Origin of the sequence: Psychrobacter sp. P11G3, from assembly GCF_001435845.1 — a bacterium.
GTDB lineage: Bacteria > Pseudomonadota > Gammaproteobacteria > Pseudomonadales > Moraxellaceae > Psychrobacter.
In genome coordinates this window covers 1787819-1845489 of the sequence record NZ_CM003596.1, presented here as the reverse complement: position 1 = coordinate 1845489, position 57671 = coordinate 1787819, and the positions used below count along the sequence as shown (strand labels likewise).

The 57671-nt window shown below is 43.3% G+C and carries 41 protein-coding genes (1 of these 41 cut by a window edge); 24 read left to right on the top strand and 17 right to left on the bottom strand.

What is annotated here, in order from left to right; translation table 11 throughout:
• The first annotated feature begins 293 nt into the window (after positions 1 to 293).
• A complete protein-coding gene (locus tag AK824_RS07415; protein WP_057760312.1) occupies positions 294 to 977 on the top strand; it encodes a DUF421 domain-containing protein in 684 nt (227 codons plus the stop codon).
• Positions 978 to 1134: 157 nt separating this feature from the next.
• Here the strand turns inward: AK824_RS07415 and creD are convergent, their stop codons facing one another.
• The 4 genes from creD to pnuC all read right to left on the bottom strand — a co-directional run bounded on the left by creD (position 1135) and on the right by pnuC (position 4764).
• The gene (gene creD / locus AK824_RS07410; RefSeq protein WP_057760310.1) at positions 1135 to 2721 is read right to left on the bottom strand and encodes a cell envelope integrity protein CreD; all 1587 of its coding nucleotides are present in this window, start codon (positions 2719 to 2721) and stop codon (positions 1135 to 1137) included.
• Between the two features lie 169 nt (positions 2722 to 2890).
• On the bottom strand, positions 2891 to 3415 hold the full coding sequence (locus AK824_RS07405; protein WP_057760307.1) for a TIGR00645 family protein: 525 nt from the start codon (positions 3413 to 3415) through the stop codon (positions 2891 to 2893).
• Positions 3416 to 3494: 79 nt separating this feature from the next.
• Positions 3495 to 4082 carry an AAA family ATPase gene (locus tag AK824_RS07400; RefSeq protein ID WP_264753476.1) on the bottom strand — a complete coding sequence of 196 codons (588 nt, stop codon included), beginning with the start codon at positions 4080 to 4082 and terminating at the stop codon, positions 3495 to 3497.
• Positions 4054 to 4764, bottom strand: a complete 711-nt coding sequence (gene pnuC, locus AK824_RS07395) for a nicotinamide riboside transporter PnuC (protein WP_057760303.1) — start codon at positions 4762 to 4764, stop codon at positions 4054 to 4056. Before pnuC ends, AK824_RS07400 begins: the two co-directional genes overlap by 29 nt.
• A 295-nt stretch (positions 4765 to 5059) precedes the next feature.
• On the opposite strand from pnuC, the gene AK824_RS07390 reads away from it, so the two are divergent.
• From AK824_RS07390 to AK824_RS07365, 6 genes are all read left to right on the top strand, one after another.
• Positions 5060 to 6205, top strand: a complete 1146-nt coding sequence (locus AK824_RS07390) for a beta-ketoacyl-ACP synthase III (protein ID WP_057760302.1) — start codon at positions 5060 to 5062, stop codon at positions 6203 to 6205.
• A 234-nt stretch (positions 6206 to 6439) separates the two neighbouring features.
• A complete protein-coding gene (gene prfA, locus AK824_RS07385) occupies positions 6440 to 7531 on the top strand; it encodes a peptide chain release factor 1 (RefSeq protein ID WP_057760300.1) in 1092 nt (363 codons plus the stop codon).
• Positions 7532 to 7661: 130 nt separating this feature from the next.
• On the top strand, positions 7662 to 9200 hold the full coding sequence (gene lysS, locus AK824_RS07380; RefSeq protein WP_057760298.1) for a lysine--tRNA ligase: 1539 nt from the start codon (positions 7662 to 7664) through the stop codon (positions 9198 to 9200).
• A 115-nt stretch (positions 9201 to 9315) separates the two neighbouring features.
• Positions 9316 to 10578 carry a hypothetical protein gene (locus AK824_RS07375; protein ID WP_057760296.1) on the top strand — a complete coding sequence of 421 codons (1263 nt, stop codon included), beginning with the start codon at positions 9316 to 9318 and terminating at the stop codon, positions 10576 to 10578.
• Between the two features lie 69 nt (positions 10579 to 10647).
• Positions 10648 to 12573 carry a DNA polymerase III subunit gamma/tau gene (dnaX, locus tag AK824_RS07370; RefSeq protein ID WP_057760294.1) on the top strand — a complete coding sequence of 642 codons (1926 nt, stop codon included), beginning with the start codon at positions 10648 to 10650 and terminating at the stop codon, positions 12571 to 12573.
• A gap of 233 nt (positions 12574 to 12806) precedes the next feature.
• Positions 12807 to 13706 carry a LysR family transcriptional regulator gene (locus AK824_RS07365; RefSeq protein WP_057760292.1) on the top strand — a complete coding sequence of 300 codons (900 nt, stop codon included), beginning with the start codon at positions 12807 to 12809 and terminating at the stop codon, positions 13704 to 13706.
• Between the two features lie 120 nt (positions 13707 to 13826).
• Here AK824_RS07365 and AK824_RS07360 read toward each other — a convergent pair whose 3' ends face one another.
• Together AK824_RS07360 and AK824_RS07355 are read right to left on the bottom strand one after the other, a co-directional pair.
• Positions 13827 to 15008 (bottom strand): aspartate aminotransferase family protein, encoded by a 1182-nt coding sequence (locus AK824_RS07360; RefSeq protein ID WP_057760290.1) that lies wholly within the window; start codon positions 15006 to 15008, stop codon positions 13827 to 13829.
• 40 nt (positions 15009 to 15048) lie between these two features.
• Positions 15049 to 15240 (bottom strand): DNA gyrase inhibitor YacG, encoded by a 192-nt coding sequence (locus AK824_RS07355; protein ID WP_057760289.1) that lies wholly within the window; start codon positions 15238 to 15240, stop codon positions 15049 to 15051.
• A gap of 189 nt (positions 15241 to 15429) precedes the next feature.
• Here AK824_RS07355 and AK824_RS07350 point away from each other — a divergent pair, with 189 nt between their 5' ends.
• Positions 15430 to 16104: a class I SAM-dependent methyltransferase gene (locus AK824_RS07350; RefSeq protein ID WP_057760287.1), complete on the top strand. Its 675-nt coding sequence runs from the start codon at positions 15430 to 15432 to the stop codon at positions 16102 to 16104.
• 67 nt (positions 16105 to 16171) lie between these two features.
• On the opposite strand, the gene AK824_RS07345 is transcribed toward AK824_RS07350, so the two are convergent.
• On the bottom strand, positions 16172 to 17566 hold the full coding sequence (locus AK824_RS07345) for an ABC1 kinase family protein (RefSeq protein ID WP_057760285.1): 1395 nt from the start codon (positions 17564 to 17566) through the stop codon (positions 16172 to 16174).
• Positions 17567 to 17968: 402 nt separating this feature from the next.
• Entirely contained in the window at positions 17969 to 19285 is a 1317-nt protein-coding gene (purD, locus tag AK824_RS07340; RefSeq protein ID WP_057762495.1) for a phosphoribosylamine--glycine ligase, read from the bottom strand.
• Positions 19286 to 19743: 458 nt separating this feature from the next.
• On the opposite strand from purD, the gene AK824_RS07335 reads away from it, so the two are divergent.
• Positions 19744 to 24591: an NAD-glutamate dehydrogenase gene (locus tag AK824_RS07335; RefSeq protein ID WP_057760283.1), complete on the top strand. Its 4848-nt coding sequence runs from the start codon at positions 19744 to 19746 to the stop codon at positions 24589 to 24591.
• A 133-nt stretch (positions 24592 to 24724) separates the two neighbouring features.
• Here AK824_RS07335 and AK824_RS07330 read toward each other — a convergent pair whose 3' ends face one another.
• From AK824_RS07330 to cysG, 3 genes are all read right to left on the bottom strand, one after another.
• On the bottom strand, positions 24725 to 28600 hold the full coding sequence (locus AK824_RS07330; RefSeq protein ID WP_057760281.1) for an AAA family ATPase: 3876 nt from the start codon (positions 28598 to 28600) through the stop codon (positions 24725 to 24727).
• 74 nt (positions 28601 to 28674) lie between these two features.
• The gene (locus tag AK824_RS07325; RefSeq protein ID WP_227511132.1) at positions 28675 to 30297 is read right to left on the bottom strand and encodes an exonuclease SbcCD subunit D C-terminal domain-containing protein; all 1623 of its coding nucleotides are present in this window, start codon (positions 30295 to 30297) and stop codon (positions 28675 to 28677) included.
• Positions 30298 to 30449: 152 nt separating this feature from the next.
• Positions 30450 to 32078: a siroheme synthase CysG gene (cysG, locus tag AK824_RS07320; protein ID WP_057760279.1), complete on the bottom strand. Its 1629-nt coding sequence runs from the start codon at positions 32076 to 32078 to the stop codon at positions 30450 to 30452.
• Between the two features lie 283 nt (positions 32079 to 32361).
• On the opposite strand from cysG, the gene AK824_RS07315 reads away from it, so the two are divergent.
• Positions 32362 to 33102: an SDR family NAD(P)-dependent oxidoreductase gene (locus tag AK824_RS07315; RefSeq protein ID WP_057760277.1), complete on the top strand. Its 741-nt coding sequence runs from the start codon at positions 32362 to 32364 to the stop codon at positions 33100 to 33102.
• A gap of 131 nt (positions 33103 to 33233) precedes the next feature.
• On the opposite strand, the gene AK824_RS07310 is transcribed toward AK824_RS07315, so the two are convergent.
• The 3 genes from AK824_RS07310 to AK824_RS07300 all read right to left on the bottom strand — a co-directional run bounded on the left by AK824_RS07310 (position 33234) and on the right by AK824_RS07300 (position 36261).
• On the bottom strand, positions 33234 to 33872 hold the full coding sequence (locus AK824_RS07310) for a phosphoadenosine phosphosulfate reductase domain-containing protein (protein ID WP_057760275.1): 639 nt from the start codon (positions 33870 to 33872) through the stop codon (positions 33234 to 33236).
• Positions 33873 to 33956: 84 nt separating this feature from the next.
• Positions 33957 to 34577 carry a DUF934 domain-containing protein gene (locus AK824_RS07305; RefSeq protein ID WP_057760273.1) on the bottom strand — a complete coding sequence of 207 codons (621 nt, stop codon included), beginning with the start codon at positions 34575 to 34577 and terminating at the stop codon, positions 33957 to 33959.
• Positions 34570 to 36261, bottom strand: a complete 1692-nt coding sequence (locus tag AK824_RS07300; RefSeq protein ID WP_057760271.1) for a nitrite/sulfite reductase — start codon at positions 36259 to 36261, stop codon at positions 34570 to 34572. The genes AK824_RS07305 and AK824_RS07300 overlap by 8 nt, the downstream gene beginning before the upstream one ends.
• Before the next feature lie 343 nt (positions 36262 to 36604).
• Here AK824_RS07300 and sat point away from each other — a divergent pair, with 343 nt between their 5' ends.
• Positions 36605 to 37867, top strand: coding sequence for a sulfate adenylyltransferase (gene sat, locus AK824_RS07295; protein ID WP_057760268.1), 1263 nt, complete (start codon positions 36605 to 36607; stop codon positions 37865 to 37867).
• Positions 37868 to 38003: 136 nt separating this feature from the next.
• Here the strand turns inward: sat and AK824_RS13530 are convergent, their stop codons facing one another.
• A complete protein-coding gene (locus tag AK824_RS13530) occupies positions 38004 to 38591 on the bottom strand; it encodes a hypothetical protein (RefSeq protein WP_156410695.1) in 588 nt (195 codons plus the stop codon).
• A 380-nt stretch (positions 38592 to 38971) separates the two neighbouring features.
• Between AK824_RS13530 and AK824_RS07285 the strand changes: the two genes are divergently transcribed.
• The 5 genes from AK824_RS07285 (at position 38972) to AK824_RS07265 (ending at position 44338) form a co-directional block, all read left to right on the top strand.
• Positions 38972 to 40099, top strand: a complete 1128-nt coding sequence (locus AK824_RS07285) for a sulfate ABC transporter substrate-binding protein (protein WP_057760266.1) — start codon at positions 38972 to 38974, stop codon at positions 40097 to 40099.
• Between the two features lie 268 nt (positions 40100 to 40367).
• Entirely contained in the window at positions 40368 to 41459 is a 1092-nt protein-coding gene (locus AK824_RS07280; RefSeq protein ID WP_057762491.1) for a sulfate ABC transporter substrate-binding protein, read from the top strand.
• Between the two features lie 223 nt (positions 41460 to 41682).
• Positions 41683 to 42567, top strand: coding sequence for a sulfate ABC transporter permease subunit CysT (gene cysT, locus AK824_RS07275; protein ID WP_057760265.1), 885 nt, complete (start codon positions 41683 to 41685; stop codon positions 42565 to 42567).
• A 1-nt stretch (position 42568) separates the two neighbouring features.
• Positions 42569 to 43519: a sulfate ABC transporter permease subunit CysW gene (gene cysW, locus AK824_RS07270; RefSeq protein ID WP_057760263.1), complete on the top strand. Its 951-nt coding sequence runs from the start codon at positions 42569 to 42571 to the stop codon at positions 43517 to 43519.
• A gap of 96 nt (positions 43520 to 43615) precedes the next feature.
• On the top strand, positions 43616 to 44338 hold the full coding sequence (locus AK824_RS07265) for a sulfate/molybdate ABC transporter ATP-binding protein (RefSeq protein ID WP_082624600.1): 723 nt from the start codon (positions 43616 to 43618) through the stop codon (positions 44336 to 44338).
• 186 nt (positions 44339 to 44524) lie between these two features.
• On the opposite strand, the gene AK824_RS07260 is transcribed toward AK824_RS07265, so the two are convergent.
• Positions 44525 to 44854 carry an ArsR/SmtB family transcription factor gene (locus tag AK824_RS07260; RefSeq protein ID WP_057760261.1) on the bottom strand — a complete coding sequence of 110 codons (330 nt, stop codon included), beginning with the start codon at positions 44852 to 44854 and terminating at the stop codon, positions 44525 to 44527.
• A gap of 387 nt (positions 44855 to 45241) precedes the next feature.
• Between AK824_RS07260 and AK824_RS07255 the strand changes: the two genes are divergently transcribed.
• The 3 genes from AK824_RS07255 (at position 45242) to bfr (AK824_RS07245) (ending at position 46834) form a co-directional block, all read left to right on the top strand.
• Positions 45242 to 45433 carry a (2Fe-2S)-binding protein gene (locus AK824_RS07255; RefSeq protein ID WP_057760259.1) on the top strand — a complete coding sequence of 64 codons (192 nt, stop codon included), beginning with the start codon at positions 45242 to 45244 and terminating at the stop codon, positions 45431 to 45433.
• 364 nt (positions 45434 to 45797) lie between these two features.
• Complete coding sequence (gene bfr, locus AK824_RS07250) at positions 45798 to 46286, top strand: bacterioferritin (protein ID WP_057760257.1); 489 nt, start codon at positions 45798 to 45800, stop codon at positions 46284 to 46286.
• 68 nt (positions 46287 to 46354) lie between these two features.
• Positions 46355 to 46834 carry a bacterioferritin gene (gene bfr, locus AK824_RS07245; RefSeq protein WP_057760255.1) on the top strand — a complete coding sequence of 160 codons (480 nt, stop codon included), beginning with the start codon at positions 46355 to 46357 and terminating at the stop codon, positions 46832 to 46834.
• A 177-nt stretch (positions 46835 to 47011) separates the two neighbouring features.
• Here bfr (AK824_RS07245) and AK824_RS07240 read toward each other — a convergent pair whose 3' ends face one another.
• Complete coding sequence (locus tag AK824_RS07240) at positions 47012 to 48388, bottom strand: DHA2 family efflux MFS transporter permease subunit (protein WP_057760253.1); 1377 nt, start codon at positions 48386 to 48388, stop codon at positions 47012 to 47014.
• A gap of 328 nt (positions 48389 to 48716) precedes the next feature.
• Between AK824_RS07240 and yghU the strand changes: the two genes are divergently transcribed.
• The 5 genes from yghU to uvrA form a co-directional block, all read left to right on the top strand.
• Complete coding sequence (yghU, locus tag AK824_RS07235) at positions 48717 to 49538, top strand: glutathione-dependent disulfide-bond oxidoreductase (RefSeq protein ID WP_057760251.1); 822 nt, start codon at positions 48717 to 48719, stop codon at positions 49536 to 49538.
• Between the two features lie 264 nt (positions 49539 to 49802).
• Entirely contained in the window at positions 49803 to 51095 is a 1293-nt protein-coding gene (locus tag AK824_RS07230) for a DUF1176 domain-containing protein (protein WP_227511131.1), read from the top strand.
• Between the two features lie 604 nt (positions 51096 to 51699).
• Positions 51700 to 53370 carry a DEAD/DEAH box helicase CsdA gene (locus AK824_RS07225; RefSeq protein ID WP_057760249.1) on the top strand — a complete coding sequence of 557 codons (1671 nt, stop codon included), beginning with the start codon at positions 51700 to 51702 and terminating at the stop codon, positions 53368 to 53370.
• A gap of 277 nt (positions 53371 to 53647) precedes the next feature.
• A complete protein-coding gene (locus AK824_RS07220) occupies positions 53648 to 54892 on the top strand; it encodes a DUF819 family protein (protein ID WP_057760247.1) in 1245 nt (414 codons plus the stop codon).
• A gap of 217 nt (positions 54893 to 55109) precedes the next feature.
• Positions 55110 to 57671, top strand: the 5' portion of a protein-coding gene (gene uvrA, locus AK824_RS07215) for an excinuclease ABC subunit UvrA (RefSeq protein ID WP_057760245.1). It continues 6 nt past the right edge of the window; only the first 2562 of its 2568 coding nucleotides appear in the window; its start codon is at positions 55110 to 55112; its stop codon lies beyond the right edge, outside the window.

Below are 57671 nucleotides of genomic sequence, written 5' to 3'. Positions count from 1 at the left end.
CAAAACAGACAAACATAGGATTTTAGTTTTAGGTCTTAAGATACGCTGTTATAACGATCGTTTTCTCTAGCAAAGATAATAGATTGATAACTTATCAATCTAATCTATAGCTGTCTCACAGGACAGGATATTTTGTCGTACTTATGGAAAAAAGTCTCTTTTAAATCAGAATAACGATAGTTGTATTGACGATAAGGTCTAAAAATAGGGATGATGTGCGCCGCATCAAACGAACTGTTAGAACAACACTCATTAAACACAATAAATTAGATAAATAAATAGGAAAAGATAGTATGGATTGGGCAAGTATTTTTATTTATGACACAACTTGGTTGTTTGCCGTAGAAATTTTAATACGTGTCACTGTAATGTTTGTATTAATTATCACATTTTTACGATTCACTGGTAAGCGCGGTGTCCGTCAGCTCTCTATTTTTGAGCTAACCATTATTTTGTCGTTGGGCTCTATTGCAGGTGATCCTATGTTCACCGAAGACCTGCCCATTATCCAAGCGGTATTAATCATGGGTACAGTCATTTCACTCTATAGGCTGTGTACTTGGGCGATGATGAAATTCCAGCCTTTTGAGGACCTGCTAGAGGGGCGCTCAATGTATATTGTAGAAGATGGCATGTTGGTGCTTGATAAGATTAAACAGGGGGAAATGTCACACGATGAGTTTTTTGCTGAAATGCGCCAACAAGGGGTTGAGCATTTAGGACAAGTTCGTGTCGGTTTGCTCGAAGCTGATGGCAATTTTAGTATTTTATTGCACACCTCTGAAAAAACAGACTACGGGATGCCGCTTTTCCCCAAGCAATACCGACCAGTCGAGCAAGTAGAAGCAGGGGTTAATTATGCTTGTATGTATTGTGGTTACGTCGATGAAATCACTGACCCCAATCAGTGTTGCCCGCGCTGCGAGGATAATTGCAATAACTGGGCTAAAGCGTTAAACAATGAGATAGTCAAATAATATAAGCACTTGGCTGACTTAGCTCAATTGATAGGCTAAGGCAGCCAAGTGCTGCTTTTAAATTATCAGATAAAAATCTCTCATTTACTGACAGTTTGTCTGACTGGTTTCATAAATAATATGGGTTAAGTGGCTTGCATAATTTACGTGACTTTATTTAAGTAACTTTATACCAGTCAAGTTTGCGAGTCATCACCATCACGCAGGCAAGTATCACAAAGCAGAATAGCGCACCCAGTAATAGATTTAGGTCCTCTGTACTTAAAATCCCAAAAAATGCAGCATATAGTCCAGCAAGTGTTGCGGTAAAGATGACTGCCCGTTTTAAACCGCCAAATACATAGTAGCTATACCAGCCAATAAGCCCTATACAGGCGCTAGCCGCTACAGTATATGCTTTCCAAAATACTATCTGCTCAGCCAGCGGTAGTAATAAGACATAAAAAACAAATAGCGCACAACCGACTAGCAGATACTGAATAGGGTGGATCCGACTTGATTTGAGCACTTCAAACAAAAAGAAAGTGCCAAACGATACTAAGATTAATAGCAGAGCATACTTCATGGCTCGTTCGGTTTGTAGATAGACATCATTTGGGCTCGCAAAACTAACCCCAAAGCTGTTCAGCAGAACACTTTGATTGCTGCCAGCCACTGTCGTGCTGTCTGCCGTCTGACCTCTCGATGACTCAAAATCGGTATTGAGCATTGATTCACTCATGATAGTACAGTGATGGTTAGGTGCGCTGATGCACTGAGAGAGGTATTGGTTATTGGCGACGGTCAAATACTGATTTTGCCAACTGGCATCAAATCCTCCAGCGGTAATGCTCTTGGTATTTGGTAATGCTTTACCGATGAAATTTGGTGTCTGCCAATCACTATGCATAGATAGAGTAAAGTTCTGCCCAGTTGGGACAGTCGTTACATTACTAATGCCAGCTAATGGCAAGTCGATCACAATATGAAGCGCTTGATTGTCTTTAGGGCTGGATAATTGGCTACTCACCTCTGATTTATTTAGATCTGTATTTATTGAGCCTGTGGTAGCCAAGCTATCTTTATTCTGCTGGCTAGTAAGATTGCTTAATTGCTCCAATACGTCTTTAGGAATATCTACTTCGACATAGGTTAAGTTCTCTATCATTGGTATCTGCGGATAGTTTGCTGCAATTGATTTTTGATTGATTGTGACAGTAGGCAAGGTAGCGACACCGCGTAAGTCAGACACGGGAATGATCAATTTTGCTTTATTCCAGTGGGTAATGGTTTTGGCTAGCTGTGTCTTATCTGTATCATTGTCGATTGTATTGCCAATCTGATCTAAATTTTCTAAAGTCTCAGCAAAGGTATAACTCTGATCGAATGTCAGCTGACCATCATAGCTAGTAGCGCTATAAATACCGCGTTTATAGGTGTCTGTGTTTACTTTTAGGTCTTGTGCAGCTTGCGTCTGAGAGGCAAATATCGTCTCAATCTTCGAGTATGACGGTTCGCATTTGCTCTTTATGTTTGGTGTACCTGTTGCATCTGACTGACATGCCGGTGTGACTGTCATGGGAATAGCGATAAATGGGTTAATCACTTCTTGTGGATTGACATGCTGCTCGCTGATTTCTTTTATCACTGACTCTGCGTAGTATTGCCTCTCGTATATGATATTACTAATCATAGTGAGCCCGATTGAAAAGACAATACACAGTCCTACAATGATGGATAACTTAGTCAATAATGTTTTTTGCATGTTGTCGCCTCCTAAGTATCTTGAATCCACAGCTGCCGAGATAGCAGACTGTGGCTTTAAAAGACATCATAGAAAGGGCATGAAGAGAAGATGTGCAAGAAATATGGAATAACTGTGAAAGGGCGAAAGTCGATATATTCGGATAATTATTTTTCGATTATTAATGTGCTTAATGCTTTTTCGTGTCGCCAACGACTTTATCCATGATAGCGAATAACAAGCCAGACAATACAAAGGTCATATGAATAATAACTTTCCACATGAGTTTGTCAGCATCAAGTTCACTCATTCCGCTAGATATATCCATAAAGGATTTTAAAAGGTCAATCGCTGAGATAGCAACGATCGCTCCAATGACTTTGAGCTTTAGACCAGAAAAGTCTACTTTACCCATCCAACTAGGTCGATCATCATGAGTGCCAGTATCGATTTTTGAAACAAAAATCTCATAGCCACTGAATATAATGATAAGCAGTAAACTAGCAACTAGAGAGATATCAACCAATACCAATATATTTACAATCACACTGGCTTCAGAGGCCGTCAGAATGTCAGCAAACATGTGCCATAGTTTTTGGACAAACTTAATAAATAATAAAATAATGCCTAGCACTAATCCTAGATAAAAAGGTGCCAGTATCCAGCGGCTATTAAATATGGTTTTTTCTAAATAAAGCTCAAACTTCTTTAGCATGGGTATCTCTTAAGTTTTAAAGACAAGAAAGTCTTAAAGACACAAATATGAATAAGTTTTTGGGTATAGCTATTTAGCTTTAGTCAGGCAATATGTTGTCTATATTAGCGAGCTTCGCTACTACTTTCTGAATGCGCGCTTTTCTATCGCCACTAATGCGTTGAAATGGTTTTTGATGCTTGCTTAATTGACTGGCAAAATAGTTGCTTATCTCATCGCGTTGATGCGGACTGTCTCGCAGGTCATCGGCGACCCATGGCGTATCAACATCAGTCAATAATATTAAATCATAGTGATGCGCCAACGCTGCTTGCTCAAGGGCCACAGGGCAGGCGCCATAATACCAATAAGAATAAACCATTAGTTCAAACAGACTGGTATCGCAAAACAAATAATGACTAGCATCAGACGTCTGAGCGACCTGTTTGGCTAGGGTATTTTCTAGTGTAATTTGCCCCTGTGCGATAGGGAGCAGGTCCTCCCACGTACAAGTCAGCTGCTCGTCGTCCCATTTTGCCTGTAAGTAGGTACGCATATATTCTGACACCCAAGGAGCATCAAAATGCGCGGCCAAATCACGACATAAGGTCGTCTTACCCGTACTTTCTGCCCCTAAAACCGCGACGTTGATGACAGATTTAGGCGTATGCTGCTCGAGGTTGTACACGGTAGCGTCGTTGCCATTCATAGTATGCCCAGATTGCGATAAGAGTGAAGACTACATATTGTAGCGCGGTAAAAGTAAAACCTTTATAAAAGTATAGTGGTACCGATATCGCATCAGCGATGATCCAGAGTATCCAATGCTCAATCTTGCGCCGTGCCATGAGCCACATCGCCATCAAAAACAAAGCCGTAGTGAGCATGTCAGTATAATCGACCCAAGTAAATAGATGGATTCCAAGTACCGCACCATCGAAACTAAAGCCATTATTAATTACTGGACGGAAATAATAAACCAAGCCTACAAAAGCTATCGTTCCCGCTGCCAAAGCAGAAAGTATCGGGATGTCACCTGCATGTAAATGTTCAATACGGACATTATTGGCATTTGACTGCTTGTGCTCAACAGAATGGTTTTTCTTGTTCTTTGACCAGTTAATCCAGCCATACAAGCTCATCACGGTATAGTAAGCATTGATGAACATATCGCCAAACAGCTGCCACTTCCACAGTAGGTACACAAATATAGCAGTGCTGACCAGACCAATAGGGAAGACTAGGATATTGGTTTTGCTGGCGAGTAAGACACTTGCTACGCCAAAGACAACGGCAATCAGTTCAAGAATGATGAATATTGTAGAGTAGTCAGCGTATTGACCAAATAACCAGTTGAGAAGTTCTGCCATTAGTATTCCTAAATATGAGCGCGTATCAATATTCTGAATTATTAAAATAGTTCGATGAATAGTACAGAATAAATGATGCTAATTATAACGTAGCTATCGAAAAAGGACGGCAGTCTTTGCTAATTTATGGCAAGAAACAGATTATTTGTAACAAAGTATTAGAAAAATTATAATATTCAGGCATAATAAACACACTGATTTTAAGTTTACAGTTATTCACTGAATTTGAATGGCTATTATTTTTCCACTTTTATGCTTATTCCAAGCACCACAGTAGTAGACAAGGAAGCTTATCATGACGACTTGTATCACAGGCACTGGTCTTTATATCCCACCTTACAGCATTAGTAACGAAGAGCTAGTTGAGTCATTTAACCAGTATGTTGAAAACTATAATACCGAACATGCTGAAGAGATAGCTGCAGAGACAGTGACGGCACTTGAGCCTTCTTCAGCTGCGTTTATCGAAAAAGTATCTGGTATTAAATCACGTTATGTGATGGAAAAAGAAGGTATCTTAAATACTGAAATTATGGCGCCAGTTATTCCTTACCGTAACTTGGGTGAAGAGCTGTCGGTCATGGCTGAAATGGGCGCAGCAGCACTTAGAGATGCCTTGGCTGATGCTGGACTTGAGGCCAATGACTTAGACGGTATCATCCTTGCTTGCTCAAACTTCCAGCGTACTTATCCTGCAGTTGCTATCGAAATCCAAAACGAAATTGGTATGATTGGCGGCTTTGCTTATGATATGAACGTTGCGTGTAGTGCGGCGACTTTTGGTCTGTCACAAGCACATGGTTCTATCATCTCTGGTTTGGCCAAGCGTATTGCTGTGGTCAACGTTGAGATTACCTCAGCGCATCTAAACTGGCGTAACCGTGACAGCCACTTTATCTTCGGTGATGTAGCGACCGCTTCTATCGTTGAAGAATTAGATACGCCAAAAGGTTACGAGATTCTAAACTCTAAGCTATTTACTCAGTTTTCGACCAACATCAAAAACGAATACGGCTTTATGGATCGCTCAGAGTATCTAGCAGCGCAGACTGAAATGTATCCAGATATCAAAGCACCGGTCACTGACAAGCTGTTTTTGCAAAACGGTCGTAAAGTATTCCGTGAAGTCTGTCCAAAAGTGTCAGAGATCATCACTGAGCACTTGCAAGAAAACGACATCCCAACATCTGATGTTAAGATGATGTGGTTGCATCAAGCCAATGCCAATATGTTGGATTTGATTCTGCGTACCGTGGTTGGTAAAGATGCCGATAAGTCGATTGCTCCAAGTGTTATTGCTGAATTTGCCAATACCAGCTCAGCGAGTCCTATGATTGTATTCCATCGCCACAAAGATGACTTAGTATCAGGTGATTTGGGCGTTATTTGCTCATTTGGTGCAGGTTACTCTATTGGATCGGTCTTAGTTCGCAAGGTCTAATACTTTAACTATTTGCCCTGATAAAAATAGCTAAGAGTCTTCTTAGCTATTTTTTTGTCTGTTGTTTTTGCTATTGAAATTAAGCTGTGACATCTAAATATAAACAGAGATGTTTGAGAAGATAGCATCGAGATTACCGACAATATCAACAAGAATTATTAGAGGTTTTAATTTACCCCAAAAAATTTGCTATAATCACGGGCTTATTCCTCTTATCCAATTAAAAGTCCTTTTATGAAAGAATCCTTACGCCTGCGTTTAGACCAGATGGTAGACCGTTATGAAGAGGTCACCGCTTTATTATCAGATCCTAGTGTCATCAGTGATAATAATAAGTTCCGCGAATTGTCTGTTGAGCACAGCGACTTGATGGAGATCACGACACTGTGGCAAAACTACGTGGGTGCAGAAACGGATCAGGCCGATGCAGAAGCGATGCTAGCTGATGCAACAGATCCTGACATGAAAGAGATGATGATCGATGAGATTGAGAGTGCGCGTGATACCATCGTAGAGATGGAAGAAGCACTCAATCTGATGATGCTACCAAAAGATCCTAACGATAAAGTGCCAGCGTTTTTGGAGATTCGTGCCGGGACAGGCGGCGATGAAGCAGCGATTTTCTCTGGTGACTTGTTCCGCATGTACCAAAAATATGCGCAGAGCCAGGGCTGGACGCTAGAAGTGCTCTCTGCAAATGAAGGTGAGCATGGTGGCTATAAAGAAATCATCACTCGCGTATCTGGCAATAGTGTATATGGTCGCTTAAAGTTTGAATCGGGCGCTCACCGTGTACAGCGTGTCCCTGAAACCGAGAGCCAAGGTCGTGTTCACACATCAGCTTGTACGGTTGCGGTCATGCCAGAAGTTGAGATTGATGATACCGTCGATATCAATCCTGCTGATATCAAAATGGATACTTTCCGCTCAAGTGGCGCGGGTGGTCAGCATGTGAACACGACTGACTCTGCTGTACGTTTGACGCATATTCCAACGGGTACCGTGGTAGAGTGTCAGCAAGAGCGTAGCCAACACAAAAACCGTGCGCATGCTATGAAAATGTTGGTCTCTAAAATCCAACAAGCCAAAGTACAAGCACAGGTCGATGTGGCGGATTCTATACGTCGTGACTTGGTCGGTAGTGGTGATCGCTCAGAGCGTATCCGTACCTATAATTTTCCACAAGGCCGCATGACTGATCATCGTATCAACCTTACCTTATACAAGCTTGATTCCATTATGGAAGGCGACTTGGACGAGATTCTTGATGCACTATTACGTGAGCATCAGGCTGATTTGATGGCCAGTATCGGTGGCAATGACTAGTAGTTAGTCTGTAAAAGTACTAATAGTTTTATCGTTTTTATCACCATGTCTGTTCTTATAATAATAAGTATTGATTTAATTTTTCTGTTTTCGTTTATCCATTTAATTACCTAAAAATATTGAGAGTGTTATGTCAAAGCACAATAATCAGAACCAAGATCAAACCCCAGTCGTAGAAGATGCTAACGAGCTAATCGCACAACTGCAAGCCAAGCTAGATGATATCAGTGCTTCAGGTAAACAGCCGTATCCTAATACGTTCAAACGCACTGATTATGCGCAAGACTTACAGACGGCTTTTGATGGTATCTCAAAGCAGGAAATTGAAGAAAAAGCAGCGAATGGTGAAAAAACACAGGTCAACGTGGCGGGTCGAGTCATGCTCAACCGTGGTTCGTTCATCGTGATTCAAGACATGACAGGCCGTATTCAGCTATATGTAGCACGTAAAGAGCTTGATGAGGAAACGCGTGCGAGCATCAAATCACTAGATTTGGGTGACATCGTTGGTGTATCAGGCTATATCGGTCGCTCAGGTAAAGGCGATTTGTATGTGCATATTGAAGAAATTACGCTATTGACCAAATCACTACGTCCAATGCCGAATAAGTTCCATGGCTTGGCTGATGTAGAAGCGCGCTATCGCAATCGTCATCTTGATTTGATGACCAATGAGACGACTCGCAATACCTTTATGGTTCGTAGTCAGATCGTTAGTGGTATTCGTCAATTTATGCTTAATGAGCGTTTTATGGAAGTCGAAACGCCAATGATGCATCCGATACCAGGCGGCGCAGTAGCTCGTCCGTTTGAGACACATCATAATGCATTAGACATGCCTTTATACCTACGTATCGCGCCTGAGCTTTATCTTAAGCGTCTGGTCGTTGGCGGGTTTGAGCGCGTGTTTGAGATTAACCGTAGTTTCCGTAATGAAGGGGTTTCAACCCGCCATAACCCTGAATTCACTATGATTGAGTTCTATCAAGCATATGCTGATTATCATGACTTGATGGATTTGACTGAGCGTCTGTTTAATCAGTTAGCAATAGATGTGTTGGGCACAACGGAGCTTACTTATCAAGAAGAAGCCATTAGCCTAAAAGCACCATTTGCTCGTCTATCAATGTCTGATGCGATTGCAAAATATGCTGAAAACTTTGACATGGCGCGCATCAATGATCGTGAATACCTAGCAGAATATGCATCTACGACACTTAAGCAACAAGTCAAAGATGTGTTTGGTGTGGGTAAACTACAGACGATTATCTTTGAAGAAACAGCTGAGCATCAATTACGTCAGCCAACGTTCATCACTGAGTACCCAGCTGAGACCTCACCACTAGCGCGCCGTAGTGATGACAATCCTGAGATTACCGATCGTTTTGAGCTGTTCGTTGGTGGTCGTGAGTTGGCCAATGGCTTCAGTGAGCTTAATGATCCAGCAGACCAAGCTGAGCGTTTCCGTGGTCAGGTTGCTGAAAAAGACGCTGGCGATGATGAAGCCATGCATTTCGATGAAGAGTATATCGAAGCATTGTCTTATGGTCTGCCACCGACAGCCGGTGAGGGTATTGGTATTGACCGTCTAGTAATGCTATTTACTGACTCTGCTAGTATCCGTGATGTGATCTTGTTCCCGCACATGCGCCGCAAACAAGACAGCTAAGGTGGATTTGCTTGCTGTAAATCCAAACTGATACTTAACTTAGCATAAAAAGCTTCTGCTCATTTTCACAGAATGGGTATAAGCTTTTTTGTGAAATATCGTTTATAGAGGTATTATGGATATTCAGCAAGCATCACATGTGCCATGGCAAAAAATGATTCAGCAATGTTTTTTATCGTTGTATGAGTTGCCTGATGACAAAATCACTGACTCTGATCATTTTCAGGGTTATGATTTTGTTTTTGAGTTTTCTGGCGCTACTATTTATTTGCTCGTCAATACCGTCGTGATGCAGGCAAATAAGCAAGAAGTGGATAATGCTAAAGTTCGTGAGTGGAGAAAAGAAGTTGTTAACCAACTTATCAAACGCCACGCTCAGATTTATCAAAAAAACGATAGCCTAATTGCAGATAGAAGTGCCGCGACAACTGATAAAGCAGTTTATTTTATTGGCTTAACGTCATTGTCTATCAATCATCAAGACGATCAATCGGGCCATTCATCTTATGCAGTTGGCTACGAATATGGCAGTCGGTTTTTTGCAGAAGACTGTGTTTTAGACTTAGATGATGAGCAAAGTATCTTACAAGTCTTTAGTCATCAAAACTTCGTTGATATCCTTAATCAGTTGGTGACGCCAAGTGATTTAACAACCTTTTTGGACTTCCATCGTCGTCAACTGTCTAGTTTTGCATCATTTCAAAACGAATCGACATTGCTTAAACAGTTTCTACAATCACCTGACTTTCATCAAAGAGCGATTAGGGTGCAAGAGCAGCTAATCGATAACGAGTTAATTGAGCAAGTTGAATTACGCTTACTCAAAGCAGCAGAGCCGAATCAGACTGTGTATGCCGATGCCTTAATGGCTGAGATGCAAAAAAATACTCGGATGTGGTTCAAGCTGTTTAACAGTGTTCTTGAGCGTTATTATGAAGCGGGTAGACCTTTACCAAATGATCAGGTTGATATTTTGGTAGATGAGTCAATGTATACCTATGCATGTCTAGTAGAGAAAATCTTAGCTTATAGAACCATGGATCAAGAATCGCGCTGGAATGGATATATCCGTCATGAGCATTCTTATCATGTATTTGGACGCCATTATCTCATGGTGTTTTATGCGCAAGACGATAGCAGTTCGCTAGGCGCAGAGAATGTTCGGCTCTCTTATAAAGATTTATTGTCAGATATCAATGTCCAGTTACAAGAGCCAGTGATGGACAATTTGTTTTTACTGGGCGTAGAGTTTAGGCCGTGCGAAGACAGCGTAAATACTGAGGTTTATCTAGATATATTTCATCAAGCAGGCTCATTGATTGATGAAAGTACTCAGCGCTTATATGACCGGCTGGCCCAACTTCAAGCTCAGTTATAACCAAAACATAGTATGATTCATTAGTTTGACGCTCCCTTTATATTTGTATTATTTACATTGGCATTTATTATGACGCAGCAATATCAAGTTTTAGCTCGCAAATACCGACCAAAAAACTTTCACGAGTTGATTGGGCAGACGCATGTGTCTCAAGCGCTGATTAATGCGATTGATTACAATCGTTTGCATCATGCCTATCTGTTTACAGGTACGCGCGGTGTGGGTAAGACAACGATTGCGCGTATTTTATCTAAATGCTTGAACTGTGATACAGGTATTACCAGCACTCCTTGCGGCGTATGTGATAATTGCGTTGCTATTGATCAGGGGCGTTTCATTGATCTTATTGAGATTGATGCCGCTTCGCGTACCAAGGTCGAAGATACGCGTGAGCTGTTAGACAACGTGCCTTATGCGCCAAGCCAAGGGCGCTACAAGGTCTATCTGATTGATGAAGTACATATGCTGTCTACGCACAGCTTTAACGCGCTGTTAAAAACGCTAGAAGAGCCACCTGAACATGTGAAGTTTTTATTAGCGACGACTGATCCACAAAAGCTACCAATTACGATTATTTCGCGCTGCTTGCAGTTCGTTCTGCGACCATTACCTCAAACGTTACTTAGCGAGCATTTGGCAAATATCTTGGCCAAAGAGCAGGTAGGCTATACTCAGCCAGCGATTTGGCAGTTGGCAAGTGCAGCCAAAGGTTCTGTACGTGATGCTTTATCATTGACTGATCAAGCCATTGCTTTTGGTCAAGGCGCACTAGATGATGCGACTGTTAATGCAATGCTTGGTCTTATTGATGCTGCTGACTTAGTGCGTCTAATCACAGATATTTATAATCATGATAAGTCTGCGGTTGCTGCTCATATTGAGCAAATGCGTGCGCAAATGGTCGATGCGACTAGTATGTTTGACGGGCTTGCTGAACTGTTACATCAGTTGGCATTGACTCAGCTGTTGCCTGAGGTCGCTCTTAATGTTAATGAGGCGCAAGCAAAAGATATTTATACGCTAGCTCAGCATATCAGTCCTGATGTCTTGCAGCTGTATTATGAGATTGTTGTACAAGCCCGTGAAGGTGTCAAGCTTGCAAGTACACCGATGCAAGCGCTTGAGATGTGCATCTTACGATTACTAGCGTTTCGTCCATTGCCAGTCGATGAAGTCTTGAGCAATACTTATGATAGCGATGGGTCTGCTACAAAAGTACCAGCTATAGAGCCAGTTTCTTCGGTATCAGCTCCAGATGCTATTGCACATGAAGCGTCAGCACCGCCGCCAGAGCTTTATAGTGTTGATTATCAGACACCAAGTCACGATGAGCTGCAAAGCGGTATTGATGATAATGACAATTTAGCACAGTCAACGGCTAGTGCTATGCCTGAACCTGTTGTTGAGCCTGAACCTGTTGTTGAGCCTGAACCTGTTGTTGAGCCTGAACCTGTTGTTGAGCCTGAACCTGTTGTTGAGCCTGAACCTGTTGTTGAGCCTGAACCTGTTGTTGAGCCTGGCGCAAATGATTCTCAGTTAACAGCCCACTCTGATCAAGATCCACGTACGTTGCTGCGTTGTCCACCTCAAGAGCTGACCGGCGAGTGGAACCCAGAAAAGTGGGACTACTGGTTACAGAAGGCTCGTGAAAGCGAGGTATTGGCACAAGATGAGCTAGCACTAGCACGGCAAGGTACAATGACTGGTCAATGCAATGGCAAAGCCACGTTTTTGACCAGTGTTGATAGTAAGCATTTGCAGGTCACTTTTCAGCAATTGGCAGCTAAGTTACAACAGCAATTTACGCAAGCTGACATTGACTTGAAAATTGATAGTAGTATCATGCAGACCGAAGATAAAACCCCAGAGCGCCGACAGAAGAAACGTTTAGAGCAAGCGAAAACCGTTGCTGAAACGAAATTACTAAAAACACCAGTAATGCAGTATTTAACTGAACGCGGTGAGGGGAAAATGGGTAAAGTACAGCTATATTGAGATTTTAGAGCAGTGTTTGCTCAAAGTATCTAAAAGTATATTTATATATTGAACGTAGTTTTATATTAAATATCAAGGTGATAGCAATATATCACCTTGATATTTTTGTTTTTATTACGGGTCAAAATATATTTATCAAACAAGAGAGAACCATTTGATAACGATAAGATGAATGCAAAGTCGTTATAATGGTTAAGTTATATTAAAAACTGAAATGACGTTTAGGTGAGAATATGTTGGATAATTTACGCGGTATGGCTGTGTTCGCCAGTGTGGTCGGACATGGCTCTTTTAGTGGCTCTGCACGTGAGCTAGGTATTACAACCAGTGCAGTCAGTCAGCAAATTCGTTCGTTAGAGAACGAGCTTGGCGTGGTATTGCTACATCGCTCAACTCGTAAGCTAAGCTTAACAGAAGCTGGCGAGAGCTTTTATGAAGCGGCAAAAGATGTCGTCAGTGCAGCAGAGCAAGGGCGTATCAAAGTTAATCAATTGCGTGATGAGCTAGCAGGTAGCTTGCGTGTATCGACCACGCCTGAGCTTGGTGTTAATCACATACTGCCAGCACTCTCTACGTGGATGGCGGCACATGATGATTTAAGCGTCACCTATTTAGCTGACAATCATTATATTGATATGATTGATGAGCGTATTGATATTGCCATTCGCATGAGTCCATCGATTAATGATTCTAGTCTGAGCAGTCATCCATTGACTGATGTGCGCCAACTATTGGTTGCCTCACCTCAGTATTTGCGTCAGCACAGTAAGTTAAATACGCCTAAAGACTTGGCTGAGCATCAATTAATCTGTATTGAAATCATGAAAGATGCCAATCAGATTGATATGATCCAGACTGAAACCGGAAAGAAAACGCGTGTCAAAATGAACTCACGTATCTATACCAATAACGTGTTTATGGCAACGACGTTGGCTAAAGAAGGCCACGGTTTGGTTAGAATGTTAGAAATGGATGTCAAAAAAGAGCTTGAGAGCGGTGAGTTGGTAGAAGTGTTGACTGGCTATCAACTGCCAAGCTTTGTGCTATATGCGGTCACTTTAAATCGCGACCAACAGCCAGCTAAAATCACTCGTTGTCTAGAAGTACTGAAAAAATACTTCCATGCAAACTAAGTGTTGTTCTCACTACGCACGAAACGTTTTTAGTTAGCAATAAGCAGTTAGCAAAAAGCCTATAGATAATGAATCATCTATAGGCTTTTTTGTTGTCTGTTATTAACGTTGAAGCATGCTTTAAAATGATGGCTTTAGTAGATTGATTAGACGCTCAGCGACTTGTGTGCTTTCATCACGGCTCATGTTAAGCGGCGGCAGCAAACGCACAACATGACCACCCGTCACATTGATGATCAGCTTTTGCTCATCACGGGCACGATCCACCAGTTGGCTACAATCCATATCTTCAGGTAGCGCGATACCAATCATCATACCTGCACCGCGACTACTAACGCCATGTTGGCCAAATTCATCAACGATACTTTCTCTAATGAATAAACCCTCAGTCACTGCGTTTTCCATGATATTACTATTTGCTAATACGTTATACACGCTATGTACCACACGGCTGGCCAATGGCGTACCACCATAAGTGGAGCCATGGCTACCAGCACCAAACAAACCATTGGCACGGCCACGTACCATGCACGCACCGACTGGGAAACCATTACCTAGACCTTTGGCTGTTGTCAATACATCAGGGCGAGCGTTACTGTGTTGATAAGCAAAGTACTTACCAGTACGGCCATTACCTGTTTGCACTTCATCCAGCATAAATAGCCAGTTATGAGCGTCACATTCTGCTTGTAGCTCTTCAAGATAAGTGAAGCCATTGGCTGCAGTATTCAGGCCGCCTTCGCCTTGGATCGGCTCTACAAAGATAGCGCAGATATCATCATGTTCTTGAGCCGCTTGTTTGACAGCTTCGATATCGCCAAATGGCACACGAATAAAGTCTTCATCTAGTGTATAAAACCCTTCACGTGCTTTTGGATTTGCAGTAGCTGACAAAGATAATAACGTACGACCATGGAACGATTGCTCCATTACGATAACTTTTGGACGTTTAAAACCTTGCTTGTACGCGTATAAACGTGCCAGTTTCAATGCAGCTTCATTGGCTTCGGCGCCACTATTGGCAAAAAACACACTGTCCATTTGGGCGGCGGTACATAGTATTTCTCCAGCACGCTCTTGCCAGTCGATGCCGAACAAGTTGCTCGTATGAATTAACATACCTGCTTGCTGCTGAATCGCGTCAGTGACTTGTGGATGACAGTGTCCTAAGCCGCATACCGCGATACCAGTCAAGGCATCTAAGTAAGGCGTGTCATCTTTGGTATAGAGCCAACTGCCTGCACCGCGTGTAAAGCTGATTGGTTGACGGTTATAAGTGGGCATCAGGTAAGTAGCAGACATGTAAAGCATCCTTGGTATAATAATTGAGTAAAAGTGTGGGTTATAGCTCGTCAGAAAAAGGCGTGGTTTCTGCAGGTAAGGTGTAATCTTCGTTTGCCCAAGCACCTAAGTCTATAAGTTTGCAGCGACTGCTACAAAACGGCTTATATTTATTGTCTTGCCAGGCCGTCTGAGTACCGCAACGTGGACAAGGGTAGGTCTTTGGAGGCGTATTTGCAGTAGAGTCAGTCATAAGAAAAGAGCAATGTCCTAAATGTTATTAGTATTGGTTGCATATGGCACAAGTATAAAACGCATCCGTCATTTAAATTACGACGAAACGAGGCGTACTCGCTATCGCTGTATTACTATTCAATTGGATTGACTATATAATAGCATGGGGCCGAATAATGACAAAAGACAAATGCTTTAAGGATAGTAGATGACCGACAATATTGATCTCACGCATCAGCAAGAGCGTGCCTTTCAACCACAAAAACTGTCAGCACCGCGTGACTTTATTATTCCAAATATCATTAATGACAAGAAAAATGAAAAACCGTTAATGCTAGAGATTGGAGCAGGGAAGGGCAAGCATGCACTTAGCTTTGCCGCACAAAATCCTGATAAGCATCTGATAGCCATTGAACGCACACGTAATAAATTTGAAGCATTCTCAAAATTAGCAAATCTACAAAATCTATCAAACCTAGATGCGATTCACGCGGATGCGATTGCATGGACAGTGCATGCCATTGAACCAAATAGCTTGGCTAAAATCTTCATTCTTTATCCCAATCCCGAACAGCATAATCCAAATCAACAATGGTTGAACATGCCTTTTTTTGAGTTTCTATTATCACGTTTGCAAGTGGGCGGAGAAGTGATATTAGTGACTAATATCGAATCCTATATGGACAATGCAGAACATCAAGCAACCAAAGTATGGTGTCTACCATCAACACGTTCTCGAGTACCAGCGACCAGTCAGCGCACTCATTTCGAAGTGAAATATCTTGCCCGACAAGAAGTGTGTTGGGAGCTAAGTATTCGTAAGCCGAAGTGGTATAAGACAAGATTTGATGATTGGCAGGTAAGTGCTATAAGCGAAAAATAATAGCCTAAGTGAATAAAACTGAAATAATAAAAGCCGTCACTAAAGGACGGCTCAAAATTTGCACGGTTTATAAATAAGGTTTTACGAGACTGTTAGAGTTGGTATGCGCATCTAAAACAGTCAAAAAAGTATATGCACCGATAAACTTGCGGCTAATAAACATAAATTCTTTTGGTGGCAGATTAAATTCGAAGGACTGCATTGCACGTGTAGCCGTAGTAGATAGGCGTGAATGCAGTTTACTGTTGGCCCAAATATAGCGATTCTGCTCATCTAAACATTCGCTAGGGATATTGGGATTTTTCTCAGGATCACTAAAAGGCTCTGTCGCCAGTAAAAATAACGAAGCAATATCTGAACGTACTTTATTACTCATGCTATCGAAAAAGTCGTATCCTTTCATAGCAATGCTCATTGCTTGCTGATCATGGCGATATCCCGCGCGTAGTAAACCACGGGCAATCGTTAATAAGTTACCATCAAACTGACGAATCGCTCCAAAATCTAGCAAAACCAATCTATCGATATCTTTATCGTTTTCGCTCACGCGCACCAAATAATTACCAAAGTTGGGATCTGTCTGCATCTCACCCCATACAAAAATCTCTTGCATCATAATTTCTATGGCCGCTTGACCAATGGCATTACGGCGTTCATGAGGTAATAATTGTAATGCTTCCGAGACCACAGTGATACCTGGCTCGTATGACATACATAGCAGACGTTTTTTAGAATAAGTACGATTAATCTTAGGCACGATATAGCGCGGATCATCAATTAAACGCTCGTAAAAACGTTCTGTCGTAGCCGCTTCCGCTTCATAATCGACTTCGTGATGGAGTAGGTCACGTATTTCCTCAAACCAAGCATCGAGTGCGCGTGTTTGAGGGACGATATTACTTACTTTTAACAATCGTTTGAACAAGGCAAGATCAGAGTTGATAGCGTCTGCCACACCCGGATACTGAATTTTTAAGACGACTTGTTCGCCAGTGGCGAGTACGGTCGCACGATGAACTTGAGCAAGAGAAGCCGTTCCGATAGGGACGGGATCAATGTCTAGCTCGTTTAGTTTGTTGCCCAGTAACTGGCGTAATGTTTGCTCAATCGTTGGCCAAGTTAATGTCGCTGTATCATCATTAAGGGTTTGCAAAGCGCGCGTGATCTCTGGCGGCAGTATGTGCTCACCATAAATCGCTAGCATTTGACCAATCTTGACGACCGAACCTTTCAATTTACCCAGCTCTGATGCCAGATAATTTGCCTGAGTTTCCATAAACGCTTGATTGCGTGCAGTACGAGCTTCTTTATTTAAGAACATACCAGACACGCTATTACCCGCCCAACGACGACCAATATTTAAAGAAGTTTTTGCAATCGACATACGACGATCAAACCCTGAGGTTTTTAGGCTATCGATTGATTGCTTGTTGCTAAAAGGTTTAGACGTATCATTTGCCATAAGTATAATCATTCATCCAATTGGTATTGATTTGCGGGTTCGAAACCTACAATACAAGGGAGACGTGATGCACAGGTACAAAATTGTATCATATAAAGCGCGTTGGTTTTATGAGCCTGAACTGGCCATTGATAGTTACTTTGTAAGCCAATATCTAGCGGTAACTATTGATAATTAGCAAGCTTACTGACTATTAAAATTTAGAAAAATCTATTTATAGCCAATAGGTCAGTATCAAAAAGATAATAAAAAATAAGACCTAGCATGATGCTAGGTCAAATAATGATGTAGAGCTATAAAATACAGAAATACTATTAATCAAACATATTGAGCAAAACCTTCGCATTATCTAAAATGTTGCCCAAGACGTTACTCAATATGTCTCTTAGGATGCCTTAGCTGCTAAGCATTTTCGCGAGTGATGGCATGATGACCAATATCACGGCGGTACTGCGCACCATCGAAGCTAATAGCAGCGGTGACTGCTAAAGCTGCTTGCTGAGCATCAGAAATGCTATCTGCTAGCGCAGTTACACATAAGACGCGCCCGCCGTTTGTGACGACTTCTTTATCATTATCGTTAGAAAACGCCGTTCCAGCATGGAAAACTTTAACAGCTTCGTCGTTGTTAGGATCTAGCTCTGGCAAGCCTGCAATCACATCACCTTTAGACGAAGTTTCAGGGTAGCCTTTTGATGCGACAACGATACCTAGAGCAGGGCGCGCATCCCATTTGGCTTCACTAGGTAATTTACCTGCCAAACCTTGTGCGACCAAATCGATCATTGATGACTGCAAACGCATTAAGATAGGCTGCGTTTCAGGATCACCAAAACGGCAATTGAACTCGATGACATACGGGTCGCCTGCCTTATCAATCATAAGACCAGCGTATAAGAATCCAGTATAAGGATGGCCTGCATTTTTCATGGCATCGACTACTGGTTGAATCACTTGCTGCATGACTTTGTTATGAACATCGCTGGTAACAACTGGAGCAGGGGAGTAGGCACCCATACCGCCAGTGTTTGGACCAGTATCACCTTCAAAAGCACGTTTATGATCTTGGCTGGTTGCCATTGGCAAAATGTTGTCACCATCAATCATGCAAATAAAGCTGGCTTCTTCACCCTGTAAGAACTGCTCGATAACCACGCGGCTACCAGCATCACCGAACTTATTGTCTGCTAACATATCGTCGATAGCTTCATGTGCTTGTTCGATCGTTTCAGCGACGATAACACCTTTACCTGCTGCAAGACCATCTGCTTTGATAACGATAGGTGCGCCTTGCTCATCGACATAGGCTTTTGCAGCGACTGCGTCTGTAAAACCTTGATAAGCAGCGGTTGGGATATTGTTTTGCTCCATGAACTCTTTAGCAAAAGTTTTTGAGCCTTCTAACTGTGCACAGTACGCTGTTGGGCCCCATGCTTTGATACCTGCTTCTCGACAAGCATCAACAATACCCGTAACCAGAGGCGCTTCTGGACCAACAATTACCATGTCGATATCATTATTTTGACAAAACGCGATAACAGCACTATGCTCGCCTGCGTCAGCGTCGGTAGACTCTAGCGTAACGTTTTGGCATTTAGGCTCAAGGGCGGTGCCAGCATTACCAGGAGCGATGTAGACATTTTTTACATTGTCATCTTTTGCACATTGCCATGCCAATGCGTGTTCGCGACCACCTGAGCCAACCACCAAAATATTCATCATACCTTTTGCCCTTAGCATTAAAGTTAATAGTGAGCGAGTCGTACGCTCTTAAATATGTTGGCATATTCTAACAAAAAAACGCCTTCAATTACCATGAGTATCCGCCTGCCAGCACCGAATCATCCATATCGATGTCTAAAAATGCATTGTCTCATTAGTAAAGGTTATCGACACATCGCTGATTCATGAAATGATGTTGTACACTTTAGCTCGCGCCTTATGTGCGTTACACTTCACTATATTGGTAGTATTAAATTCTGATGGCTACATATTAATAAAAAATAAGAGCAAAAAAGGAGAAAATTTCTAACTGTTATAAAAATAAAATAAGTCGCGTGAATGGAAATACTGCACCGTTGCACCAATGATGAATATGCAGTAACAGTAGTCAATCTAAATCGATAAACTTAAATAAATAAATGTTAAACCAAATCTATAAAAAAAGGACGCAGGAAATGCCAAACTCCCTCAGTATCGCAAAAGAGCGCATTAGCCAGATAAGCGATATTGCTACCAGTTATGTACAAAAAGACAAATCGCTATTTGATCATTTTATTCATAGCTATTATCAGCCGCTGCATCAAGAAACTGCAGAGGCGATTAGTAATGCTGACTTGGCGGGCATGGCGCTACATCACTTTACACTACTCAAAGCTTACGACGGCAGCAAGCCGCAGCTGACAGTACTAAACCCAGCAGCAGAAGAGCAGCACTTTCACAGCTCGCACACTGTCATTCAAATCGCAGCTTATGATAGACCATTCTTAGTTGATACGATTTTGATGAGCCTAGAAGCAGAAGGTATCGATGTTCATCGTACTTATAACATCATCATCAGTGTTGAGCGTGATGACAATGGTGATATCACCCATATCGAAGGCGCACATGAAAGTGCCACTTCACATATGTCATTGATTCATTGTGAAATTGCTTACCAAGACAACGAAGACTTGGAAGCACTTCAACAGATGCTGATGTCAAAAATTGACACGCTTGATACGGTCGTTGGCGACTGGAAGCAGATGCGTGCGCAGTTGAATGACATTAAAACTGAGCTTTCTACTAAGCCGCTACCAGAAGTATTTTACTCACAACAAGAAATCCAAGCATTTTTAGATTGGATCTTAGACGATCACTTTATATTCTTAGGATATCGTGAATACCGCTTAGAAGGTGGTCAGTCTATCGAAGTGACTTCTGAGCCGACCGATTTAGATTTATTTGCGATTGGTAACAGTGGCCTCGGTCTATTACGTGGTTCTGAGAAAGATAAGCTATCAGAAAGCTTTAGCCAGTTGCCTAGAGGATTAAAGCAATTGTTGACTGAGCCACGCGTGTTAATGCTGTCTAAATCAAGCCGTGTGTCACCTGTGCATCGTTCAGTATATATGGACTTTTTGGGCATTCATAAGTTCGATGATAACGGTAACCTAATTGGTGAATACCGCTTTATCGGTTTGCTTACCTCACAAGCCTATCAGCTCACTGTACAGCAAATACCGCTATTGCGAGAAAAAGCCAATAAGATTATGGCAATGGCAGACTTGCCACGTGACGGTCACGCTCATCACAAGATGATGCATGTGATTAATACTTTGCCACGTGATGATTTGTTCCAAGCCAGCGTCGAAGAGCTATACCCAATTGTTTCGGGCATTACTCAACTACAAGACAAAAAGAGCTTACGTCTATTTAGCCGTATTGACCATTATCAGCGTTTTGTTTCGTGCTTGGTCTATATCCCGCGTGATAAGTTCAACACCGAGCTACGTATCAAAGTACAAAACGTCTTAAAAGACGCCTATAACGGTATGTCTTCAGGGTTTACTACTGAATTCAATGAATCTGCGCATGCTCGTGTACACGTTCACGTACGTACCGTGCCTGGCCAAGTAAATGACGTCAATATCGCTACACTTGAAGCCAAATTATCAGCACTCATGCAATCATGGGATGATAATTATCAAAAAATGCTACTCGACAATGTGGGCGAACAACAAGCCAATGCTTTAAATCGTCGCTTCTTAAACTATATTCCTGCTGCCTACCAAGAGCGTTTTGATGCTCGTACCGCAGTCGAAGACACGAAGCGTCTGGCAGGACTGACCGCAGAGCAACCAATGCTTTGGCACTTATACCAGTCGACAGGCGATGCACGTAACCAGCTCCACCTAAAGCTATACGGTCGCGAGCAGCCGGTTATCTTGTCAAAAGTATTACCAATACTTGAAAACTTTGGTGTGTCAGTTATCTCAGCACAGACTTATGAGTTTGACTTGCCAGAGCAGCCTATCTGGATGCAAGAGTATGAACTGACCCTAGAGCATGTCGATACGGTCAATATGCAAGTAGTACGTGGTCAGTTCGAAGACAGCCTCAAGCAAATCTGGGCAGGTCGTGTTGAAAGCGATTCATTTAATGAATTGGTATTAACGACTAAGCTCGATACTTATGATGTCGTCGTATTGCGTGCATTGTCTCGCTATATGCTGCAAGCACGTGCGCCATTCTCTAGTGCTTATATTCAGCAAACTGTGGTCAAAAACAGTGATATCAGTGTCGCGTTAGGTAGTTTGTTTGACGCACGTATGAATCCTAAGTATAGCGAAGAAGAACGTCAAGAAAAGGCTGCTACCATTCAAGAGCAAATCACAGCTGCGTTAGCAGATGTGGATAGCCTGGATGAAGATCGTATCTTGCGCTGGTACTTAGATTTGATCAATGCGATGGTACGTACCAACTTCTATCAAGTGGATAGTGATGGTCAACGCAAAGATCGTCTGTCATTTAAATTCTTGGCAGCAGACATTCCAAACTTGCCTAAACCAAAGCCAATGTTTGAGATATTTGTGTATTCACCACGCGTCGAAGCTGTGCACTTACGTGGCGGCAAAGTCGCGCGTGGTGGTCTGCGCTGGTCAGATCGTATGGAAGATTTCCGTACAGAAGTACTTGGCCTTGTCAAAGCACAGATGGTCAAAAACGCAGTAATCGTCCCTGTAGGCTCTAAAGGCGGATTTATTGTAAAAACTAAGAGCATGGCTGATGGTCGTGAGGCGTTCCAAGCAGAAGGTATCGCTTGTTATCAGACATTCTTACGCGGTATGCTTGATGTCACAGACAACATTGTCGATGGTACTATTGTCCCGCCAGCCAACACGGTACGCCATGATGAGGACGACCCGTACTTGGTTGTTGCAGCAGACAAAGGCACAGCTACTTTCTCTGACATAGCCAATGCGTTAGCAGCAGAGTACAACTTCTGGCTAGATGATGCCTTTGCATCAGGTGGCTCAGTAGGTTATGACCATAAAGCAATGGGTATCACCGCTCGCGGTGGTTGGGAGTCGGTCAAACGTCACTTCCGTATGCGCGGTATGGACATCCAAAACCGTGATGACTTCACCGTTGTCGGTATTGGTGACATGAGTGGGGATGTATTCGGTAATGGTATGTTGCTATCAACGCATACTAAGCTCGTTGCTGCCTTTAACCATTTGCATATCTTTATTGATCCTAATCCAGATACAGCGGCTTCATACGCTGAGCGCGCACGCTTGTTTGAATTACCACGCTCATCATGGGCAGATTATGAAGCATCATTAATCAGCCAAGGTGGTGGTATATTCTCACGCCAAGACAAGACCATCGCTATCAGCCCTGAGATGAAATCGCTCTTCGATATCAGTGAAGACAGCCTTGCACCGAATGATTTGATCAGTGCGTTACTACGAGCACCTGTCGATCTGATCTGGAATGGTGGTATCGGGACTTATGTCAAAAGTGCAAACGAAACGCACGCTGACGTGGGCGACCGTGCGAATGACTCGCTGCGTATCGATGGTAATGAGCTACGCGCAGCCGTCGTTGGTGAAGGTGGTAACTTAGGTCTAACTCAGCAAGGTCGTATCGAGTACGCTCAAACGGGCGGCCGTATCTATACAGATGCAATCGACAACTCAGGCGGTGTTAACTGTTCGGATCATGAAGTCAACATCAAAATCCTACTCGGCAAAGTGGTCGAGCAAGGCGATATGACACTGAAGCAACGTAATGAGCTGCTTGAGAGTATGACTGACACCGTAGCAGAATTGGTACTACGTCAAAACTACTTGCAACCACAAGCGATTGAGCTAAGCCATATCCGTGCCGCAGCTAATTTGAGTGATCATCAGCGCTTTATTCAGATGCTAGAGAGTGAAGGGCGTCTGGATCGTGCGATTGAGTATCTACCATCAGATGAAGAGATTGCGAAACGTCAAAAAGCGGATACTGGTCTGACCAATCCTGAGCTAGCAGTGGTCTTGGCCTATGGCAAAATGTGGGTCTATGACAATCTATTATTGTCTGACTTACCAGATGATCCGTACTTTATCAATGAGCTACGTAAGTACTTCCCAGATGAATTGGCTTCACGCTTCTTTGACGAGATGACTGAGCATCGTTTGCATCGCGAGATTATCAGTACTTACTTGACCAACAGTGTGGTCAACCGCTTAGGTATTGAAGCGCTATTCCGTCTCTTTGAAGAAACCGATCAATCACTAGCCACTATCGTACGTGGTTATGCGATTAGCCGTGATGTATTCAACGTATCGCGTGCCTGGAAAGCACTTGAAGCCCTAGACAATCAAGTTGAGGCGACGTTATTGCTAAATCTTGAGCTACGTCTACGTGATTCACTTGAGCGCGGTGTGGTCTGGTTTATCAACGCCTTTGGTCAAAATCTGCAAGTCGCGGATATGATTAGCCGCTTTAGTGAAAGCGTTGAAAAATTGACCAAGCCAAGTGGTTTTATCGAGCAGCAATTTGCCCAATATCTGCAAGAAGACACCAAACGCTTGATGCAAAAAGAGCTGTCTGATAATGACGCTACGCTATTTGCAATGCTACCGTACCATGTCGATGCACTTGACGCTGCATTGCTTGCTGAGCAATACGAGCGTCCTGTCGATGAGATAGCAACTTTATACTTTGAAGCTTATCAAGTGTTGCAGTTAGACTGGATGATGGAAAATATTGCCAGCCTACCACAGCAAGATTATTGGGATCGTCGTGCACGTCATGCGTTAGTGAACGAGCTGTCACGCAGCTTGCGTCTATTGATGGATGCGGTACTCTCAAAACCAGATGCTAAACAAGCATTTAGTGAATGGAGAGCTAGACACGTCGATCAGCTTGCAGCAGTCACCACAGAGATGCATAAGTTAGATGAGCTGCATAGCAACGATGAAGAAGGTCAAATCGGTCTTTCAACGTTGTCAGTATTGATGAGTGAGCTTAGTGGTTTAGTTACTAAGTAATGACATAATATCACTCCCAAACTGTCTCACAAAAAAACCACCGTCCTTCATGTTCGGTGGTTTTTCATTGTCCAAACGAAATAGTTTCATTGAAAGTATTAAGTATTAAGTATTAAGTATTAAAGTGATTAACTTATGATGCTTTTTCACTGACGACTTTATGACACCCTTGGCCACTAATTCGGCTAAATCCACCCGAAAGCTTTTCGACTTTAATTTGGGTTAAAATGCGATCTTTTAGCGCCTGAACATGGGATATCACCCCAATTAATTTACCTTCTTGCTGTAGATTGGTCAGCGTATCAAGCGCAATGTCTAAAGATTCCTCATCCAATGTACCAAACCCTTCATCCAAAAATAGCGAATCTACCCGAATATTTTGACTGGCCATCTGTGAGAGTCCTAATGCTAACGCTAGGCTAATGATAAAACCTTCGCCGCCCGAAAGGTTTTTAGTGCTGCGAATTTCGCCACCTTGATAGTTGTCAATCACATTTAGCTCAAGTGGACTATTATCATCACGGGCCAGCAAATAGCGATCGCTCATTTTTTGCAGCTGCGTATTGGCTTGAGTGACCATGAGATCAAAGGTTAGCCCTTGAGCAAAAGTACGGAACTTTTTGCCATCAGATGAGCCAATCAATTTATGCAATTGTTGCCAAACTTGCAATTTTTCCTTTTGCATAGTGATGGCATCAAGCTGCGCCTGTTGAGTGTTTTTCTTATCTTCATTGTCTTTTAGACGCTGACTGATTGCACCGATTGACTCAATTCGTTTGTTAAATTCATCTTGGGCTTGTGATTGCTGTTGGGCAAGCGTTTCTCTATCGTCTACTGTCAGCGGATTGGCTTGTTTATCTGCAAGTGTTTTTTGTGTTGCATCCAGTAAAGACTGCGCTTGCTTTAGCGCATAATCGATATGCTGTTGCTGCTGTTTAAGTGTGTTGCGTTCATCAATTGGCAGGCGCGCATTAGTAAAATCTATTTCATCAGAGAAATCAGAAGTAGCAAGTATTAACTTAAAGCTATCCTCTTGAGTATTGAGTGTTCCCTGTACTGTGGTCACTTGCTCAGTCACCTGACGCTGCTTATCAAGCAATTGACTAAGTAGGTGCTCAGCATTGTCTAGCTGCCTTTGCGCAGAGATCTGCGTGGCTTTAGCCTGATCTAAGGCATCACGTAAACGCTTTTCTTCTGCTTCAGGATCTTTATCTGCCAAGACCTCATCTCTATTTGTTCTTAATTGCTCAAGCATGTTCGCTTTTTCAGCCGCGAGTTGAGAAATTTTAATAAGCTCATTTTCTTCTTTGTCGAGTTGAGACTGCTTGGTCTCAACTTGTGTTTCTAGACGACCGAGTGATGTTTTTAGGTTTTGTTGATCCTCTCTGTAGTCGTTAAACTGTTTCTTGATTTCTAAAAGGGTACTGTGAGATTGGCGCAGAGTATTGATATGCGCCTGAGCGTCCACATTGCTTAGTATGGTTTGACTTTCAATACTGGTTATCAGCGGTTGTAATGATTGCAGTGAAGAACGTATCGCCATTTTTGCATCTGACTGATGTTTGTCAGTGGAATATTTATTTAACAGGGCTAATATATCGGTTTTGAGCACGGTCAATTCAGAAAAATTATCATGATATTTTTTGTCTAAGTTTTCTATAGCCCATGCTATTTTTTCACTATTGCTCTCAATCTCGTTAATAGTGCTGGTTAGCTCACGCTGCTCCTTGTCTAACGCTTCGATGTCATTACGCATCGTAGAGAGCGACTCGCTAAGCGTTTCATATTGAGTTAACGTATTTTTGAGAGATTCTCTACGCTTACCTAGCTCGATTTTGATACTGTCTAATAATGACAGCGCATCTACATGCGTCTCAATCTGCATCAACGGTTTTAATGTTTCAGCAACAAGTTGAGAGTAGCCTTTATTTAGTACTGAACTGACCAACTGGTCGATCTCTGTCTTCAACTTTTGTATTTGGTGATTTAGCAGGGTTTGTTGTTCTTCCGCTTGCACAAACTGCTGCCGTACAGTTGCTTGAGTAATACGATGTTTAGATAAAGTATCTTCTAAATTGGATATAGTCGTATCCAGCTCTGTTATTTGCCGCTGAGTTTGCGTTGCTTCCGTTTCTTGTATCAAATGTGGGTGGTCTGCACTATAAGGATGCTCTAGCGATCCACAAAGCGGGCAGGGATGACCATCTTTTAGGTCAGCGATATAGTCTTCTAATTTAGCGACTTTTTGTAGTAAATGCAGCTGGGTTTGTTTGTCTTGACGCTTTTCTTTGGCAGCGCCGAGCGCCGATTCATTATCAGCGATTAAGCCTGCCAGCTTCTTGAGGTCGTTACTCATTACTGGCAAGGTCGCAACTATTTTCTCTACTTGTACACTAAGCTCATCGTGCTGTTTTGTCTTAACGCTCACTTGGTCAAGTTGACGGTTGATATCATCAATCTGCTCTTGCTCATCTCGCATATCAACCAATGACTGCACTTGGGTTAATGCTGCTTGCTCTTGTTGTAACGTTAACAATTTACCCTGTATAGACAACATGGTGGTGTCTTTTGTCTTTTTCTGTTGATTTAAGGCGTCAAGATTGGCGCGATACTGGTGGATCTGTTGCTGCTGGCTTGTTTTATCATCTGATAGGGCGGTATTCTCCTGCAATACTACTTTTAGTCGGCCGCAATGACTTTTGAAGTTCGCTATGTCACTATCGATATTGTTTAATTCATGGGCGTCATTAAGATAGCTTTCGACACTTGCGAGCTGGGTTTTATTTTGTGCAGCCTGTTGTTTATGGTTGTCTATCTCTTTATTTAGATGTTGAGTGCTGCTCGTTAGAGTTTGCTGTCTTTGCTCAATATCTTTTAGGACATGCTTATTCTGCGTAATATCTATATCTAGTCTACGCGCCTGCGCAATATTGGGTAGAGCCGTTTGCAAAGCTTCGTGGGCAGTTTGTGTATGAGTTTTTGCTATCTCTAGATGTGTGGTTGCTTGCTCTAAGTCATTTTGTTTTTGCGGTAAGATGCTACTGATCTGCTGCTGTTCTTCTTGCAAGCGTTTTAGGTTATCGCGACTATGGACAAGTTGGCTGAACTGACTGTCAATTTCCAACGCTTTATTAGCAGCGACTAAGCGTTTGGCACTAGGAATAAAATCTTGCTGCGCTTGCTGAGCCTGCACCAAGTCACTTTGATAAATATTCAGTTTTTCTTTTGACTCTGTGACGCTATCTAGCCACTTTATTTTTTCGGCCAAATTTTGAATGGTCTGCTGCTGCTCACTTTGGGCACTTTGATATGACTGCAAGTCAGCTTTTAACTGATTTTCTTCATCGGTATTTAAGAGCGTCAAGCCATCTAAACCGTATTGCAGCTTATTAAGAATTTCTTCCTCGGTACGTTTCTTATCATGAACCTGTGTTGAGATAGTCGCATAAATATCAGTGCCAGTGATTTTCTCTAAAATATCTGCGCGTTCATCAGCCTTTGCCTTTAGAAATGCTGAAAAGCTACCCTGAGCTAGCAATATAGAGCGAGTGAACTGCTGAAAATCCATCCGAGTCAGCTCAATGATTTTATTTTTGGTATGCTTTAAGGTGCTCTCTAACAGCTCATCGTCTTTTGACGAGTCATCAACGTTTATCTTAGCGATTTCATGAGTCGCATCTTGTAGATTACCGTCTGCTTTATTGTAAGCACGGCGCTGTCCCCAGCGGCAGCGATATTGCTCACCATTTAAGTCAATCACTACTTCAGCGAAACATTCTGCCGTCTGCCGCGTCATTACCTCATTGCTGCTCTTACTGATACTATTAATCCTTGGCGTCTCACCATATAGCGCTAAGCAAATAGCATCCAATATGGTGGTCTTGCCGGCGCCTGTTTGCCCAGTGATAGCAAAAATGCCTTCATTGGTAAAGGCAGTATCAGCAAAATCAATATGCCATTCGCCTTTGAGGGAGTTGAGGTTTTTTAGTCTGAGTTCGATTAGGCGCATGGATAAGTCTTAATATTAGTAATAGCCGCAACTGCGAAAAATTTAGGAAGTGTGGTCATGATATGTCGCTTTTATTATTCTGCCTGTTTGTCTTCATGACGTAAGTTATAAAGTATCTGGCCATAAGCATCGCGCAATGAGTCTTTTTGAGAATCAGCCACATCATTTATCGTTAAGCAGCGCTCAAAAACCTCCATCTCATTTAAGTCCTGCAAGTTCTCGGAAGTCTGCTGCTGATTGAGCACTTTATTATAGGAATGGGAGTCTTTAGTTATTAGCACTTCAAACACTGTACCTTCTACCATCTCATTAACTTTATCTTTTAGCCCACTGACAATCTCATCGCCTGTATAGACAACCTCTAGCCAAATAGAGTCCGATTGCGTAAGCGCTCTAATGGTTTGATCAATCGTGGTTAGGTCACCAGATATTTGCGCCAATTGTTGGAACTTTGGGATGGGTAGGGATACTACTTGCATTTGATTAGCGTCATCGCGATGTAGGATTTTATTGCTAATCACGGCGTCAGTAGAAGTTTCTCGAATGCTTTTATATTGCTCAGGCTGAACAGGAGTATTTTCTATGGCAGTAGATTGTGCCACTGCTTCATCTTCTGCAGGCTCATCAAAGCTAAACAAGTCATCCATGAAAGGCAGTTCCTGACTAGACACTTTTTTAGCGGATTTTTCTGTCAGTTTTTCTACTGTTTTTTGAACTTTGACGACTTCGATATCAGCAGCTGTATTGATGGCATAAGGAGTAATACTATCAGGTGCGACGTTCAGCTCTGAGTTGCCATTATTAAAATGTTCTGCAGCACCAAACTGTACGAGTAATACTTGCTTTTGCTGTTTGGCCTCTCCGAAACCCATCGCGATAGGTGAGCCTGAGTAGCGAATACTCTCACGACCGCCAACACGCTGCGGCACGTGCAAATGGCCAAGTGCCACATAATCGAAGCCATCATTGAACATATCGGCGGAGATTTTACCTAGTGAGCCGACATATAGCTCGCGCACACCATCATCCTCGGTTGTTTTGCCACCAGACGCGAATAGATGTCCTGTGGCGATGATAGGAATATATCGCTGATGCGTTTTGTTTAAGTCGGCTTGCTTAGCTTTCGCAATGTCTGCAACATTGTCATAATGCTCGCAAATACCAGCGATAACATTGGCGTCTTTGCTATCTGCGGACTCGCCAGCGCTGCTACTACGCACATCCCGATCGCGCAGATAGGGCACAGCGGCAATAATACAATGAGGGTTGTTGTCGTCATCACCCAAGACCAATACTTCGTCGTCCAAGTCATCACAAGCAGTACCAATCACATGCACATTCAAAAACTTAAGCACATTGCTTGGCGCGTCTAAAAATGTCGGTGAGTCATGATTACCTGCGACAATAACCACATGCTGACAGCAGGAGCGTGAGACCTTACCCAAAAATTCATAATATAGCGCTTGGGCTTTATTGCTTGGGGTCATGGTATCGAAAATATCACCAGCGACGATCAATATATCTACTTTTTGCGCGCTGATGGTATCTTGTAGCCAATGCAGGAATGACTCAAATTCTTCATAGCGAAGACGCCCATATAGACGTCGCCCCAAGTGCCAGTCTGAAGTATGCAATATGGTCAAAGGTTTCATTTGCGTGGTTAAAGAGGAAGGCAAGCTAGCATCAGGTATGGGCATAAGTAGACTATAAGTATGAGCAGTAGAAAGTCTTCATTCTAGCAAGAATCGTTGCGTTTTGCGCTGTTGCCAAAAGAAAACCCTACCAATAATATCCTGGTAGGGTTTTCTTTTTATTTAGGACTCATCTTTTTACAGGTTAGCAGTAAGCGCTAGTCAATAATCAGTTGCTCCAGACCATCTCCTTGCTGCGTCGCAAGATTTGCGACCATCGATAGGGCATGAGCTTGTTGGTCTATTGGTTGTTTTACTGCTTCACCTCTTGACCCTTCACGCAACCAATTTTTAGCTATGTCATCGCTATTTTGACTGTGCTGCTGATTTTGCAAATTATACCAAGCTAAATCATGATGCAAGCTGACCACGTCGCCCATAATGAGAAGGGCAGGCGTTGGCAATTGTGCTTGTTCTTGTTTGGCAACAATCGTTGCAAGCGTACCGGTCAATACCTGCTGGTTGGGCATACTCGCATTAGAGACGATAGCAATCGGTGTCTCGCTACTGCGTCCAGCATCAACCAAGCCTTCAGTCAAACGTGCCAGCGAGTGCAGACCCATATAAAATACGACCGTCTCATCAGTATTTAAGAAACTTGTAAAGTTACTGTTGGGCGCGCCAGCCTTCAAAAACCCCGTCACAAAACGCACTGACTGTGAATGGTCACGATGAGTTAGCGGAATGCCTGCATAGCTAGCAGCGGCATTGGCAGCGGTGATACCTGGTACGACTTGGTAAGGTACATTGTTTGCTCGTAGGCTCTCTATCTCTTCGCCGCCACGTCCAAAGATAAATGGATCGCCACCTTTTAAACGCACGACACGGCGACCTTGCTTGGCATGATTGACAAGTAGCTCATTGATACCTAATTGCGCGACCGTATGATTGCTGCGTTTTTTACCGACAAACACTTTATCAGCATCACGGCGGCATAAGTCTAAGACCTGCGGTGAGACTAAAGCATCATAAAACACCACGTCCGCTTGCTGCATTAAACGCAAGGCTTTGAAGGTCAGAAGCTCTGGATCACCCGGGCCTGCGCCCACAATATAGACTTCACCAACGGCTGGTAAGCTTTTTTCTGACTCATTCGATGCGACGGGCTTGATGGCATCCGAGTCTGTATCGTCGCTTTTCTTACTGATAGCAGCGGCAGTGCTATCCAAATCAGCTTTTAACTGTGCAGTCGCTTCAGTTTCATTACCGGCGAACATGAGCTGACTGACTTGGCCTTCAAACGCGCGCTCCCAAAACTGACGACGGCCAGTAAGCGTTGGTATTTTGGCTTTTACCTCACTGCGGAATTCACCTGCCAGCTTGGCTAATTTTCCATAGCCTTGCGGAATTAACGTCTCAAGGCGTGCCCGTAATAGACGTGCCAGCACAGGCGCTTTACCATTTGATGAGATACCAATCACGATAGGATTGCGATCGATAATGGCTGGAAAGATAAAGTCACATAAATGCGGCGTATCGACCACATTGACTGGAATGTTTAGCTCAGTCGCATCTGCATGAATCTGGTGATTCAGCATTTCATCATCAGTCGCGGCAATGATTACTCGTGCGCCTGACATATAGGTTATATTATAATTCTCATAGATAAATTGGTGCTTATCATCAGTTAGCAAAGCTTGTAGCTCGTGGCTGATATCAGGTGCAAGTATAGTAATGCAGGCACCTGCACGACTGAGCAAGTCAGCTTTACGCAGTGCCACTTCGCCGCCGCCCACGATAAGCACTTTACGGCCTTCTAATTTAAAAAATAGCGGGAAGGTGTTCATAGTGTCACCATATATTTAATTGTTTATTATAAAGGGTAGAGAAGGTATAAGGGATGCCGCCATTATGAGGTATCAAAGACATACTCTCACGTAGTGAATTGGCATTAGTATATTCATTTTTGAAATATTAATTGATATTTTTCTTGCTAATAGGAATAGATGAACTTACTTGCTCAAATGAATAAGTAAGCTAACACACGCTAACATATCCCAAAATTAGGCTGTGCTAGCATGTCTTAAGACAATTAATCGTATAACAATAATTCAAAAGAGTAAGCATACTATGAAACTACAAAACAGAGTCGCGATTTTATTTGGTGGCACGTCAGGGTTGGGTGAGGCGACGGCTAAAGCGTTTGCTAAAGAAGGCGCTAAAATAGTCGTTACAGGACGCGATGAGGAAGACGGCAATCGAATCGTCAAAGACATTAGAGATCACAATCAAGACGCCATTTTTGTCAAAGCTGATGTGACGAAAAAGACCGACATTCAAGCCGTTGTTGACCAAGCATTAACGACTTATGGTCAGATTGACATTTTGTACAACGGTGCTGGTATTCATGACGCTTATGATAATGCTGTTGAGCTAGAAGAGGATTTTTACGATAAATTGATGGCGATTAATGTCAAGGCGCCTTATCTGGCTTCCAAAATGGTGATTCCGCATTTTATTCAGCAAGGTGGCGGCACCATTATTAATGTCGGTTCGCAAGCGACACAAATGGCAGGACCGGGTGGCTCAGCATATGTGACATCCAAACACGCCATTTTGGGGTTCTCGAAACAATTGGCTTTCGATTTTGGTAGTCAGGGTATTAAAGTTAATACATTGTCGCCAGGTTTTATAAAAACACCCATGACTGAGGGTATTGAGGATGAACGTCTAGAGCGTATTCCTGCCGAGCGTGCTGGCAAGCCTGAAGAGATTGCTGCACTTGCTGTGTTTTTGGCATCTGATGATTCTAATTATATGCAAGGCGCTAACGTTTTGATGGATGGCGGTTGGGTGCTAGGTCGCAAATAACTTTAGTAGTTGCCAACGTAGTCGTCAACAATAACGAACGATACTTACGTATCTTCCCAACACTAAAAAAGCCCTCTCAAAACGAGAGGGCTTTTTTAGTGTTGCAGAATGCTGCGAGCGGTTATCAAAGATTATAGCTGGGTATGTAGACCACACTCACGGCTTTCTTCTACCTTAGTTGGATCAAAGTAGTCATGCTCGTTTGGTAAGTTGTGCTCTTCTAGATATACGTCTAAATCAGCATCGGTCTTTTCAAACAATGGCGCTACTTTTAGCACGCCGTCTTTTGACAAGCTAAGTACGTCAAGACCTTGGCGGAACTCAGTTTGGTCTTTACGAATAGCATTGAACCACACATCTGGCTTTAACTCATCTAACGCACGGCGGAACGGCTCAAGCTTAACTTGCTCAGTGAACTCGTCATGCTGTGGGTTATCGATACCTGGGATACCATTCATCGTCGCGTCACGGTGAGCAGCTGTTTTCTTAGGAATGTAGGTAACGACATTTAGGTTCAAGTCATGGATAAGCTTGTTGGCAAATTGATAAGTAGCATCAGTGTTGTAGCCTGAGTCTACCCACAATACCGTGATATCAGGACGCTGTTTGGCAACCAAGTGCAAAATTGCTGATTCATACGGACGGAAGTTGGTCGTGATGATTGGATTTTTTGCTTGAGTCAGTGCCCACTCAACGATTTGCTCAGGCGACTTACCTTGCAGGTCTTGGTTGGCTTGATCAAGGTCTAGGTTTGGGTGTAATTGGCTCATCATACGTTCCTTAATTGTTGTTAATATAAAAGTGTTGATTAAAAATATTGGGTATTACTATAAAATTAATAGTCAGTGCTAAAACTATGCGACTGAAGGCTCTGACGGTTGTGCAAACATCGGTAAATCTGAAGCGCTTCGACCGTCATAGCTACTAGCAAGGGCAGTAAAGGCTTGCTCAATGCCAAATTTAGAATCGGCTTCTAGGTCATGCTCGCTCAATACAAAGCTATCAACGCCCACACGTAGCATATAAGCAATTTGATCGCGGCCAAACGCGCCAGCCACTCGAATCTCGCCTGTATAACCGATTTGGCGCAGCGTACGTGCAAAGCTAAAGTGACGGCCATCAGCGAACTTAGGTGCGTCAATCACGATAAGTGCGTGCGTTGATAAGAACTCACTAAGTCCCTCTAATGCATCAGCGTAAGTATCGGCAGTAACCCACAATCCAAGTCGGCTACTGTGCTGTACGATCAGCTCATAAACTTCTTTGATCAGACCACCAGCTTGTGCGCCTGTTGTATCTAACAGATCAACAAGTGGCACGATGACGTCAGGCTTTTCTTGTTTTTGTAGTAGCTCAAGCAACGTAATGTTAGTCGATACCATGCTCTCTGGCAGTGCATTAGTAGTAAGCACATGCCATGTATCTTGACTGCCAATATCGACGCCATGACTGTCCAAAATATGGTGATTAGCCATAGACCTTCTCCTTAAATGGATCAATACCAACGCGCTCAACCAATTGCCCAAAGCTTTCTACATCGTTATCAGTGCTGGCACGTAAGTCCACATAGACATCAACGATCTGCTGTATGGTGCTGGCAACATCAAGAGCCGGCACAGATTTGCCTAAGATTTTGCCAAGTTTGGCGTCGTCGCTAGAGTTGCCGCCAAGACTAATCTGATACCAATGTTCACCTTTTTTATCGACACCCAAGATACCAATATCGCCTGTATGATGGTGCGCACAAGCATTGATACAGCCAGACATGTTCAGGCGAATCTCACCCAAATCATATAGATAGTCTAGGTCATCGAACTGTTTTTCGATTTGTTCAGCGATGTTGTGCGTCGTTGCATTGGCAAGCGAGCAGTAATCCCAACCTGGGCAGACAATCATATCTGTTAGGGTATTGATGTTTGCGCGCGCTAAATGCAATTCTGATAGTTGCTGCCATAACTCATAAAGCTTATTGGTCTCCACATCAGCGAATACTAGATTCTGCTGATAAGTACCACGTAGCTCACCAAAGCTGTATTTGTCAGACAGGTCAGCCAGAGCATCCATTTGTGATTCACTGACATCACCGGATGGTACATATTTGCCATCGACCAAACCTGCCTTAAGAGAAATAACCACGGCACGATAGCCAGCTATTTTGTGCGCTACGGTGTTTTGGTTATACCAATTGGCAAAGTCTTTATCAGCGTTTAGTTGCTGTTGTAGCTCAGACTGTACTTGTAGCGCATCGAATGAGACATAATCAGGCTCACTAAAGAAGCCAGTCGCGGTTGCAAAGTTCTCATCAGTCAAGGTAAGCGGACCATCTTTGGTATGAGCTTCCCACTCAGCATTGACCAATTTGGCAAACGCTGGACCGCCCATGCTTTCGACCAAAATTTTGATACGTGATCTGTATTTGCTGCCTTTGTCACGGCGACCATGCAAGTTGTAGACACGCAAGATAGCGTCTAAATAACTCAGCAGATGCTGACGTGGCAAGAACTTATTGATAACTTTACCAAGGACAGGAATACGTCCTAGACCACCGCCAACCAATACTTCAAAACCAATCTCACCTTCATCATTGGTTTTTACGTGTAGACCGACATCATGTACTTGGGTTGCCGCGCGGTCATCATTGGTACCGATCACAGCAATCTTAAATTTACGCGGCAAAAAAGCAAACTCAGGGTGGAAGGTAGACCACTGACGGATAATTTCACAATAAGGACGTGGGTCAGCGATTTCTTCTTTATGAATACCGGCATATGGATCGGTGGTGGTATTACGAATACAGTTGCCTGAGGTTTGGATGGCATGCATCTGTACTGAGGCTAATTCAGCTAAGATATCTGGCACATCTTCTAGCTTTGGCCAGTTCAGCTGGATATTGGTACGCGTCGTGAAGTGACCATAGCCTTTATCATACTTGCGAGTAATCTCGGCCAATTTGCGCAACTGGTAGCTGGCAAGCAATCCGTAAGGAATGGCGATACGCAACATCGGCGCATAACGCTGGATGTACAGGCCGTTTTGCAACCGCAATGGCAAAAACTGCTCTTCTGGCAGCTCACCTGCCAAAAACCGCTCGGTTTGGTCGCGAAATTGGGCAACTCGTTCCTCTACCAAAGTCTGGTCAGCGTAATTATATTGATACATGACGTAATCTCAGTTTTGTTTTTAATCTTAAAATCAGCGACGAAAATGATTTGCGTGTGTAATAGGTTTTATTGCCGTTCGCAATGTAAATAATTCAGCTATACATCATATAAGCTTGTACCCAGAAACATAAATTCCTTTCAGACATATCCATATCCAAACACAGCATAAATTTTCATAATGAAAGTTAGGTAGCCTATGCGTAACAAATTTAATGCCCAATCGATAGCGCGCTATTTATTATCTAGCGACGGCTTTCTTCTCAGTTTTGTACATTTAATCGCTTTTGCATTTTTGCTCATCTCTTCCAACCATTCTTTTTATAAGAGGTTTTAATAACTATATGTCTCAAACTCAAAGCCCAACCCAATCCCAATTCAAATCAAAGCTGGTTCCTCCACACGGTAGTGCAGAGCTTAAGCCACTGTTGTTAGAAAGTGCAGCACGCGATCAAGCATTAGAACTTGCCAGCACATTGCCAACCATTACCTTAAGCTCACGTGAGCGTGGCGATTTAATCATGTTCGGTATCGGCGGTTTCACTCCGTTAAATGGTTTTATGAATCAAGCGGACTGGCAGGGCGTGGTAGACAACATGCGTCTGCAAAGCGGTGAAAACGCTGGCTTGTTTTGGCCAATTCCTATCACTTTGTCTGCGCCAAAAGAGACGGCGGATAATTTGAGCCAAGGTGACAAAGTAGCATTGGTCGCTCAAGATGGCGAAGTCATGGGTATCTTGACGGTAGAAGAAACCTATACCATCGATAAAGAACACGAGTGTCAGCAAGTATTCACGACCACGGATTCAGAGCATCCAGGCGTACAGCAAGTATTGAACCAAGAAGCCGTCAATATTGCCGGTAGTGTTGAAGTATTGAGTGAAGGCGAGTTCCCAACGTTATATCCAGAAATCTACAAAACGCCAGCAGAAACGCGCGCAATTTTGGATGCTAAAGGCTGGAAAACAGTAGCGGCATTCCAAACGCGCAACCCAATGCATCGCTCACATGAGTATCTGGCTAAAATTGCGATTGAAATCTGTGATGGTGTACTGATTCATTCATTATTAGGCGCATTGAAACCTGGTGACATCCCAGCAGAAGTCCGTCAAGAAGCTATTAAAACGTTAATTGATAACTACTTTAGACAAGATACCGTGATCCAAGCAGGTTATCCGTTGGATATGCGCTATGCTGGTCCACGTGAAGCGTTACTACATGCGCTATTCCGTCAAAACTATGGCTGTAGCCACCTGATTGTCGGTCGTGATCATGCGGGTGTCGGCGATTACTACGGTGCGTTTGATGCGCAAACGATTTTTGAGCACGTTGGTAAAGATGACCTTATCACTCAGCCGCTCAAAATTGGCTGGACGTTCTGGTGTAACGCTTGTAATGCGATGGCCTCTGATAAGACTTGCCCGCATGACGCCTCTGAGCACGTTAAAGTGTCAGGTACCAAGCTGCGTAAAGCGCTATCAGAAGACGAAGATGTACCAGATAACTTTAGCCGTCCAGAAGTACTACAGATTTTGCGTGACTACTATGCTGGTATCGCAAAAGAAGAGCGTGCTGAAGTTAAATTAACGGGTGCATCTGCTGTATAAAGACTGATCATCAGTATAAATAACTCGTACTAAACCAGTCGTAAAAAAGGTGTCAGACTTATGGTCTGGCACCTTTTTATTTTTATCACTATTTTTAAAATGAAAAGCACGTCCTAACACATACTAGCGCTGTCCATTAAATCTCTAAACCTGCTGCCAGCTTTTTATATTTTCCAGCAAGCGAGCCACCACCTGAGCAAAAATAGTTCAGTGCATATTTATCTGGGCTGTCGATGATGAGCTTATCGTCCTTAAATTGGAGAAAAGTCGTACTGTCATTTACCTTTGACTGAAAAATCGTACCGTGAGCAGTATCTTGTCCCATTAATGTCGCCTTACCATCGAAATGACAAGTAGGTTTTTTGATATCGCTGCGTGAGCGAACTTTAATGTCAATCTGTCGATCACCATCTGCTCGTACCATTACGCCAATCCAATCATAGCCTTGTGCTCGTTTATCGTAGTCGGCAGTAGCGTAATCCGCTGAAACCTTGTTTGTTGAAACTTTATCTGTTGAAAAATTGTCTGCTGAGACATTGTCACCCAAGATATTACTTTCAATAGTTGGCAAATTAGATGTTGTACTGGCAACTGATTTAACTGTGCTGTGGCTATCGCTATGCACAGTGGGCGACACGCTATTACAGCCTGTTAAAACAGCTAGGGTAGAGGTCATCATTATCAGCCCTACAATAGAACGAAATTGACGGTATGAGGTATTCATATAAGGGCCTTTGGTCAAGTAGAAAAGTAAGGTTCGCATAGTATCGGGATAATGAGAGTATCATTGATACAGCAAAATTTATGATGTACAAATAATGGTACAGCCTACCCAAATCATAGTCTACTTAATAAACCTGCCAGCAACGACTCAACCCATTTTATTCTTAACGATGCAAAATGATGCAAAATAATGCAAAACGATTACTCCTATCACTTATGCCAACTTCACTAGTCGATAAGCTAATTCATCACTAAGCGTTTGCTATTTATGCTGCTAGCATAGCCTGCATCATCCCGACAACCGAACTCAAAAGATTGTAGGCCCTGTGATGATGGTCAAGATTTTGACAAAACGCTTCTAATACTTTTATCGAGAGCATCATGCAAAAAAAATTCCAACAAATCAGCATTGCTAGCATTCAATCAACTAATAATAAGCCTGTAAAAGCGCGTGTACTTGCCACCAACGGCATGCTCGCAGCAGCGATAATGATGACAGCCTGCAGTCCAACAGAAGCGACGCAAGATGACGCGGCAAATAGTGCCAGTGGCGAGACGCAGGATGTTAATCTACTCAACGTCTCCTATGATGTGTCTCGCGACTTTTACAAAGACTACAACACTTTATTCAGTACCGACTATCAGAAGACTCATCCAAATAGCAAAGTAAATATCAATCAGTCACATGGCGGCTCTAGTAAGCAGGCGCTCTCTGTTGCTAACGGTTTGCAAGCGGATGTGGTGACCTTTAACCAAGAGAGCGATATGAATCTATTGGTGGAAAAAGGCTTGGTCGCTGCTGACTGGCGACAAGCACTACCGAATAATGCCGTGCCGTACACCAGTACCATGGTATTACTGGTCCGTGCTGGTAATCCAAAAAATATCAAAGACTGGTCAGATTTGGCCCGTAATGATGTCGATGTGGTCATCCCGAACCCGAAAACCAGTGGCACGGCGCGTTATGCCTTCTTAGGCGCCTATGGTTATGGTTTGCACCAATTCAAAGAAAGCAGTAATGAAAACCCTGTAAAAACCAATGACTTTATCAAAAATCTGCTGGCAAACGTGGTCACTTATGACAATGGCGCGCGCGCTGCGACTACCAGCTTTACCCAGCGTGGTCTAGGTGATGTATTGATCACGACCGAAAACGAAGCACATTTGGCTGCACAGCAATTTGCAAAGGGTAACGTTGATATCGTATATCCGAGCTATTCGATTACGATTGCCAACCCAGTAGCGGTCGTAACGGCAGTGACTGAAAAGTCTGGTAAGACAGAAGCGGCAAGTACTTATTTGAAAGGCTTATGGGATAAGCCTGCCCAAGAGCTCATGGCAAAAATGTATATGCGTCCAAGTGATGAGCAAATTCTAGCTGCTCATAAAGATACTTTGCCTGATATTGAGACGTTTGAACCTGTGGCTGTGTTTGGCTCATGGGCAGAGATTATGGATGCTTTCTTTGTAGATGGTGGCCGTTTTGATCAGCTGGCAACCACGAAGTAGCCATTGATTTTTGATTTATAGAACTATCTATCTTAGCTGCTTTCAATGAAACGTGGACAAGATAGATAGGGCGCATGCCAGTATTAGAACCATCAATAAACAAACAGTCAGTTAGACATATAGATTCTTTAAACAACTTATTGATATGTCTGGCTTTGTTTATTGGTTATTCCCTTTTGGCAATAACATACGCATATTCATCATTAAACATAATAAGATGGCGCTGTTAGCATACTTGCATTACACAACAGACATCTTTGAGGTATTTATGACAGACGTAGCTCGTTATCAACAGAAAAGTAAAACCCTTAGTGCCTTGAGTATTGCTGGCGTTGCTTTGACTCTTGGTTTAGCTGGCTGTAGCAACAGTGAGACTACTGAGGCCGCAGCTGATGGTTCAGCGACGACAGAAGGGCAAAATATTGAGTTACTTAATGTCTCATACGATGTGGCACGTGATTTCTATAAAGACTACAACCCGTTGTTTGTTGAGCACTACAAAGCTCAAAACCCAGACAGCAATATCCTAATCAAACAGTCACATGGCGGCTCAAGTAAGCAAGCACTGTCTGTGGCCAATGGTCTACAAGCCGATGTTGCCACCATGAACCAAGGCTCTGATATTGAGCTGCTTGAGAAAAAAGGCTTGGTTGAGTCAGATTGGGAAAGTAAATTCCCAGACAATGCGGTGCCGTTTACCAGTACGATCGTATTCTTGGTACGTAAAGACAACCCAAAAAACATCAAAGACTGGGAAGATTTGACCAAAGACGGTGTTGAGATTGTCATGGCCAATCCAAAAGTGACGGGCAACGGTCGTTATGCGTTCTTGGGTGCATACGGTTATGGTCTACATGCTTTTAATAAAGATGAAACAAAAGCTAAAGGCTATGTAAAAGACATGCTAAAAAATGTCAAAGTCTATGAAAACGGCGGACGTGCCGCGACAACGACTTTCGTACAGCGCGGTATCGGTGATGTGTTGGTTACTTTTGAAAACGAAGCCAACCTTGCAGCGACTGATTTTGGCGCGGGTCAAGTAGACATCGTGTATCCAAAATACTCGATCAAGTCAGAGAGCCCTGTGGCAGTTGTGAAGACGGTAACAGATAAAAAAGGCACTACAGACGCTGCCAAAGCGTATCTTGATTACTTATGGAGTGAGCCTGCTCAGCAGCTAGCGGCCAATCTATATCTACGTCCTAGTGTTAAAAGCGTGCTTGACAAAAACGGTGACAAACTACCGCCAGTTGAGACTTTCCGCCCGAACGATGCCTTTGGTACATGGGATGAGATCATGAGCACTTACTTCAGTGATGGCGGTGTGTTTGACCAATTGGCAATTAACGCGCCTCAGTAATCGCGAGCTAAGTAGTTAGAGCAGCTACTGCGTTAAACACTGAAACGGATTAACTCAGTTAATCGTGCAGTCAGTCATGAAGCACCCCATAAAGGACATGGTCGTACGCACTATGTCCTTTATATCATAAGCCGACCAATAATAATTTTGATAACAATGGTAATAATGGTCTTACAGTGAGCACCCTCGCTAAGTACCATCAGTTAGGCAATAGGACATCACTATGAGTGCAACATCTTCTTCTGCCAGTAAGCCCGGCAACAAAAAAGGTTGGCTGACCCGTTTGCGTCAGCGCAATGTGCTACCCGGGTTCGGTCTGAGCATGGGTATTACTGTCTTTAGCTTGTCGTTATTGGTGGTACTACCGTTTGCCATGATGGCCTATACCACGACGCAGATGGGTTGGACTGGCTTTTGGGAAACTATTACTCAGCCACAAGTCACTGCCGCTATCAAGCTAAGCTTATGGATGTCGTTTTTGGCTATGCTGACCAATATGGTATTTGGCACATTAGTCGCATGGGTGCTTGTCCGCTATGAGTTTTGGGGTAAGTCACTGATTAATGCCTTGGTGGATTTGCCATTTGCACTACCAACTGCCGTTACAGGTATCTCGCTTGCCACTTTATATGCGCCTAATGGCTTGATCGGTCAATGGTTTGCCAAGTTCGATATTCAGGTAGCCTTTACGCCGATAGGTATTTGGCTGGCTTTAGTTGTGGTTAGTTTTCCCTTTATTGTCCGCGCGGTACAGCCCGTACTTGCTGAGCTTTCGGTTGAGTTTGAAGAAGCCGCTGCAGTATTGGGCGCCAATCGTCTGACGACTTTTCGTAAAGTGATTTTGCCAGAGTTGTTACCTGCTTTGCTAATGGGTGCAGGTATGATGTTTGCCCGCGCTACTGGCGAGTATGGCTCGGTTATCTTTATCGCGGGCAATATTCCGATGCAGTCTGAGATTTTGCCGCTCATCATCATCAGTAAGCTTGAGCAATTTGATATTCAAGGTGCTTCTGCGGTTGCACTATTTATGCTACTCATATCATTTGTCATCTTGCTCACCATTAATATCATGCAGTGGAAACTGTCGCGCCGTGTAGGAGCTCGCTAATATGCAAATATCTAATAGCTACGACTACCAAAGCAACGCCGCGACCAAAGATACCCCATGGATACGTCGCACCTTTATTGCCATTGCTGTGCTATTCATGATTGTCATGTTGGTCATTCCATTACTGGCTGTGTTTTACGAAGCCTTTAAAAATGGTTGGCAGTTGTATATTGCTTCATTAGTAGACCCTGAAGCTTTGCAAGCCATCAAGCTGACGCTCATAACGGCAGGTATTGTCTTACCGATTAATATGGTAATGGGCATCGCAATTGCATGGTTGGTCACGCGCTATCAGTTTAAAGGTAAGCAGCTGGTCACCACTTTGCTAGATTTGCCATTTTCGGTATCACCAGTGGTTGCAGGTTTAATGTTTGTGCTGCTGTTTGGACTGAACTCTACTATCGGCGGTTGGCTTGAGAGTATGGGTTTCCAAGTGATCTATGCGGTGCCTGGTATCATTTTGGCGACGCTATTTGTGACCTTTCCGTTTGTTGCGCGTGAGCTGATCCCATTGATGCAGACTCAAGGCGACTCTGAAGAGCAAGCAGCGTTAACCTTAGGTGCGACTGGTTGGCAGACTTTTTGGCATGTGACACTGCCTAACATCAAATGGGCGCTGCTATACGGTTTGATTTTGACTAACGCGCGAGCGATGGGTGAGTTTGGTGCCGTCAGCGTGGTATCTGGCCACATTCGCGGCGAGACCAACACCATGCCGCTATTGGTTGAGATTGCCTATAACGATTATAACTTTACCGCTGCCTTTGCCTTATCGAGCATATTGGCTGCACTTGCCTTAGTGACGCTACTGATTCAGCAAGTCATGACCAAGATACAAGAGCGTAAATTTGCCAAGTCTGAGCGGCTCGCCAGCGCACTTGAGCTGCCAGTGAGTGCTAACGCCACTGCCGCTACTGAATCGACGAGTGCGGACAGTACTGGCAAGGTATAACTGCCATTATCTGATAAATGATGTTAATACTACGGATGCAGTCGCTACTTAGCTACTTGCCACGATACGACAAAAGATATAATAAGAGATACGATTATGAGCATTGAGATTCGCAACGTTAATAAAAAATTCGGCAATTTTACCGCTTTAGATAATATCAATATCACGGTGCCGACTGGCAAGCTGACGACGTTACTAGGTCCATCAGGCTGCGGTAAGACCACTTTGCTACGTATTATCGCGGGTCTAGAATATGCCGACTCTGGACAGGTATTGTTCGATGAGCTAGATGTGACTAATACCCCAGTTCAAAAGCGCCATATTGGCTTTATGTTTCAGCATTATGCCTTGTTTCGCCATAAGAACATCGCGGACAATGTGGCGTTTGGATTGACCTTGTTGCCAAAAAACGAACGCCCAAGCAAAGCTGATATCAATAAGCGTGTGGCAGAGCTCTTAGACCTCGTACAGCTACCACAAGTTGCCAATGCTTATCCGCATCAGCTATCAGGTGGTCAGCGCCAACGCATTGCGCTAGCACGTGCACTTGCTGTCAAACCGAAGCTACTGCTGCTAGATGAGCCGTTTGGTGCACTAGATGCCAAAGTTCGTAAAGAGCTGCGCACATGGCTAAAAAACATCCATCACGAGCTTGGTATCACCAGTATCATGGTAACGCATGATCAAGAAGAAGCACGTGCGGTATCAGATGAGATCGTCGTGATGAATCAAGGCCGAGTAGAGCAGGTAGGCACGTCAGAGGAGCTGATACACCAGCCAGCCAACGCCTTTATCAGCGATTTCTTAGATCTTGTATAAGCATTTGATCTAGCGCAATTTAAGTCAAATCATCAACATTATTATCAACATTTAAGCCAAAAAAAGACCTACGAGAGTAGGTCTTTTTTGGTCTGCGAATTGCTGCGGATCTATTGGCTCAAATGCTTTTTACAAAGCACAGTCAAAGAACCAAAAATCTAAGCGGACACAAGCGGACAATCGTATCTACGCAAGATCCGATACATCTCTACTAGTGCCTCTAGGAGTGATTTGCTCGTAGGTGATGTCTAAGATATCTTGACACCAATCTGGTAAATCATCAGCGACCTCATACCACATCCAAGTACCGTCACGCACACAGCTCAAGATACCCAATTTTTTCAAATGGTTTAGGTGGCGTGATATCGTTGGTTGTGGCTGGTCAAGCATATCTACCAAATCACCCACGCAACGTGCTTCTTTTTTAAAAAGAATTTGAAATATTTTTAGACGTGTCGGATCAGATAGGACTTTGAATAAATCGATAGGTCGTATCGTAAAATTATTATCAGACATAGGAGAATTCCAATGGGCTTCGTTAATAGGGGTTCAATATAACAGCAGTTATCTACAAAATCGATTAAAAAATAAGCAAATTTACAGTTCATCGTTAATTTACTACCTTTGACAATATTCGGTTACACGCACACTTATATCCACTTACATAAATGAACTGCCTGTAATACAAGGATACTGTCTCAACGAATAAATATATCGAATGTGATTGAAAATGATAATAATTATCGTTATTATACTGCAGGCGATAAACGTGATTTCAACGACTAAGTTTTCATTGCTAGAAAACAGTAAATTATCCGTTTATCAATGACACTTATCACAAAGTTTTTATATAAGTGTCTTATGCCGTCATTATCGAATAGTGGTATTCCGAGGAGACAATCCATGTACGTATGTATCTGCAACAACGTAAAAGAAAAGCAAATCAAAGCAGCTATTGCTGCAGGTGTTGATACGCTCGATGGTCTAAAAGATACGCTCGATGTAGCAACGTGCTGTGGCTGTTGTGAGCCGATGGTCAATGACTACCTAGACGAATACCATGCAAAACTCGATAATCTAGCATATGCTGTTTAAATATTATCAATCATATACCTTGTAATATAATACGATAAAATATATTCAATATTCTGCATCTAAATTTATTATACATAAAGGGTCGGGTGCAAGCGTCCATATAATCTCACTCAAACGCCAGCATGTTACATAACACATATCAATACTAGTTGTTTGTAGCTAATTATGATTCTCAATTAGCATCTTATTCTTAGTTCATAACGTTACACCCTATACTGCGCCTGTATGCTACTATATTTACCTGAGATTAGAAGCCATTTTGTTGATTTTGATTTTTACTGATTAGTTTGCCAATTATGCTATCCTTATATAATAAATTGTGGATGTACGGCGATCGGTAAAAATAAATAGGGGAGTACGCGTTATGATAGGTAGTCAGAAAGTTATTGATTATTTGAATTTCTTACTAGGTGGTGAGCTTGCTGCTCGTGACCAATATTTTATTCATTCAGAGATGTATGCTGAGTGGCACTATGGCAAGTTATACGACCGTATCCATCATGAAATGGAAGACGAAACGCTACATGCACAAAATATCATTCGCCGTATCTTGATGTTGAGTGGCACGCCAAAGATGTCAGTCGACGCTATTCATATTGGTGCGACTGTCCCTGAGATGTTGCAGTTTGATCTAGATTTAGAGTACCAAGTACAAAAGCATCTAAAAGAAGGTATCGCACTTTGCGAAGCAGAGCATGACTATGTCACGCGTGAGATGCTGGTTGAGCAGTTGAAAGACACCGAAGAAGATCATGCGCACTGGCTTGAGCAGCAGCTCCGTCTCATCGACATGATTGGTCTACCGAATTACCTACAAAGCCAAATGGCTGAAGTTACTCCTAATATTGTCTGATATCATCCTACGTATGAATAGCATTCACAGTATTTAGCATAAATAATAGAGATTAAGGGAGAAAGGTAATGACAGGGGATAAAGAAGTTATTCGCGCGTTAAACAAAGTACTTGGGCAGTCACTGATTGCCATCAACCAGTATTTTTTGCATGCTCGTATTGCACGTCATTGGGGGCTAGAGGCGCTTAATGACTCATTGTATAAGCAATCTATTGCTGAGATGAAATGGTCAGACGACCTAATCGCTCGTATTTTATTGCTAGGCGGTTTGCCAAACTTGCAGGAACTGGGCAAGGTATTGGTCGGTGAAGATGTACCAGAAATTATCGAGTGCAACTTACGTCTTGAGAGACAAAAGTTCGATATTATTACTGATGCTGTCACCTTGTGTGAGACAAAGTCGGATTATGTCTCTCGCCAGCTATTAGTCACGCTAAAAGATGGCAATGAAGAGTATGAAGACTGGTTAGAGACGCAGCAGGACTTGATAGAAAGTATTGGTGTAGAGCGCTACATCCAATCGCAAATGAGTGATGATGACGCATAATATTTGTTGATGTAAGTCGTTATAAAAAAAGCCAGTATGAGATTGATAATCCAATCGCATGCTGGCTTTTTTCTGTCTATAGATAAGCTATTTCTAACGTTTTGGCTATACAGAATAGAGACTTGTCGTACGTAAAATCTCACTCAATAGAAAACTTGTCTCTATTGACAATACGCTCTAGTATAAACCGCGTCCATCCTCAGGTTTCAGACGTAAAAAATACAGCCCCGAGAGAATGGTCAAAATGCCCAATATCCAATAAGTGGTTTGGAACGCAACTAGTGTATCCATCTGTAGACGCTCACGTAATAGATTTAACACAGCGGCACCGAACGCAATGCCAAAGCTAATCGCTAGCTGCTGATTGACCGCCATTAAGCTATTGCCACTACTGGTTTGTGTGCCCTGTAAATCGCCAATAGTAATCGTATTCATCGCACTGAACTGCATAGAGTTGCAGGCACCCATGATGGTCAAAATAGGTATAAACCATAGCCACTGCGACGCATCGTTAAACTGCGCCAGTACAATAATAAGTGAACCCATAAACAAAGTATTGTAGACCAGCACTTTACGGTAGCTAAACCGCTGAATAATTTTGCTAACCCAAGGTTTGATACCTATAGCACCCACCGCAATTGGGGCAAGCAGCCAACCTGCTTGCGAAGGTGAGTACTCAAACACCACTTGTAGTAGTAGAGGCAGCAAAAATGGTACTGCACTGATACCAAGCCGCGTAAACAAATTGCCTGTAATACCAATTCGAAAGGTGCGAATATCAAACAAGCTCAGTGGAAACAGGGGAGCTGCTCGCCGTTTGGCATGCCAGACATACGCACCGATCAATAGACTTGCGCCTAATCCAAGCAACAACCCATAAACTCCGCGACCTGTCTGTGAACCAAACTCGACAGCCAGTGTGAATCCGCAAGCAGCTGCGGCAAACAATACAAACCCTGTCCAGTCAAGACGCTTGGTATCTTCATATAGCGCTGGCACCAGTTTTTTACCCATAATAAAACCTGCCACACCCATCGGTATATTGATCAAAAATATCCAATGCCAGCTGGCGTATTGCACGATATAGCCACCCAATACTGGACCGACTAGTGGCGCAACCAATGCAGGTATCACAGCAAAGTTCATCACAGTAAGCAGCTTATTGCGCGGGTAAGACTTAACCAATATCAAACGAGCGACAGGCGTCATCATGGCACCGCCGATACCCTGTACCACACGTGAAGCAACCAAAAAATCTAGCGTTTGCGACGCCGCGCAAAGTAATGAGCCAATACAAAAAATGATGACCGCTGATAAAAATACGCGGCGTGTGCCATATTTATCCGCTAAAAAACCACTGATAGGGATAAAAATCGCCAAGGTTAATGCGTAGCTGATGACTGCCCACTGCATCTTTAGTGGTGACTCACCGAGTGCCTGCGCCATTTGTGGCAACGAGGTGTTCAAAATAGTAGCGTCTAAAATTTGCATAAATAGCGCTACCGCTAGTACATAAGGCAGGTATTTATCTTGAGTCGGAGTGAGCGTTACCATGTGAGTCCCATTGAACGTCTCGTTATGAAGTAAGAAAATAGCGGATTTGCGAGCAGATCACTATGCAAGCTGAGTAGTATAAAAAAGCCTAGCTCATAATAAAAGTGACTCAAAGTAACTAATATAAGAGCAACGATGTAAAGGGTAGCTAATGAAAAGGCAAAGAGGCGAAATAAGACAAAAAATTCGATGCGTGCTAATAGCTCGTCTCTATTTACTTTGGCAGTAGAAACACAACATTGATTACAAGAGAGGACTTTAAAGTCGTTATAAGTTATCGTTATAGTAAACCTTCGCGGCAGTCATAAATACAAACCGAGGATAAATTATGAGTCAAGATAATAATAAATACGTACCACCAAAAGTTTGGACGCAAGATAAAGACAACGGCGGCAAGTTTGCTAGTATTAACAGTTCAACGTCTGGAGCTCGCTATGATAAAGAGCTGCCCGTTGGTGATGCCCCGTTACAGCTGTACTCGTTAAATACGCCAAATGGTGTCAAGGTAAACATACTATTAGAAGAGCTGGCAGAGCTTGGCATTGACGGAGCAGCATATGATGCCTATAAGATTGATATTTCTAAAGGTGAGCAGTTTGGCTCAGGGTTTGTAGAGATAAACCCTAATTCAAAGATTCCAGCTTTGGTCGATCATTCTACTGATATAGCAGGCGAGCCGATAGCACTCTTTGAGTCGGGCGCTATCTTAATGTATCTAGCAGAAAAGTTTGATAAGTTTCTGCCACTGGCTACTGGCAAAGCGCGAGCAGATTGTTTGTCTTGGATTATGTGGCAAATGGGTAGCGCACCTTTCTTAGGTGGCGGCTTTGGACACTTTTATGCGTATGCGCCTGAACCTCTAGAGTATCCAATTAATCGCTATACGATGGAAACCAAGCGTCAGCTCGATGTATTAGACACGCATCTAAAAGATCATGAGTACCTGTGCGGCAATGATGAGTCTGATTACAACATTGCGGATATGATTGTCTGGTCTTGGTATGGCCAGTTGGTACTGGGTAAGCTCTATGACGCGGCAGAATTTTTACAAGTAGAAGACTACAAACACTTGCAGCGTTGGGCTAAGAAAATCGCTGAACGTCCTGCAGTCAAACGTGCAGTAGCGCTAGAGCTAAAACCAATCGACTAAACCAGGTACTTAATATAGTTTATATCTAGTAGTACAGTTTAAATATAAATAAATCTTAAACACAGCAGCAAGGCTGATAAGCAAATAACTTATCAGCCTTTTTATTTGTATTTATAAAAATGAATACAACCCATGTTAGGTCTTCCTTTTGTCTTTACACAATGATACATTAGTACAACAGATAGAAACACTAGTGCGTTAAGATAGCCGAGCACCATTACAATAGATAGGTGTTTATACTTCTTCTACTGAAAGGTGATGATTATGAAAGATAATAATTATATAAACAATATGTCGCTATCAAGAGACGCTGATTTAACTGGTGTTAGTAGGTTAGGCATTACCTATGACGATAATAATTATGATAACAATAGCTATAAAGATAGTGCCCAGTCTAATAAAAATCCTAAAAACATCACTGTAGAGCATTATTCAGAAAACATACCTAAAAAAATAAAAGAACAACCCACCTTTATGATAAAAAATAAAATATTACTGCCTGTATTTGCAGCGCTTAGCACAGCTTTATTCAGTACCACTAGTATGGCCAGTACATCGACTGAGTTTACCAGTCAAGACTGGCAAGTCGTTTGTGATAATACGCGTACGTGCCGGCTGGCAGGCTATCAAGCAGAGAATAATAGTGAGTTTCCGGTTTCTATATTGCTCGTACGCCGCGCAGGTGCGAATGCTAGCGTGGATGGTAAAGTAAAGCTTGGCGGGGCAAAGGACAGCTCGTCTAAAGCCTTAATGCAGCTTGGTAATCGTCATCGCATCTCGTTGTTTATTAATGACAAGGATTATGGCGAGACTAAGCCGTATTCAGCCGCTGCAGGTAATGCTGAGCTTACTCAAGCACAGGTAGCCGCATTGTTAGAGGCGTTGACCAAATCTAGCAAGATTACGTTGGCCTTGCGCAATTCACGTTGGCAGCTCTCTGACAAAGGTGCCAGTGCTGCTATGCTAAAAGCCGATGAGTTCCAAGGTCGCGTTGGTACATCCAGTGCTTTTATCAAAAATGACGATGCTGTTAAATCTAGTGGCGGTATATTGCCTCCCAAAGCTGCGCCAATACTACGGTTTGTCGTGCCAAGTGCCAAAGCGGACGATGGTAATGACAAAAAATTTGTGATGAGGTCCTCTCAGTTGGCATCATTGGTAAAAGGCACAATGAAAGATGCAGACAGCGTTTGTCCCAATCTTTCAGACAAATCACCTTGGCGTATCAGTCGTCTAAATGGCTCGCAGCTGTTGGCACAGCATGAGTGCTGGACAGGCGCTTATAACGCTGGAGCAGGGGTTTGGGTAATCAATGACAGTAAACCTTATAAACCAACGTTGGTAACGACCAATGCTACTGGCTACGATAAAGGTAAGCTTACCTCTGTACAAAAAGGACGCGGTATCGGTGATTGCATGAGCAAAACCGATTGGCTATGGACGGGCCGTACATTTGAAAAAAGTCATGAAAGCACCACAGGACTTTGCCGTCTAATCGAGGCGGGCGGGGCATGGCAGCTACCTACCTATGTCACAGAAGTCAAAGTAGTACGATAGATAAATAGCGAGTAGTTCATTTACTTTAGTTATTCAATTTTGCTTTAGGTATTAAATAAAACACCTAAACTTGTTTATTATCAACACTGTTAGTGCTTATTTACTCAGTAATTGAAGAAATAGGTACATATATTTTTTTATTGTGCTATACTGCGTCGCCACGTTAGCTTAGGCTTTCGTGAATTATGAGATTGATAACATCGCCTGCGATTTTGGGTCTAGGATGACCATAAGTAATTGTTGCCGATGATTTTGTGTACTTAAATAACCTTTAAAAATATCCGTTATTTTTGACTCATATCTTATCTACTGGCCTATAACTAGGGTCTAGATTGGTTGCTGTTTGCCTTTATCTGCTTTGGACAAAGCATTGATAATGAGCGTATATCAAGCAAGGATAAGACACTCGGCACTACCACCAAAATACGTCAGACAGCACGAACGCATTTATTATAAAGACGCTAAGCTCTATTGGCTTGGTTTCTAATTATCGACAATTTCATGTTGCTCGGTAATGCTAATAAGAGCAGCGTGGTGAACGGTTATCAGTGGTATGCATCAAGTTTGCTGAATTTACAGCAACTTATACTTACCAAGGATTCTTATGACTGACATCTTATCTGCAATCGCCGCTGAAAACGGCATCATCGAAAGCACTGACACTCCAAATACTGATAATAATACTCAAGCGGCTGCTACTGACGCCACTGAAGAAAACAAAATCACCTTTACTGATCTTGGCATTGCTAAGCCAATTCTTACTGCGCTTGATCGCAGTGGCTATACCAATCCAACCCCTATTCAAGAACAAGCCATTCCTTTTGCTCTAGCCGGTCGTGACCTTTTATTGTCAGCGCAAACAGGTAGTGGTAAAACAGCGGCTTTTGTTATCCCTGTACTTGACCGTTTGAGCCGTGCCACTAGCTTTGACAAACTAACCAAAGCACTTATCCTAACGCCAACGCGTGAACTTGCTCAGCAAGTACATGATAGCGTTCGCACTTATTCTAAAGACATGCGCGGTCTATTTTGTGTGCCATTAGTTGGTGGCGCACCATACAACGGTCAGATCACTGCTTTGAAAAAGGGCGTTCAAGTAATTGTTGCAACTCCTGGTCGTCTACTTGACCATATCAATGCAGGTCGCGTTGATTTGTCAAACCTAGAAGTATTGGTACTTGACGAAGCTGACCGTATGCTAGACATGGGTTTTGCTGATGATATCAGTGACATCCTTCGTGCAGCGCCAATCGATCGTCAAACGATCATGTGTTCAGCAACTTGGGATGGCCCAGTAGGTAAAATCGCTGCCAGCTTCACTAAGAACCCTGAGCGCGTATCAATCAAAGTAGAATCTGCACACATCGAAGAAAAAGTGTACTACTGTGATGATTTTGATCACAAAAACCGTTTACTTGACAAAATCGTTTGCCAACAAGATATGGAACAAATCATTATCTTTGCTGCTACCAAACGTAGCACTGAAAAACTGGCTAAGCAGCTACAAGAAGCGGGCCATAAAGCAAGCTTCCTACATGGTGACTTGCCACAGAGCAAGCGTAACCGTATCGTTCAAGACTTGCGTAATGGTAAAGTCAAAATTCTAGTAGCGACTGACGTTGCTGCTCGTGGTCTAGACATCCCAGCTATCTCGCACGTTATCAACTATGACTTGCCACGTCAGACTGAAGATTACGTCCATCGTATCGGTCGTTGTGGTCGTGCTGGTCGTACTGGTGTTGCTATCAGCCTATGTAGCATGGATGATCGTCCACAGCTTAACGCTATCAACCGTTATTTAGATCGCAAAATGGAAGTATGTATCATCGAAGGTATGGAGCCTAAGAAAACTTACGTACCTAGCGAAAACAAAGGTAATGGTCGTGGCCGTGGCCGTGGTCGTTCTAACGGCGGTGGCGGTCAAGGCCGTGGTCGTTCAGGCGGTGGCTATGCTGGTAAATCTAGCGGTGGTGGTCAAGGCCGCGGTCGTTCAAGCGACAGCGCTCCAACTGGTCAACGCGCTAGCAACGACAGCGGTTATCAAGGTAAGCCACGTGACACGTCAAGCAAACCAAATGAGCGTTCAGGTGGCAAGCCGTATCAAGGCAAGCGCACTGGTGGCCCAAGCCGCGGTGATAGCAATGGCGTTCCACGTGGTGAGCGTGCTGCAACTGGTCGCGGTCGTCCAAGCGGCAGCCAAGGTCGTCCAGCTGGTCGTTCTGACAGCCGTGGCCAAGGTCGTCCAAACGGTGGCAACCGTGGTAACAATTCGTAATACAGCTATATTTGACGATTAAAATCATTGATTCATTAATCGTCTAAAGATAGCACTAAAAAAGCCAGATACTTGTTATCTGGCTTTTTTGCGTTTACTTGTTTTGTATGGCGCCATGATTAGCTTACGTCCTTACTTGCCTAGCCGTTACCTTGCTATTCATTCTGTTAAATACTACTCAGCAAATCCTAGCTAATAGTCGATGGCTGCTTGCAGGAGTTTTTTGCCTTGTCTATACTGATTTACTTTTGCCCGTTGTAATTCTTGGAGCACCTTGATGCCTGCCACCTCAAATTTAGCAATTGATAATTTGCCATTAGCCTTTGGCATCATTATGGCCATTATTGGTCTGGTTTTTTATACCCAAGGCTTACCGGGTAAGTTTTGGCGTCGGTTTTATACCGTATTGCCTGGTATTGTACTTTGCTGCTTTATACCGGCCACTCTAAATAGCTTGGGGGTGTTTGCCGATGGCGTTGGTTCGCAGATTTATGGCTTTACTGCAACTTATTTACTGCCAGCAAGTTTGCTGTTGATGACCTTGTCCATGGATGTTCCCAAAATATTGGGCTTAGGCTGGAAAGCGATCGCGATGTTTTTTGCTGCCAGTATTGCTATCGTCATCAGTGGACCGATCAGTTTGGGAGTCGCCAAGTGGATATCGCCTGCGATGTTTACCGATGATACGTTATGGCGTGGGTTCTCGGCCGTAGCGGGCAGCTGGATAGGCGGCGCGGCCAACCAAGCAGCGATGAAAGAGCTGTTTGGGGTCAGTGATGATTTGTTTGGTATGATGATTTTGGTCGATACCACCAATGCATCACTGTGGCTGCTAGCTATCTTAGTAATGGCAAAACACAGCGATAAGATAGACCGTTTTTTGCGCGCTGATACCAGTAGTATTGATAAAGTAGTTAAAGCCGTCGAGAGCTATGAGCGTGATCATGCCCGCCCAGCAACTATTAACGATCTAATGGTGATGTTTGGCTTATGCTTTGCCATGGTCGGGGTTGCACACTTTGCCGGTGGCCAGATTGCAGAGTTCTTTGCGCCTTATAGTTGGGCCGTTCAATATAGCTTTGCCAGCTCGTTCTTTTGGATGGTGGTGATTATTACGGTAATAGGCGTTATATTTTCGTTTACTAAGATACGTAGGTTAGATCATGTTGGCGCGTCAAAAATCGGCACGGTATTTATCTTTGTATTAATCGCCGCGATCGGTATGCAAATCAATCTGGCAGGTATCGTCTCACAGTGGCGACTATTACTAATCGGTCTGTTATGGATGAGTATTCACGTCGTGATTATCTTTGCTGTCGCTCGACTCATTCGAGCACCGTTTTTCTTTTTGGCGGTTGGTTCTAATGCCAATACTGGCGGTGCATCGTCAGCACCGATTGTTGCTACGGCATTTCATCCATCGCTAGCACCAGTAGGAGTGTTTTTGGGTATTTTAGGTTACGCAGTAGGGACATTTGGTGGTTATATCAGCACGCAGTTGATGCGCTTGGTTGTATCTTAATACCTAAATTGCCAGCCTCTTAGCAACTTAATAGCATTTCTTGCTAAACAAAACCCGCCTTGATGCGGGTTTTTTATTATTAATGATTGGATGACTTGAGTTATCGTTTTGTCTATCTATGCTATTGATACGTAAGCCTAGCCACAGCCTTGCATAAGTACGTGTTAACCTTTCTGCTAATTAGGAATAAACAACGATTCATAGGAACAATAACACTATGGCGAACCCAAAAAAATTAGAAGAAAAAACAAGTAAAACAAACACAGTAAAAAATGCCCTTTATAACCCTGATCAAGACAATATTCAGGTCAGAGGCGCGCGTGTACACAATTTGAAGAACGTTGATGTTGATTTACCTCGCAATGCTTTGGTGGTCTTTACCGGTATCTCAGGCTCAGGAAAGTCGTCATTAGCATTTGGTACGTTGTTTGCCGAGTCACAACGCCGCTATCTTGATTCGGTATCCCCTTATGCAAGACGGCTCATTGATCAGGTCGATGAGCCAGATGTTGATTCTATAGAGGGGTTGCCACCAGCCGTTGCTTTGCAGCAGAAGCGGGGTACGCCTTCAGTGCGCTCATCTGTGGGTAGCGTGACGACGATATCCAATGGCCTGCGTATGCTCTACTCACGCGCAGGAGAGTATCCTGCCGATCTAGAGATTCTATACGCAGATGCATTTTCCCCCAACACCCCAGATGGCGCTTGTCCAACTTGCTCAGGTATCGGCCGCGTATTTGAAGTCACTGAAGAGCTGCTGGTGCCAGACAATACCAAGACCATACGCGAGCGGGCAATTGCGGCTTGGCCACCAGCGTGGCAAGGACAAAACCTCAGTCGTATATTGACCACATTAGGCTATGATATCGATAAACCATGGCACACACTGCCGAAAAAAACACGTGATTGGATTTTGTTTACAGATGATACACCGACGGTACCTGTCTATCCTGAATACAACATCGAACAAACACGCGATGCGATTGAGAAGGGCGAAAAGCCAAACTACATGGGTACTTTTACCAGTGCCAAAAACTTCATTTTGCACTCTTTTGCTACCACTCAGAGCCCGCGTACCAAAAAACGCGTCTCGCAGTTTATGCAGATATCTGAGTGCCCTGAATGTCATGGCAAGAAACTAAAGAAAGAATCGCTATCGGTTAAGTTTGCAGGACTCGATATCGGTGAGCTATCACAGTTAACATTGACTGAAATGGCGGAAAAATTAGAAGCAACCGCTCGTACTAAGGTAGGCGATAACACACCAAACCGCGAAAAAGCCATCGTCGCCCAGCGTATCGCCAGTGATATTCTCTCTCGTGTTGAAGCGCTGACAAGGTTAGGGTTAGGCTATCTCTCGCTTGAGCGTACCACACCGACTCTCTCTCCTGGTGAGCTACAGCGACTACGGCTGGCAACCCAGATTCGCTCGCAGTTGTTTGGCGTGGTATATGTCCTTGATGAGCCATCGGCAGGTCTGCATCCTGCTGATACTCAAGCATTGCTAGGTGCGTTGGATGAGCTGATTGCCACTGGTAATTCGGTGTTTGTCGTTGAGCATGATGTGAGTGTCATCAGACATGCCGACTGGGTAGTCGATGTCGGGCCAAAGGCAGGCACGCATGGTGGCGAGATTGTCTATAGTGGCCCTGTAGAGGGACTTCGTAAAGTTACGCAGTCGCATACTGGTCAATATCTATTTGCCAATGCTACGTCTAACGCACAGTCAAAATCTAACACAAGGCAGCCGGCAGCCTGGCTTAAGCTGGCCAACATTGAGCGAAATAATATTACAGGATTAGATGTTGAGTTTCCGCTTGGGGTGATGACCAGCGTCACAGGGGTCTCAGGCTCAGGCAAATCAAGTCTCGTCAGCCAAGCATTGGTAGAGCTTGTCAGTGAAGCGTTGGGGCAAAAAACAGTCACAGAATCGCCTGTCGGTGAGGCGGACTTACTTGAGCAGGAGCTTGAGTCAGTAACTGGCGGTGAAATCGTCGCTGGCATGGAGCATGTCCGACGTCTCATTAATATTAATCAAAAAGCAATTGGACGTACACCGCGCTCTAACTTGGCAACCTATACTGGCTTGTTTGACGATGTGCGCAAACTGTTTGCAGCCACTAAGCAAGCAAAATCTCATGGCTATGATGCTGGCAGGTTCTCATTTAACACGACCAAAGGTCGTTGCCCAAATTGCGAAGGTTTAGGTTTTGTCAGTGTTGAGCTGTTGTTTCTACCAAGCGTCTATGCGCCTTGTCAAGTATGTCATGGGCAACGCTATGACGAGGAAACGCTGGCAATCACTTATCGAGACAAAAACATCGCCGAAGTATTGAACTTAACAGTGGAAGCAGCTCATGAGTTTTTTGCTGATGAAGTACCTATTTTGCGTGCATTAGAGGCGTTACTACAAGTTGGACTTGGTTACTTACGTTTGGGTCAGCCTGCTACCGAATTATCAGGTGGCGAAGCGCAGCGTATTAAGCTTGCCACCGAGCTGCAACGCACGCAGCGAGGCGACACACTATACATATTGGATGAACCAACCACTGGCCTACACCCTGCTGACGTGTCTATGCTTATGACGCAGCTGAACGGTCTTGTCGATGCGGGCAATACCGTCATCATGGTTGAACATGACATGCAAGTGGCGAGCAATAGTGATTGGATCATTGATATTGGGCCAGGGGCAGGGGATGCTGGCGGGGTAATTGTCGCTCAAGGTACGCCATATGACGTTGTCCAATCAAAAGACAGTCGTACTGCAGCGTTCTTATCG

Bases quoted from the DNA above. Each gene is read 5' to 3' on its own strand.
- AK824_RS07300 (WP_057760271.1), bottom strand. From the start codon at position 36,261: ATGTATCAATATAATTACGCTGACCAGACTTTGGTAGAGGAACGAGTT.
- cysW (WP_057760263.1), top strand. From the start codon at position 42,569: ATGCAAATATCTAATAGCTACGACTACCAAAGCAACGCCGCGACCAAA.
- AK824_RS07305 (WP_057760273.1), bottom strand. From the start codon at position 34,577: ATGGCTAATCACCATATTTTGGACAGTCATGGCGTCGATATTGGCAGT.
- AK824_RS13530 (WP_156410695.1), bottom strand. From the start codon at position 38,591: ATGAATACCTCATACCGTCAATTTCGTTCTATTGTAGGGCTGATAATG.
- AK824_RS07230 (WP_227511131.1), top strand. From the start codon at position 49,803: ATGAAAGATAATAATTATATAAACAATATGTCGCTATCAAGAGACGCT.
- AK824_RS07375 (WP_057760296.1), top strand. From the start codon at position 9,316: ATGGATATTCAGCAAGCATCACATGTGCCATGGCAAAAAATGATTCAG.
- cysG (WP_057760279.1), bottom strand. From the start codon at position 32,078: ATGAACACCTTCCCGCTATTTTTTAAATTAGAAGGCCGTAAAGTGCTT.
- AK824_RS07360 (WP_057760290.1), bottom strand. From the start codon at position 15,008: ATGTCTGCTACTTACCTGATGCCCACTTATAACCGTCAACCAATCAGC.
- AK824_RS07390 (WP_057760302.1), top strand. From the start codon at position 5,060: ATGACGACTTGTATCACAGGCACTGGTCTTTATATCCCACCTTACAGC.
- AK824_RS07225 (WP_057760249.1), top strand. From the start codon at position 51,700: ATGACTGACATCTTATCTGCAATCGCCGCTGAAAACGGCATCATCGAA.
- AK824_RS07220 (WP_057760247.1), top strand. From the start codon at position 53,648: ATGCCTGCCACCTCAAATTTAGCAATTGATAATTTGCCATTAGCCTTT.
- AK824_RS07310 (WP_057760275.1), bottom strand. From the start codon at position 33,872: ATGAGCCAATTACACCCAAACCTAGACCTTGATCAAGCCAACCAAGAC.
- AK824_RS07280 (WP_057762491.1), top strand. From the start codon at position 40,368: ATGACAGACGTAGCTCGTTATCAACAGAAAAGTAAAACCCTTAGTGCC.
- AK824_RS07255 (WP_057760259.1), top strand. From the start codon at position 45,242: ATGTACGTATGTATCTGCAACAACGTAAAAGAAAAGCAAATCAAAGCA.
- lysS (WP_057760298.1), top strand. From the start codon at position 7,662: ATGTCAAAGCACAATAATCAGAACCAAGATCAAACCCCAGTCGTAGAA.
- AK824_RS07415 (WP_057760312.1), top strand. From the start codon at position 294: ATGGATTGGGCAAGTATTTTTATTTATGACACAACTTGGTTGTTTGCC.
- dnaX (WP_057760294.1), top strand. From the start codon at position 10,648: ATGACGCAGCAATATCAAGTTTTAGCTCGCAAATACCGACCAAAAAAC.
- AK824_RS07325 (WP_227511132.1), bottom strand. From the start codon at position 30,297: ATGCCCATACCTGATGCTAGCTTGCCTTCCTCTTTAACCACGCAAATG.
- AK824_RS07240 (WP_057760253.1), bottom strand. From the start codon at position 48,388: ATGGTAACGCTCACTCCGACTCAAGATAAATACCTGCCTTATGTACTA.
- prfA (WP_057760300.1), top strand. From the start codon at position 6,440: ATGAAAGAATCCTTACGCCTGCGTTTAGACCAGATGGTAGACCGTTAT.
- creD (WP_057760310.1), bottom strand. From the start codon at position 2,721: ATGCAAAAAACATTATTGACTAAGTTATCCATCATTGTAGGACTGTGT.
- bfr (WP_057760255.1), top strand. From the start codon at position 46,355: ATGACAGGGGATAAAGAAGTTATTCGCGCGTTAAACAAAGTACTTGGG.
- AK824_RS07265 (WP_082624600.1), top strand. From the start codon at position 43,616: ATGAGCATTGAGATTCGCAACGTTAATAAAAAATTCGGCAATTTTACC.
- AK824_RS07345 (WP_057760285.1), bottom strand. From the start codon at position 17,566: ATGGCAAATGATACGTCTAAACCTTTTAGCAACAAGCAATCAATCGAT.
- AK824_RS07260 (WP_057760261.1), bottom strand. From the start codon at position 44,854: ATGTCTGATAATAATTTTACGATACGACCTATCGATTTATTCAAAGTC.
- AK824_RS07330 (WP_057760281.1), bottom strand. From the start codon at position 28,600: ATGCGCCTAATCGAACTCAGACTAAAAAACCTCAACTCCCTCAAAGGC.
- AK824_RS07315 (WP_057760277.1), top strand. From the start codon at position 32,362: ATGAAACTACAAAACAGAGTCGCGATTTTATTTGGTGGCACGTCAGGG.
- cysT (WP_057760265.1), top strand. From the start codon at position 41,683: ATGAGTGCAACATCTTCTTCTGCCAGTAAGCCCGGCAACAAAAAAGGT.
- AK824_RS07350 (WP_057760287.1), top strand. From the start codon at position 15,430: ATGACCGACAATATTGATCTCACGCATCAGCAAGAGCGTGCCTTTCAA.
- AK824_RS07365 (WP_057760292.1), top strand. From the start codon at position 12,807: ATGTTGGATAATTTACGCGGTATGGCTGTGTTCGCCAGTGTGGTCGGA.
- sat (WP_057760268.1), top strand. From the start codon at position 36,605: ATGTCTCAAACTCAAAGCCCAACCCAATCCCAATTCAAATCAAAGCTG.
- AK824_RS07335 (WP_057760283.1), top strand. From the start codon at position 19,744: ATGCCAAACTCCCTCAGTATCGCAAAAGAGCGCATTAGCCAGATAAGC.
- bfr (WP_057760257.1), top strand. From the start codon at position 45,798: ATGATAGGTAGTCAGAAAGTTATTGATTATTTGAATTTCTTACTAGGT.
- AK824_RS07405 (WP_057760307.1), bottom strand. From the start codon at position 3,415: ATGCTAAAGAAGTTTGAGCTTTATTTAGAAAAAACCATATTTAATAGC.
- AK824_RS07355 (WP_057760289.1), bottom strand. From the start codon at position 15,240: ATGACTGACTCTACTGCAAATACGCCTCCAAAGACCTACCCTTGTCCA.
- purD (WP_057762495.1), bottom strand. From the start codon at position 19,285: ATGAATATTTTGGTGGTTGGCTCAGGTGGTCGCGAACACGCATTGGCA.
- pnuC (WP_057760303.1), bottom strand. From the start codon at position 4,764: ATGGCAGAACTTCTCAACTGGTTATTTGGTCAATACGCTGACTACTCT.
- AK824_RS07285 (WP_057760266.1), top strand. From the start codon at position 38,972: ATGCAAAAAAAATTCCAACAAATCAGCATTGCTAGCATTCAATCAACT.
- yghU (WP_057760251.1), top strand. From the start codon at position 48,717: ATGAGTCAAGATAATAATAAATACGTACCACCAAAAGTTTGGACGCAA.